The organism is Novosphingobium profundi (assembly GCF_018491765.1).
In the GTDB taxonomy this organism is placed as follows: domain Bacteria; phylum Pseudomonadota; class Alphaproteobacteria; order Sphingomonadales; family Sphingomonadaceae; genus Novosphingobium; species Novosphingobium profundi.
Window position 1 is genome coordinate 57206 of the sequence record NZ_JABWCU010000021.1, and the last position, 52306, is coordinate 109511.

Genomic DNA, 52306 nt, shown 5'->3' on the forward strand with positions numbered 1-52306 from the left:
CCTACTACACCAGCCAGGAAACCGACTTCCAGGCGACCGCGGGCATGAAGAGCCAGGTCAGCGGATGGGACCTCGACCTTTCCACCACTTACGGGCGCGACTACGTGCGTTCGGGCGCGGACAACACGCTCAACGCCTCGCTCGGCGAGGACAGCCCGACCAGCTTCGACACCTTCAGCTCGGCTTTCGACCAGTGGACCACCAACCTCGATCTCACCAAGGGTTACGAGGTCCTGGGCGGACGCCACCTGCAGGTCTCGGCCGGTGCCGAATTCCGCTACGAAAGCTACGTCACCAAGTCGCTCGATCGCCTCGCCTGGTACAACGGCGGCTACCAGTACGGCGATGATTCCGCGCTCGCCGGCCAGTACGGCGCGATCGGTGCGCAAGGTGCGATCATCGTCACCCCCGAGGACGAAGCCGACGAGAAGCGCACCGTGGGCGCGGCCTACCTCGACCTTGCGCTCGACGTGACCGACCGCCTGCTGGTCTCCGGCGCGGGCCGCTTCGAGACCTACGACGACAGCTCGGGCAGCGTGTGGAGCGGCAAGGTCTCGGCGATCTGGAAGGCGACCGACTGGCTCAACTTCCGCGGCGCCTTCTCGAACGGCTTCCGCGCCCCCTCGCTCTCGCAGCAGGGCTATGCCCAGACCGCGACGCAGGTCTCGCTGGTCAACGGCTCGTACCAGCTGATCCAGTCGAAGATCCTCAAGACCGGCTCGGCGATCGCGCAGGCGCTCGGCGCGCAGGATTTGAAGCCCGAGAAGTCGCGCAACTACTCGCTGGGCGTCACCATGACCCCGCTCGCCAACTTCTCGCTCACTGTCGATGCCTACCAGATCGAAATCGACGACCGCATCACGATGACCGGCCTGCTCTCGGGCACCGGCATTTCGACGCTGCTGGAAGACAACGGCTATTCGGGCGACCAGTATGTGCGCTTCTTCGCCAACGCCATCGACACCCGCACCCGCGGCATCGACGTCGTCAGCGCCTATTCGTTCACGCTGGGGGAAATCGGCCGCTTCCGCGCCAGCGCGGCCTACAACTACAACAAGACCAAGATCACCCACATCGCCGACGATCCGGCGCCGCTCGCGGACCTGGGCCTCACCCTGTTCGACCGCCAGACCCAGGGCTACTTCACCGTCTTCACCCCGCGTGACAAGGTGATCCTGGGCCTTGACTGGAACAACGGGCCGTTCTCGCTGCGCGCCAAGGAAACCCGCTACGGCAGCTGGAAGCTGCTCGCCAACAATTCGGCGAGCGACCAGAGCTACGGCGCCAAGTGGATCACCGACCTCGAGGCCGGCTACGCGATCACGCCCAGCATGCGCGTCGCCATCGGGGCCTACAACCTGTTCAACACCTACCCCGACAAGAACACCGTCACCAGCACCATCGGCAGCTCGCCCTACGGCAGCAATTCGCCCTTCGGCGCTTACGGCGGCTACTACTACGCACGTCTCTCGTTCGACCTCTGACGAGGTTCGGACACCGCGGCCGGCTCCCCGCCTTCCCATCCCGGGGGGCCGGTCGCACCCCCTCCTGCATTTCAGCTCCCGCATACCCGGCCCGTTTCTCCAGGCCCCGCCGCGCGCGCGCCGCGCCCCGTTCGCCGGGGCGCGCGGGTGCCCCGTGCCCGAACGAAAGAACCCTTCCCCCCGATGTTGCGCAAGATCTTCAACGACCACCCCCAGAGCGTGGGCGAGACTTATCCCGAGCACGCGCGCTCGGCCTTCGGCTTCGGCCTCGCCATGCTGCAGGGCGGCGCCAAGTGCCTGGTCCACGGCATCTTCCCGCCACTGTTCAAGACCTCGGGCAGCGACGTCGTGCGCCGCCTCCACGAGCGCATGGTCGTGCACCGCCGCAAGGCTCCTTAATAACCCCCTTTCGCGCCGCCCGCGAAAGACTCACCCCGCTGGGCGCGCGGGCCTGCAAACCCCTCGTTCCCGCGATCCGAAAATAACCAAGGCGCAACCCCCTAATCCTCGTGCGATCACGTACAGAAATTTAATGAGCCTCCTTCCGTAAAACGAAGTATAGTCACGCGTCCGACTTTTATCTTGCACCAGGGGCGGCGTTTCCAACGCCGGGCGCATTCGAGAAGGGGGGAAACGCTGCCGGTGGGGAAGGCCGAGCTCAGGGGGAAGCGCGCGTCGCGTCGCAAGCGCCCAAGATCGCAGCCGATCGGCCGCGTGGTTTGCGCGCTCGTCCTTCTGATCCTCGTCCTGAGCGCCAGTCTCGCCCACGCGATCGCCCATGCGGCGGCCTATCTCGGGGTGGCGAGCTGCGCGGGATCGACCTGCCATGGCCGCAGCGAGGGCAACGGCAAAGTCGTGCGCCAGGACGAACTCGCCATTCTCCAGGACGGGTCGAGCGCGGCGGGCGCCCACGCCCGCGCCTATGCCGTGCTCGCCTCCGCGCGCGGACAGCGCATCGCCGCTACGCTCGGGCTCGGTCCGGCCTCGAGCGCCCCCGCATGTCTCGGATGCCACGCCAGCAACGCCCCGCAAGGCCTGCGCGGGCCCCGCTACCGCACCGCCGACGGGATCGGCTGCGAAACCTGCCACGGCCCCGCCTCCGCCTGGATTTCCGCGCACTACGCCCTTCCCGCAAGCCACGCCTCCAACCTGGCTCTGGGCATGACCGCGCTCGACAACCCGCAAGTGCGCGCGCGCGTCTGCCTCGATTGCCACTACGGCAGCGCCGAAGCGGGCCAGTTCGTGACCCACGCGATGATGGCCGCCGGACACCCGCGCATCGCCTTCGAGCTCGACCTCTTCTCCGCGCTTCAGGCCCATTACGATCTCGACGCGGACTACACCGCGCGCAAGCGGCGCCCCGACAGCGTCCAGCTCTGGGCGGTCGGCCAGGCCGAGGCGGTGCGCCGCCAGGCCGCGCTCTTCGCCCGCCCGAACCTCGCGAGCGAGGGCCTCTTCCCGCAGTTCACTTTCTTCGACTGCCATTCCTGCCACCGCGCGATCCGCGACGGCCCCGAGCCGCGCCGGACCTTCGAGGACAATCCCGCACGCCCCATCCCCTTCGCCAACCCACCCTTCAACGACGAGAACATGATCCTGCTCTCGCTCGTCGCCAGCCTCTACGCGCCCGGCGAGGCGGCGCGCTACGAAACCGCCGCGCGCGGTTTCCACCGCGCAATGGGACAAGGCGCGAAGGCGAGCGGTGAGGCCGCCAGGACCCTTGCCAGCGCGGCGGCAAGTTTGTCCGACCGCCTCGCCGCGCGCAGCTTCGCGCCCGCAAGCGCCTTCGACGCGGTTGCGGCGGTGGCCGCGCGCACGACGTCGGCGCGCTTCACCGACTACGCCGGATCGGCGCAGGCGGTCATGGCGATCGACACCCTCCTCAACGCCCTGGTGCGCGAAGGCCGGGTGACGGTGGGGGCCGCCGCCGGCATCCGCGCGCGGATCAACCGCGCCTACGAGGCCGTCGCCGCGCCCGAACGCTACGATCCACCCACCTTCCGCCGCGCGCTTGGCGAAGCGGCCCGTGCCATTGCGGCGCTGCGTTGATGCGCTGGCTCACATTCCTTGCCCCGCTCCTCCTGCTCGTCCTGATCGCCTGCGGCGGGGATGATGGCGGCTCGGGCACGGCAGCGGGCGGGTCGACCAGCTCGGGCGGTACCTCCTCGGGTAGCACTTCCTCGGGTGGCAGCACCGGCAGCAGCGACTACGCGGTACCCGCCAGCGAGGCGCTCACCGCCACCGAAGTCGGGCAGGTGGTGGCGCAGGCCGCCGCGCAGGCGCACCAGTCGGGCGATCCGGCGGTGATCGCGGTGGTCGACCGGGTCGGCAACGTGCTCGCGGTCCTGCGCATGGAAGGCGCGCCCGCCACCGCGACGATCCCCGACGCGCCCAATGGCGCCAATATCGACATCCAGGGCCTCGCCGTCCCCGCCGAGGCCGCCGCCATCGCCAAGGCGCTGACCGGGGCCTACCTCTCGAGCGCGGGCAATGCCTTCTCCACCCGTACCGCCAGCATGATCGTCCAGCCCCACTTCCCCCCTGCGCCCAGCACCGCAGGGCTCGAGAGCGGCCCGCTGTTCGGAGTCCAGTTCAGCCAGCTTCCCTGTTCGGACCTGGCCTCGCGCTTCGCCGCCGCGGGCACGGGCGCGCGCATCGGCCCCAAGCGCTCGCCACTCGGCCTTGCCGCCGATCCGGGCGGCTTCCCGCTCTACAAGAACGGCGTGGTGGTGGGGGGCGTGGGCGTCCTGGCCGATGGCGGCTACGCCTTCGACGGCAATGTCCTCGACACCGACACCGACGCCGACGAGCGCATCGCGCTCGCCGGAACGCTCGGCTTCGAGGCGCCCGAGGCGATCCGCGCCAACCGCATCTACGTCGACGGCACGCAGCTGCGCTATTCCGACAGCACCTATTCGAGCCTCCACGACGTGGGCGGCACCACTTTTGCACAAGTCGCGCCCACGCTCGGCGCGCTCGTGCGCGTCACCGGCTACTACGAGACCGCCAGCCTGCTTGCCGGCACCGCCTATGGCGCGGAAAGCTCGGGCATCCGGCCCGCGACCTCGTCCGAATTTTCCGACACCGACGCCTTCGTGCTGAGCGACGGCAGCGGCGCCAACCGCTTCCCCATCCGCGCCGCGAGCGACGGCGCCGACGTCGCCAGCCCGATCACCAGCGCCGAGGCGCAGGCCCTGCTGGAAGAGGCCTTCGCGGTCATGACCCGCGCGCGCGCGCAGATCCGCCAGCCGCTCGACAGCCGCGCGCAAGTCTCGATCGCGCTGGTCGACACCCACGGCGTGGTGCTCGGCCTCGTGCGTTCGCCCGACGCGCCGATCTTCGGCACCGACGTCGCGCTGCAGAAGGCGCGCACCGCCGCCTTCATGTCGAGCGCGCGCGCCGGCGCGGCGCTGCTTGCCGATCCCAACGCCGATGTCGCGGGCTTTCCGGCCAAAGTGCGCGCCTTCCTCGCCGATCCCACCGCGCTGACCGGCGCTTACGCCTTCGCCGACCGTTCGGGCGGCAACCTCTCGCGCCCCTACTTCCCCGATGGTGAGGTCGGCACGCCCAACGGGCCGCTCTCGCGCCCGATCGCGCAGTGGAGCCCGTTCTCGACCGGGCTGCAATCCGCGCTCGTGCTCACCAACCTTGCCCAGCACCTCGCCTACGTGACAGGGGCGAGCGCGGCCGACACCCGGGCGCGGTGCAGCTTCCTGCCCGACGTGGCGAGCGGGGAGAACCCCTTGCAGAACGGCCTGCAGATCTTCCCCGGCTCGGTCCCGATCTACCGCGAGGGTACGCTGATCGGCGCGATCGGCGTCTCGGGCGACGGCATCGACCAGGACGACATGATCGCGTTCCTGGGAACCCACAAGGCCGGGCAGCGCCTCGGCACGCTCGGCAATGCGCCATCCGCGATCCGCGCCGACCGGATCGTGGTGGCGGTGAACGGGACCGGCGTGCGCCTGCGCTACGTGAACTGTCCCTTCGCGCCCTTCCTCGACAGTTCCGAGCAGAACGTGTGCGAGGGGCTCTAGCGTGAGCGCCGGAGCCCTTGCCCTGCCCCTGCTGCTCGCCGCGCAGGCGCCCGAACCGCCGATGCCGCCACCCGAAGCCCCCCATGCACCCGAAGAGGTCGACAACGGCGTGATCGAGGGCCGCCGCCGCCCGGGACACCAGCCCGAGCGCCCGGCCAAGGTCACCCAGGACAACCCCGGCGCGGTGCGCGCGCCTCCCCCCGAGGCCTTCCCCACCGACAGTTTCCCGATCCCCGACCGCTGGCGCCTGATCGAAACGCTGGGCGTGGTTCGCGAACGCTGGTGGGATCCCTACCACCAGAACACTTACAAGGGCGATCGCCCGATCGACCGCGCCAAGGTCCCCTGGCTGCCGATCCACGACGACGACTGGTTCTTCTCGGCCGGTCTCACCTCGGACACCGTCTTCGAGCCGCGCAGCTTCCCGATCCCCGTGGGGATGCAGACCACCGAGCGGCCCGGCAGCCTCGACGTCTTCGGCAAGGACGCCAGCCTCGTCTTCTCGCAGACCTTCCTCGCCAGCGCCGCGCTCATCAAGGGGCAGACCGCGTTCAAGCCGCCCGAGATCGAGTACCGCGTCGCGCTCGCCTTCAACGTCAGCTACGTCAACGTGCCCGAGCGGCGCGTACTCTTCGTCGAGCCCTCGAAGCCCTCGCACCGCACCGACCACTTCCTGGGGGTGCAGGAAGCCTTCGTCGACTATCACCTGCGCAACGTCTCGGATCGCTACGACTTCGACTCGGTGCGCCTCGGCATCCAGCCCTTCCAGGCCGATTTTCGCGGTTTCCTGTTCAACGACCAGCAGCTGGGCCTGCGCCTCTTCGGCAACCGCGACAACAACCGCGTGCAGTACAACCTCGCCGCGTTCTGGCGGCTGGAAAAGGACACCAATTCGGGGCTGAACAGCCTGGTCCAGCGCCCGCGCGACGACCTGGTGCTGATCGCCAATCTCTACCGGCAGGATTTCCTGGTCCCCGCGCTCACCAGCCAGCTGACGATCGCCTACAACCGCAACCGCGAAGGCAACGGGATCGAGATCGACGACAACGGCTTTCCCGTCCGCCCCGCGCTGCTGGGCACGCTTCGTGGACGCGACTACGACGTGGTGTACCTGGGGTACAACGCCGATGGGCACGTGGGACGGCTCAACCTCACCGCCTCGGCCTACGCGGCGCTGGGCGAGGACCGCAACAGCCTGTTCACCGACCGCAGGGCGCAGATCCGCGCCTATTTCGCTGCTGCGGAACTCAGCTACGACCGCGACTGGGTGCGCCTTCGCCTCTCGGGCCTGTGGGCGAGCGGCGACCACGATCCTTACGACAACACCGAGGGCGGCTTCGACGCGATCTTCGAGAACCCGGTGTTCGCCGGGGCCGACACCAGCTACTGGATCCGCCAGACGATCCCCTTCGCGGGCGGCGGGCGCGCGGTGGCGATCAACGGGCGCAACGGCGTGCTCAATTCGCTGCGCTCGTCCAAGGAACAGGGCCAGTCCAATTTCAACAATCCCGGCACCGTGCTGGCGGGCGCAGGCGGTGATTTCGACCTGACCCCCGACTTGCGCGTTTCGGCCAACGCCAACCACCTCTGGTTCGAGAACACCGCGACGCTGCGCAGCTTGCGCAACGAAGGTTCGATCCCGCGCGCGATCGGGTGGGATCTCTCCCTGGCGGGAACCTGGCGCCCTCGGGCGACGCAGAACATCGTCCTGCGCCTGTCGGGTGCCACGCTGCTGGCCGGGCGCGGCTTTCGCGACCTGTTCACCACGCTGGGCGGAGGCGGGCGCACCGCCTACTCGATCCTCGCCAACCTGATCGTGAGCTACTGATGCGCGCCCTCCTGCGCCTTGTCCTGCTCGCGCTGCTCGGGATCGCCACCTATGGCCTTGGCGACATGCGGCTTTCCGCAAGCGAGGAGGAGCCCGCCATCGCGCGCGACTATACCCGGGTGCGCGCCGGCCCTGCCCGCGCCGGGGCAACTCTGGCCCAAGTGCAGGCCGCTTCCTCTGGCTGCCTCACCTGCCACACCGCCTCGGACGCGCCCTCGATGCACGAGAGCCCGGCCGTGCAACTGGGCTGCACCGACTGCCACGGCGGCGACCCGAACGTCACCGGACGCCCCGAACTCGGGCCCGAGGCGCCCGAATACGTCGCCGCGCGCGAACGCGCGCACGTCCTGCCGCGCTACCCCCATGCGTGGAACTACCCCAGCTCGGCCAACCCCGAACGCAGCTACACGCTGCTCAACCGCGAGGCGCCCGAATATATCCGCTTCGTCAATCCGGGCGACTACCGCGTGGCGCGCGAGGCCTGCGGGGCCTGCCACCTGCCGGTGATCGAGGCCGCCGAACGCTCGCTCATGGCAAGCGGGGCGATGCTGTGGGGCGGGGCCGCCTACAACAACGGCATCGTGCCCTACAAGAACTACATCTTCGGCGAGGGCTATACCGCAGGCGGCGAGCCTGCGAAGATCGTCTCGCCCGGCGATCCGCCCGGAACGCTCAGTCCCGCGCAGGCCGCGCGCGGGGCATTGGCCGCGCTCTACCCCCTGCCGCGCTGGAACGTCATTCCGCCGGGCGACGTGTTCCGCGTCTTCGAGCGCGGGGGCCGCGTCAATTCCTCGGCCTTCGCCGAAGTCGGCCTGCCCAACCCGAGCGGCTCGATCCAGCGGCTCGACGAGCCCGGCCGTCCCGATCTCAAGCAGTCGAACCGGGGGCCGGGCACCGGGCTTCGCGTCGCAATCCCCGTGCTCAACATTCACAAGACGCGCCTCAACGATCCCTTCACCTGGTTCATGGGGACCAACGACCAGCCGGGCGACTACCGCAGCTCGGGCTGCACCGCGTGCCACGTCGTCTACGCCAACGACCGCGAACCGCGCCATTCGCTGATCTACGCCAGCCAGGGCCGCGACGGCCAGAGCGCGACGCGCGATCCCGCCATCGCCGCGCTCACGCAGCGCGGCGAACACGGCGCGCTGAAAGGCAGCCACGCACCGGACGAGCCCCACGCGATCACCCGCGCGCTCGAGCGCGGCCATCCGCTGCGCCACGTCTTCACCCGCGCGATCCCCACCGCGCAATGCATGAACTGCCACATGCACCAGCCCAATATCTTCCTCAATTCCTACCTCGGCTACACCATGTGGGATTACGAGGCCGATGCGCCCGCGATGTGGCCTGAAAGGCAGAAATACCCCACTGCCGCCGAGGCGCACGAAGTGCTCGAGCGCAACCCCGAAGGCGCTGCACCGCGCGGCAACTGGTCCGATCCCGAATTCCTGCGCAATGTCTACGAGCTCAACCCGCAGCTCAATGACACCCAGTTTGCCGACTACCACGGCCATGGCTGGAACTTTCGCGGCATCTTCAAGCGCGACCGCGCCGGAAACCTGCTCGACGAAGGCGGCAACATGGCGAGCTGGGGCACCGACACCGCGCACATCGTTGCGCCCGACGATCCCGAAAAGTGGCGCAAGGCGGGCGAAGCGCAGTTCGTGCCGCCCGGCACCAATCCGGGCAAGAGCGTGCACCTCATGGACATCCACGCCGAAAAGGGCATGCAGTGCGCCGATTGCCACTTCGCGCAGGACGCCCACGGCAACGGGCTGATCTACGGCGAAGTCGCCAATGCGGTGGAGATCGGCTGCAAGGACTGCCACGGCACACCGGACGCCTACCCCAGCTTGCGCACTTCAGGCCCCGCCGCCCCGCCGCGCGGCACCGACCTTTCCCTGCTGCGCAACCCCGACGGCGCCCCGCGCTTCGAATGGAGCACCGACGCGGCCGGACGACGCCATCTCCTCCAGCGCTCGATCGTCGACCCCGCGCTCAGCTGGGAGATCGCCCTCGTCAAGGACGGCGTCGATCCCGCCTCGCCCCGCTTCAACGCCAGGTCCGCGCGCGCCAAGCTGATGAGCGCCTCGGGCGGCGAGGACGGGCTGTTCCGCTTCGGCCCGGGGGTCGCGCCCTCTGAGCGCGCGCACAAGGACGGCGAGATCGCCTGCTTCACCTGCCACCTTTCGTGGACCACCAGTTGCGGGGGCTGCCACCTGCCGATCGAGGCCAACTGGAAGACGCAGACGCACCATTACGAGGGCGAGGAGACGCGCAATTTCGCGACCTACAACCCCCAGGTGGCGCGCAACGAGATGTTCCAGCTGGGCCGTCACATGACCACCAAGGGCGCACAGGTCGCCCCGATCCGCTCGACGTCCGCGCTGGTGCTCTCCTCCACCAACGCCAATCGCGAGCGCATCTACATCCAGCAGCCCCCGGTGAGCGCGGCGGGCTTTTCCAGCCAGGCCTTCGCGCCGCACTTTCCCCATACCGTGCGCCTCACCGAAACCAAGACCTGCACGGACTGCCACCTTTCCGCAGCGGACGACAACAACGCGATCCTGGCCCAGACGCTGCTGCTGGGCACCGGCTTCGTGAACTTCGTGGGCCTCCATTCCTGGGTCGGCCTTGCGGGCGGGTTCGAGGCGGTGCGGGTAACCGAATGGGACGAGCCGCAGGCCGTGATCGGCTCCTACCTCCAGCGCTACGCCTATCCCGACTACTACCGCCTCCACGTCGAAGAGAACGGGCGCGAACTGAAGAACTGGACGCGCGGCAAGACCTTCGGCGCGGGGCTCTCGGGCGAAGTGGAGGGGCTCGAGCCCTTCCGCAACCTGGTGCAGGGGACGGGCGATGCGGTGGGCTGCCTGCAGCTTCGCGGCGAATACATGTACGTCGCGCAAGGCAAGGGCGGCTTTCGCGTCTACGACGTAGCCTCGGTCGCCAACAAGGGCGTCTCGGATGCGGTGCTTTCCGCCCCCTTCTCGCCGCTCGGCCAGAAGAACGGGGTGAGGACGCGCAACGCCACCTGCATGGCGCTCGCCACCAACCAGCCGATCGCGCCCACGCGCAACCGCGCGATGGCACAGACGGCCGTGCTCGACGCTTCCGGCAAACCGGCGCTGAACGCGAACGGCACGCCCATGTCTTTGCGCGATGCCAACCAGGAACAGGCCTTCGCCCCGATCTACAGCTACGCCGTGGTGACCGATGCCGAAGAAGGCCTGATCCTCGTCGATATCGAGACCTTCGCCGACGGCGAGTTTCGCAACAACGACCTGAAGCGCGCGCTCACCTGGAACCCCAAGCACGTGCTCGACGGCGCGCGCCATGTCGTGCTCGCGGGCAATCTGGCCTATGTGACGGCGCGGGTCGGGCTCGTCGTCGTCGATCTGGCCGATCCGCTCCACCCCCGGATCAGCGCGGTGCGCCCGCTCGACGACGCGCGCGCCAGCGCGCTCCAGTTCCGCTTTCTGTGGGTTACCGAGGCGCACGGCGTGACACTTTTCGACGTCACCGACATGCGCAATCCGGTCGCGGTGCCCTCGGGCCAGGTAGCGCTGGCCGATGCGCGCCGGCTCTATCTTGCGCGCACCTACGCCTATGTCGCAGGTGGCCGCGAAGGCCTCGTGATCCTCGACGTGCGTCGCCCGCAGGCCCCCCGCATCCTGCGCAAAGTCACTTTCCCGGGCGAGGTGCCCGACGTGCAGGACGTCGTCGTCGCCTCGACCAACGCCTCGCTTTTCGCCTATCTCGCCGACGGGGTGAACGGGATGAAGGTCCTTCAGCTCACCTCGCCTGCAAGCCAGCCCACCTTCTACGGTTTCTCGCCCGAACCGCGCCCCGAACTCATCGCCTGGGCCCGCACGCCGAGCCGCGCGCTCGCGCTCTCGCGCGGGCTCGACCGCGACCGCGCGGTGGACGAAACCGGCGGCCAGATCGCGGTGTTCGGCCGGCTCGGCTCGCGCCCCTTCACCCGCGCCGAGATGGAGCGCCTGTTCCTGACCCGCACGGGTACGCCCTACAAGGTGGTCGACGACGTCGACATGTCGGCCTGGTGGCCCGCCCCGCGCTAGGGGTCAACCGCCCTCGCGCTCGGCCGCGATCTGCGCGACCACGTCCTGCAGGCTGGCGTCGTAGCGCGCGAAGATGCGGTGCGCGCCCACGCTCTCGCAGTGGCTCACCAGCGTCTGGCCGTCCCAGCGGTGGAGCGCGTAACCGGGCAGCTCGTCGGCAATCATTTCGCGCCCGTCCGGCCGGGCCGGGTCGATCGGGTTGAGATCGAGCGCGACGAGCGGCGCCACCGAGGCGCAGACCCGCACCGGAATGCCCAGCCACTGCGACTGAATCGTGCGGTGCAGGTGCCCGCAGATCAGTCCCACCACCTGCTGCTGTCCGGCCAGAACGGAGCCAAGGCGCTCGGTCCAGGTCTCGCGTGGGTCGGCGTCAAGCCAGTCGATGCCACTTGCGAAAGGAGGGTGGTGCAGCGCGATGAGCGTGGGCGTCTCGGGGTGCGCGCGCAGTTCGCGTGCGAGCCAGTCCGCACGCGCCGCGCAGAAGCCCCCTCCGTGGCGCCCCTCTTCCAGCGTATCGAGCGCGAGCAGGCGCAAGCCCGCGAGCTCGATCGCGTACTGCACGAAGCCGCCGGGCGCGGGCGTTGCCGGAAAGGTCGCCAGCAGCGCCGCGCGTTCGTCATGGTTGCCGGTCATCGCGTGGACCGGAAAGGGCAGCCCGGCCAGCGCCTCCTGGAGGAGCGCATAGCTTTGCGGCGTGCCCGCCTCGGTCAGGTCCCCGGTCATCAGCAGCAGGTCGGGGCGATTGGGCCCGGTGACGAGGCGATCGAGCACGGCGCGCAGTCGCTCGAGGTTGTATTCCTCGGCGTTCTGCGGATCGAAGCCGACATGCAGGTCGGTGATCTGCGCAATCAGCACGGTTCCATCCCTCAAGGTGCGACCCTTTCTTTGCTCCCCCCGACCGGCCCTCATCGCCGCTTCAACGCCGCGCTCCCGTCGTTGTTTCCCAAATCGAGCGTGGTTCTCCCGCTCACGTGATAAGCATGGCACATCGTGCAGCTCGAAGCGATCCGGTTCGCGGGCGCCTCCGCGCCGGCGTGGCAGGTGCGGCAGGTAGCGATCCCGGGCAGGAGCACATCGGATGCGCGCTTCGAGGTCGTGGCCGCGTGGCACGAGGTGCATTTGGCCTGGCGGTGTGCGGAATGGTCGAACCAGCCGGCCTCGAAATAGCGCGAGGTCTGGACCACCGGCACCACGCCGGGCTTGCCGGGCACACTTGCAGGCCGATGGCATTCGCCGCAGACCCCGCCGGGCCCGAGCGCGTGTGCGGGATCGAGCCCGCGCCCGCCGCCGAGCGCGATACCCGCTCGCGCTCCCGGGCGCCGCCGCGCCGGTTCGAGCGCGGCATGGAGGCCGCGGTCGCGCGCGGTCAGGTCGGCCACCATCTGGTCGACGTCGCCATGATGGAGCCGGCGCACGGTGCCCCCCACCTTGTCGTAGGCGAGGCTGTGGCAGCCCTCGCAATCGCGCTCCATGCGGATCGGCTGGAAGCGGATGCCGTCCTCGCTCGGCCGATGGCAGTCGGCACAGACCAGCCCTTGCGCGCCGTAGCCCCGCTCCGCGCCGAGATTGCGCGCCATGCGCGCCACCCCGCCGCGCGGCGCAAGGTGCAGATCGTGCGGGAAGGCGAGCCCGTTATCCTCGCGCGCGCGGGGCGCAAGCATGACTTCGGCGTGCGCACCGGTGCGTGGATCGGTCGTGACCCGCGCGGTGAACGGCGGGTGGTTACGCGCAAAGTCGGAAGCGTTGCCCAGCCGCGTGTCCGTCAGGGCGTGGTCGAGAGCGCCGTGGCAATCCACGCACAGCCCCTGCCCCGGCGTCACCAGCCCGGCGCCGTCCTGGTGCTCGACGTGGCAATCGCGGCAGGCACCGGGACCTTCCTTGCCGAACGCGCGCGCCACGCTCCACAGGAACCGCCGCCCCGGCGAGAGCCCGCCGCGCGCGCGGGCAAGGCGCTGCGGATCGGCGTGATCGTGCACGTCCTTGTGGCACGTGCGGCAGGTCTGCGAGCGCACCGCGACGAAGCCCTCGACGTGGCAGGTCTCGCATCTGGCGGTAAGATTGTGGTGCGCATTGCTCAGCGCCCCCGGATTCCAGCTCGCATCGCCGATTACCGCGCTCGCCCGCTGCCCTTCGCGCACGGCGTGGCTGACGATGGGGAGCGCGAGGAAGATCGCCAGGATCCCCAGCACCAGCCCCCACGACATCATGCGCTTGCCCGGAACGACACCCGCAAGCGCGAAGCCGCGCTTGGTCTCGAGGTCGCCCGAGCGCGTCGTCGCACGCTCGCCCTGGCGCACGGTCAACCCGATCACCTCGCCCCGGTGCTCGTCCGCCTCGTCCAGCGCCACGGTGATACGGTAGGTGCCGAAGCCCAGTTCCGTGCCGCTGCGCAAGTCGATCGCAGCCCGGCGCACGTCCGCACCGTCGCGCACGAAGGGCAAGGTGCCGAGCGCGTGTATCTCAAGACCACCCCCCGCGACGCGCTCCAGCCGTGCGTGATGCAGGTCGACCGCGAGGTCGGGCAGTTGCAGATCGTTGTCGCCTGCGCGCCCGATCGTCAGGCACGCACCCTCGACCTCGCGCGCGCGCACGATTTCGCGGCCGCCCGCGGTCCATTCGATGGTGCGGATGCGGAACACGAAGGCCGCTACCAGTAGAAGAACACGGAGACGACGTGGGCGCAGAGCGCGGCCAGAAGCGCCATCGTCGCAGGTACGTGAACGTAGAGCCAGACCTCGAGCAGCGCCTTGTAGCGCATGTGGCGGCGCAGCCGGTCAAGCTGCGCCTTGCGCCGCTCGAGCAGGCGCACGACACGCTCGCCCGCCGTCCCGCCCGCGACAGCGCCGGTTCCGGCCAGCCCCGCCAGCGCCGCTTCGGTCCGGCAGTGCGGGTTCGTGCCCGAAAGCCTTCGCACCAGCCCCGGCGCGAAGGGATCTTCGCCGAGCGCGGCCTGGACGAGGTCCGAGGCGGCGCGCTCCAGCGGCTGCGCGGCCTCGCCGATCTGGCGGTCGAGCGCGCGGATCGCATCGACCATCTGGGCTTGCGTCATCTGCTCGCGGTTGGTGCTCAAGGCCTTGGGCAGAACGGCGTAGACGGCAATGCCGAAGACCCCCGAGGCGATAACCAGCACCATCAGCGCATAGGCCAGCGTGTGCACGTTCCAGCCGAACTGGAAGCCGGTGTGCAGCGTCACCACCACCAGCAGCGAGAGGCCGAGATAGACATGCGCCGAGGTCCAGCCCTTGAGCGACCAGCGCCCTTGCGTGATCGCGCGCTTGCGCACCCCGATGAGCGAGAGCCAGACCATCAGCAGCGCGCCCAGGGTGCCCAGCGTATAGCCCATCCAGGTGCCCCCGCCCGGGCGCGGCCGGGCATCCGCCAGCGCATAGGCGAGCACCGCGACAAGGCTGAGCCCCAGCGCCACCTTGAGCCAGCGGAACCGGCGGTGGCGCAGGAATCCCTCGTGGACGCGGATCGGCGTCGCGGCCGCCTGGCTCGCCATCAGCCCTCCTGCGCCATCATTCGTCCTCCGCAAGGCGCGCGACGGAAAGGAACGTCTCGGGCGAGACCCGCAGCGCCGCCCCCGTCGGGCAGGCGCGCACGCATGAGGGCCCGCCCGAAATCCCCTTGCACATGTCGCATTTGATCGCCTTCTTGGGGCTTTGCGCGGCCTGGGGGCGACGGCTCGCCTGCTTTGCGCGCCAGGCCTTGTCGGGTTCGCCCGGGCCCGGGCCCCGCCCCAGCAGCATCCACGAGAACAGCGAGGGGCGCGGCGGCGGCGCAGCGTCCATGCGGATCACGCCATAGGGGCAATTGCGCTGGCAATTGCCGCAGCCGATGCAGGTCTCGTCGATGAAGACCTCGCCATCCACCCCGCGCCGGATCGCGTTGGGCGGGCAATCGGCCATGCAGTGCGGGTGCTCGCAATGCCGGCACGAGGTCGGCACATGGAGATGCGCATAGGTCGTGCCCGCCTCGCGATCGAGCCGCGAGAGGCCGCCATGGGTGTCCGCGCAGGCCTTCTCGCAATTGTCGCAGCCCACGCAGAGCCGCTCGTCGATCAGCAGCACGTCGGTTGCCTCGCCGATGCCGTTCTCGACGAGGAACTGCGCGGTCTGCGAATACATGTCGACCGCGCTCGAGAAGTTCTCCTTGCGCCCTTCGACGAAGCTGGTGACCTGCTTGCGCCGCTGCATCTCGGCGCGCGCCTTCTCGAGCAGCGCCGGACGCGCCGCCAGCACCCGGGCAAAGGCCTCGCCCGAAAGGCGGATCACTTGCGAGCGCACCGCCGCGCGCACCGTCGCCGAGCGCGGCGAACCATCGATCAGCGCCATCTCGCCGACGTAGGAGCCCGCCGGAAGGTAGTTGAGGAAGACCGCACGCCCCCCGATCTGGCGCTCGACCGTCATCGAGCCGCGCCGCACGATGTAGATGTCGTTGCCGGTATCGCCCTCGGCCAGCACCACCTCGCCCGCGCGCACGTCCTCGACTTCGGCGCTCTCGACCAGCTCGGCGACATCCGCGGCGGTAAGCCCCGATCCGAAGATCTGCAACACCTGGCGCTCGACCGAGATGCGGTGCACCGCGCGCGCGGCGGCAGGCGCGGTCGCCAGGAGCTTGAGCGCGGCCGCGCGCGAGAGCTCGACGACGACAAGGTCGCCGGCCGCGCGGATCGTCGCCCCGCGGCGCCGGCCCGAGACCAGCCCGACTTCGCCGAAGATCGAGCCCTCGCCGATCGGCACGGTGCGGGTGGGGTCCGCCGGATCGATCTCCACCTCGACCCCACCTTGCGCAATCGCGAAGAGCGAGGAGCCGGGCTCGTTGCGGCGGAACACGACATCGCCCCGGCGCAGGCAATGGACCTGAGATTCGAGCATCAATTCGCGCAGTTGCAGCGCGGAGATGCCCTGGAAGATCGCGATCCTTTCGCCGAAACGCGCCAGCCAGGCCTCGACGTCGCCGCCGCCGGGAAGCGCGGCGAAGCGCTCGGCCAGGATCGGCTCGTCGGCGGGCCTGAGCGCCGTATTGCCGTTGAGGAACTCGACTACGTCGTAGCCCTGGTTCATGCAGTGCTTGATCAGCGGATAGCCCGCCAGAGCGCCAATCACGTGGATGCCCGGACGCGAGGTTTCGAACGAGGGGGAGAGCACCGGGAAGGCCTCGCGCTCGGGGCTGGTGAAGGCGATCCCGCAGGCCTCCATGAAGGCGCGCGGGGGGGCCGAGCCGGTGCGCGCGATGATCCGGTCACAGCGGATCGTCTCCTGCCCGTCGCGCGTGTCGAGCACGAGTTCGCCCGCAAGCACTTGCGCCGGGGAGCTCTCGCGCCGGATGGTGAGACGGCCCGCCGCTTCGGCCTCGAGCATGGCCGCGACGTTGGCCTCCTTGGCGCGCGCGAACTCGCTGCCGCGATTGAGAATGGTGACGTGGTTGCCCTGCGCCGGGTCGGCGACGAGGCCGAGCGCGTTCTCGATCCCCGCATCGCCGGTGCCGACCACGACGATCTCTTCGTCGACGTATTCGCCGGGATCGTCGAGCTGGTACTGGACGTGCGGCAGGTCGGCCCCCGCGCAGCGCAGGCGGTTGGGGTTGCCCTGTGTCCCGATCGCCAGGATCACCCGCTCCGCCCGCACCTGCCCGCCACCCTTGAGGTGAAGCGTGAAGGCGCCCTTTTCGCCCTCGATCCGCTCGACCTCGGCGTCGAAGCGGACCGAAAGCGCGATCTCGCCCGCCTCGCTCTCCCAGGTCGACAGGATGTCTTCGCGCGCGCCCGCCGAAAAGGCGAGGTCCGAGCGCAGTTGCAGGTGCGAGGGCGTCGCCATGACGTACTTGCCCTTCTGGTACTTGAAGATCGTGTCGGAAAGATGCCCGGTCTTCTCGAGCAGGACATGCGCGATGCCGAGACGCGCCGCGCGCGCCGCCGCGCTGAGCCCGGCCGGCCCCGAGCCGACGATCGCGATGCGCACCTCGTTATCCACCGCACCCCCTTTCGGGCCCCTGCCCGTTCGATCCTACCCCGCCTGCAAATACATCTCCGACAACCGGTTGCCTTCGGGACAAAAAGATCGCACCGTAAACGCGATGATAGCGACCTACCCCACCTTTCACGGGCAATAGTGGACGCAAATTTCGCATGTCACAACAGTCGTCTGGACATTTCAAAATTGTAACCGTTGTACTTGGACTTTCCATTGTCCTTGTCTCGAGCGTAGTTTTCTATCGTCATTTCAATATATTCAATGATGATAGCCCGCCCCGACACGTATCGGACGATGCCGCCGCACAGCCCTTCCAGGCGCCCCCGACCCTCGACGCGCTCGAGGCAGCGGCCCGAAGTACGCCCGGCGACGTCGAGGCCTGGCGGCGCCTTGGTCTTGCCCGCTACGACGCGCGCCACTTCGCCGAGGCCGCGCGGGCTTACGAAACGGCGAGCCGGCTCGCGCCGAAGGACGCGGCCCTGTGGTCCGCGCTCGGCGAGGCGCGGGTCATGGCGAGCGCACACGATCCGATGCCCGCCGCGGCCTCCGCCGCCTTCACGCGCGCGCTCGAACTCGATGCCGGTGACCCGCGCGCGCGCTATTTCGACGCGGTGCGTCAGGACCTTGCGGGCGATCACGAGGGCGCGATCGCGTCCTGGCTCGCGCTTCTTGCCGACACGCCCCCCGGTGCGCCCTGGCGCGCGGACCTCGTGCGCACGATCGAGCAGGTCGGCAAGATCAACGCAATCCCCGTCGCGCAGCGCCTTTCCGCGATCGCGCCCCCGGCCCCTGCCGCGGGCGCCATGGGCGCCATTCCGGGCCCCTCCCCTGCCCAGCTTGCACAAGCGCGCGCGATCCGCCCCGAAGAACAGCGCGCGATGGCACAGGACATGGTCGCAAGGCTCGAGGCCCGGCTCGCCGGCGATCCGGGCAACGTCGAGGGCTGGGTCATGCTGATGCGCAGCCGCCTGACGCTCGGCGAACCGGACAAGGCCGCGCGTGCCCTCACGGATGCGCGCGCAGCCAACCCCTCGCGCGCCGATTACCTGGAGGAACAGGCGCGCCGGCTCGGCCTGCGCTGAGCGCACGGCGGCGTCACACAAGCGTTGCCACATCGCGCCCTCCGAACACGAAGTAGGTCCCCAGCGTCAGGAACAATCCGGCGAGGAACAGGCGGTAGGCGTAGCCCAGGTACCGGTATTTCTTGAAGCGCAGGACCTGCCCGTTCTGGTAGACATCGCGCAGCATCGTGCGGAACATGCCCTCGTCGGTGGCGAGCCGCGTGACGATCTCCTCGACGAACTCGGCCTCCTCGATCTGGGTGAAGGCCCCGAAGAACAGGATGTTCGAGCGCGCCGGATCGTAAGGCGGCGTCCGGATCGCGGGCATCACCACCATGACCGCGCAGAACGCGGAGAGGAACGCGAAGGCGGCGAGCACGACGAGCGGCAAGGGCAGCGGCCCCTTGGCGCTCTGCCCGATCGTCAGGGTGAAGACGATGAACGTCGCGCCCAGCAGGATGCTTGCCTTCTGGTCGGCCATCTGGCTGAGCGTCAGGTGGCTCTGCACCGCCGTGCGCACGAGCTGGACGGCCTGAGCCGGATAGACCTTCTGCCTCCCGTCCGCCCCTTCGCTCGTCTCCCCCCCGGCACTCATGCCCTGCTCCCGGGCCCAGGCGGTGCCCAGCGGCTCGCACAGGTGTTTGGCGCGCGCCGGCCGCAGGGCACGCGCCTCGTCACACGCCGTTGCTCCTGTAACGCGGCGTTTCATGCGTGGTGGCCACGACGATACCGGCAATCGCGGCCGCACCGCCAAGTCCGATCAGCACCCCGCTGCCTATCTTGCCGCTGGCAACCGAGCCCGACGCAAGCGTCCGGCCCGAGGTTCCCTTCGGATTCGCGCGGGTGCTGCCCGGCGGCGGCGGGGTGTTCACGAGCGCCGTCAACGTGGGCGCAAACGCGCCCGGCGTCGTGCGCAGGACTTCGTCGAACGTGGCGTAGGAAGCCGGCGCAATGGGGAACGGTCCGATCGGGACCGCACCGGGATATGGCACGAAAAGGGCCTGCCCTGGCCGATCCAGCAGGATCGTCCGGCCCCCAGCCATTACCTCGATCCGCCCCTGCGGCTCGCCCATCTGGGCCTTCGGGCCCGGACCGCGCAGCACGATCATCGTCGCGGTCTCGGGATCGGTTCCGGCGGGAAGCGCAAGGCCCTGCTGCCGCGCCGCCAGCAGCGCATCCGCGCCGACCGCGCCTTCGAAGATCGTGCCGCGAATGCCGATCGAGGCCGCCGGTGTCTTCACCACGTTGGCCCCCTCCTTGCGCGCCTTGCCCGACATGAAGCGGAAGGTCCCCTTGGCCACCGAAGCCCCCATGCTGGTGGTCCTGCCAGCGGGATCGTAGGCGAAACGGTCAACCGTGAAGAAGGCGTTGGGCCCTACCGTCAGGTTCGACTTGTCGAGCAAGGTGACCTGCAGGGCGCTGGCGCTGCCGGTGCGCACCTGGTTGCCCAGCGCCACCTTCTCCTTGACCACCGCCTCGCGGTAGGTGCCTTGCGCATCGCGCCGGGTCTTCACGTCGTTGCGCACGGCCGAATTGACCCCCACCACTTCCTGTCCGTCGACCGGCACCGCCACCAGCGCCCCGGCGAGCGACGCCACAATCCAGGCCCGGCCCAGCTTTGCCATCCGTTCGCGTTCCATGTCATTCTCCCTCCCCGGAAACCTGGGCGAGCTGGGGTATTTCCCCGCAGGCCTGCCCTACCCTTTCGAGAGCCGCGCCCGAATTGGCCTCGCTCGCGATCTTCGCGCCTTCGAAACGCCCCGCCTCGACGTCGTCGAGGCGGCACAGGAGGATGGCGTAGTCCGCCCGCGGTTCCAGCGCCTCGTGGTCGACCAGCAGGTAGCGTTCGAGCACCGCGACCGCGCCGGTGAGGTCGCCCGCCTCGGCCTTGGTCCGCGCCAGCGCCTGCGCGCCCGCAGCGGTCGCGGAGGTATCGGCCTCGCTCTCGATTTCCGACACGAGCGCGGCGTCCTGCGCCGACATCTCGACCGGCACCTCCTCCAGCGCCGCGCGAGCGTGGGCCGCCTGGCCGCCTCCGGCAAGCGCCGCCAGTCCCAGGATCAGCGCTCCCGCGCAGCGATACCCGGCCCCTTGTGTCGTGCCTTTACGTCTCCTCTCCATGTCGCGTCCTCCTTCTCAACCGCCGCGCGCCCGGCCTTATTTGCTTTGGGCGCTGTAAATGCCGTCCCAGCCGGGCCCCGGGGGCGCCTCGCGAAACCTCGCGATCCGTTCGCTGTAGATCTGGTAGAGCCGTCCCAGCCCCCACCCCGCGGCCGCCCCGGCCTGCCCGTGCAATAGCTCCTGCGCACGCTTCCAGTCCTGCCCGCGATAGGCCGCGAGCATCGCCGCGTGGGCCTTGGCAAACTCCGTGAAGCGCGCTTCGCGCGCCAGCTCCTCGTCACCCAACAGGACATGGACGCTCTCGGGCGCATCGCGTCCGACAACACGGACCTGGTCGAGCTCGAGCGTCGCGAACGTGGGCGCCGCCGCCGCGAGCGCACGCCCGATCGCAACGTCGACACCGTAGAACTTGGTCAGCCCCTCGATCCGCGAGGCCAGGTTCACGGTGTCGCCGATGAGCGAGTAGGAGAGCCGCTGGCGCGAGCCCATGTTGCCCACGCAGCACCGCCCCGAATTGAGCCCGACCCCGATCCGTACCTGCCCCGGCCAGGCCAGGTCCGCGCGCGCGGGCATCGTCGCGTTGAGCTCGTCGAGCGCGCGCATCATCGCCAGCGCCGCGCGCAGCGCGTGGACCTCGTGCTCGGCATCGTCGAGCGGGGCGTTCCAGAAGGCGAGGATCGCATCGCCGATGTACTTGTCGATCGTGGCGCCGCTCGCGATCAGCGTGTCGGTCATCGGGGTGAGGAAGGCGATCAGGAACTCGATGATCTGCTCGGGCGCCATCCCTTCGGAAATGCTGGAGAAACTGCGGATGTCGCAGAACAGTACGGTCATGTCCCGCTCCTCGCCGCCGAGCTTGAGCTGGCGCGGGTCGGCGGCGATGCGCCTGACCAGTTCGGGGGCGAGATAACGGTCGAAGGCGCGGTGGATATGCGCGCGCTGGCGCTCCTCGCGGTAGAAGGTGAGCACCGTCACCACCAGGTAGCCCGCCACGATGGCCAGGATCGGCCAGGTCGGGTCGAGCAGGTAGCCGCGATCGAGGAAAGCGTAGAGGCTGGCACCGACGAGCAGCGCGGTGACGGCAAGGCCCAGCACCGCCCCCCAGACCGCGCCCAGCCAGGGAAGCAGCAGGACCAGCCCGAGCCCGGCCACGAGAAGCAGGCTGCGCTCGAGCCCGAGCGCCCAGTCGGGCCGCAGCAGAAAATGGCCCAGGATCATCTGCTCGGCCGCCTCGGCGTGCACCATGATGCCCAGTTCGGCCGGATTTAGCGGGGTCGAGCGCAAGTCGCGCAGGCCGATCGCGCTGGTGCCGATGAAGACGATACGCCCGTTGAAAGCCGCCTCCATCGCCGTCGCATCGAGCGCGCCGGAGAGCACTTTCCAGGCCGGCACCACGCGCCCGGGCTCATCGCGCGTGTAATGCATCCAGAGCTGGCCTTGCGCGTCGGTGGGCACTTCGATGTCACCCACCTTGAGCGCGACGACTTCGCCCGGTGCGCCGCCTTCGCCGCTGCCATCGGTCGTGCGCACGCGCACCGACTCGGTCTGGAAGGCGACCCGGATCGCCTCGAGCGAGAGCGAGGGGAGCAACTGGCCGCCCTGGCGCTGGATCAGCGGCGCGCGCCGGATGATCGAGTCCTGATCGGGTACGAGGCTGAGCGATCCAAGTCCGGCGGCGGCTTCGCGCAGTTCGCGCTGCGGCGCGACGGCGCCCGCGAAATCGGGCACCTCGTCGGGCGGGGAGCCCAGCACCACCATGCCCGCGCGGGGCGAAATGCGCGTGGCGCCCGGGCGATTGCTGAGGAAGAAGCCCAGAACGCTCGGGCTCGCGCGAAGGGCCCCGGCGAATTGCGTGTTGTTGTCGGGCAGGCGGGCCAGCGCGCGCGCGGCCTCGGGATCGCTCTGCGCGAAGCGGCGCGCCAGTTCGCGCGGCGAAGTCCGGTCGCTTTCGGAGAACACGACGTCGTAGGCGATCGCGGCGGCCCCGGCCTCTCCCAGCACGGCGGTCAGGCGCGCCAGATCGGTGCGTGGCCAAGGCCACTGGCCGTAGCGGCGAATGGTTTCGTCGTCGATGTCGACGACCCGGACCGGAGCTTCCTCGTAAGGGCGGGGATAGAGGCGCTGGTAGGTGTCGAAAACCATGAACCCGAGGCGTTCGATCACCGGGGAGAGGAAGGGCACCGGTGCGGTCTGGAAGATCGCGATGACGATGATCACCGCAGCGCCGGGCAGGACCGCGAGGCGGACCTGTCTCGACCAGACGATGATGATCTCGCGCACCTTGCCCACCCTGTCCATCGCTCTTGCACCCCTGCCTTACGCGATTTCTCGAGACTTCACCTCACCAAAAGGTCCACTATGACACACATTGTAATAGGCCAACCAGATTCTTACGCCCATGTGCAAGATCAGTTCCAGTTAAGGATTGTTCAGGACCAAGTATTTCGCGGTGGCTTTCGCGCTATCGGAACTGGTGACTTTTCGGGCTCTTGCGCTCAGGCGTACCAGCGGCAGAATCCATCCTGCGTCGCCCGGTCGAGCACCTGGCGATAGCTTGCAAACGCCCCCTCGTCCGGGGTCACCACGCCGAAGCGGACCGGATGCTCGGGCCGGATCGGCAGCAATGCGGTGGGGCAGGCGACGGGCATGAGCTGCGACCCAAGCCCGGCGTGGAGCGTAGAGAGCTGGCCATAGAGGTGCCCCTCGCGCGTCGCGCGGCCCAGCATGATGAGGCGGTACTGCCCCTCTTCGCTGGTCACCAGGTAGGTGTGCCCGGACAAGTTGGGCATCGCCACGAAACCGGCCTGGGTGAAGGCGCTGTCCTCGCGCTCGCTTTCCGCAAAGGCCAGGTGCCCGCCACCTTCGTCCCAGTAGATCTCGGTACGGTAGGCGAAGATCGCGCCGGGCTGGCTGAAGGCAGGGCGCAAGGTGAGGTAGGCGCCCTCGATCCAGCGCACCGCAGGCCGGCTGTACGAGCCCATCGCCGGCGGCGCGAGCATCGCCGCCGCCTCGGGCGGCACGGGCGCGGATGCGCTTTCGCCGCGCAGCGAGGTGCCCAGCACGTCCTCGATCCGCACCAGCGTCGCCAGCGAGAAGGGCCGACTGCCCGAGAGCGCCTTTTCCAGCGTCGAAAGCGAGACCCGCGCGAGGTCGGCCAGAGCCTGGCGCGAGATGCGCCGGCGCGCCAGTTCCTCGCGCAGGCGGTGGGCGATGGCCGCGTTGTCGGCGCCGGTCAGTTCGGGAGCGTGGGTCATGCGATCCTGCGTTACCGTACAATTCCGGACAAATCCGCCTTTTTCGTCAGGATCGGCCCATCCGTCCGGTTCGGTCCCGGAAACTGGCGGTTCTTTCGCGTGGCTGTGCGGCCTTGCGCCTGCCTAGTGAGAGGGCTCCCACCACGACGGAGCCACGCCATGTCCACCTCGTTCTCCCGATCCGCCCACCGCCGCGCCCTTGCCCGGCGCCCCTTCCTCGCCGCCGCCGCAGTTGCCCTGACGCTGGGCAGCGCGCCCGCGACCCGGGCGCAGGATGCGCCCGACCCCGCCGCGGGGGGCGCCCTCATCCTCACGAGCGCCGATGGCACCGTGACCGCCCCGGCGATGCGGCTCGGCTCGGACATGAACGTCGAGGTCACCGGCACGGTCATGCGCGTGAAGGTCACCCAGGCCTTCCGCAACACCTCGAAGCAGTGGATGGAGGCCAGCTATCTCTTCCCCCTCCCCGAGGACGGCGCGGTCGACACGCTCAAGATGGTCGTCGGCCAGCGCGTGATCGTGGGGACCATCCAGCGCAAGCAGGCCGCGCGCGAACTCTACGAGGAGGCGCGCGCCAAGGGGCAGAAGGCCGGGCTGGTCGAGGCCGAGCGGCCCAATCTCTTCCGCAGCCAGGTCGCCAACGTGGCGCCCGGCGAAACGGTGCTGATCGCGATCGAATTCCAGGCCCCGGTGCGCCAGGTGAACGGGGAATTCGCGCTGCGCCTGCCGCTCGTCGCGGGGCCGCGCTACGTGCCCCCGCATAGTCTGTCGTCCCCCGCCGCGCTTCGCGACGCCGCGCGGGTGACCGCGCCACTTGCCACCTCGAATGCAGGGCTCAACCCGGTCTCGATCACCGTCCACCTTGCCCCCGGTTTCGTGCCCGCCAACGTGATCAGCCCCTACCACCGCATCAACGTGGCCGAGGACGGTCCCTCGGCGCGCACGGTGACCCTCGCGGCGGGCGCGGAGACGGCCGACCGCGACTTCGAGCTGCGCTGGCGCTCGGCGAGCGCGGATCCCACGCTCGCGCTGTTCCACCAGCGCCTCGCCGACACGGATCATCAGGAGGATTACTATATGGCGACGATCACCCCCCAGGTCCACGTCAAGGCCGCCGAGGCGCCCGCGCGCGAGATGGTCTTCGTGATCGACAACAGCGGCTCGATGGGCGGCGGCTCGATGGACGCAGCCAAGGCCAGCCTGCTCCATGCGCTTTCCACGCTGCGCCCGCAGGACCGCTTCAACGTGATCCGCTTCGACGACACGATGACCCCGCTCTTCGAGACCTCGATGCCCGCGAGTGCCGAGCAGGTCGCGCTTGCCCGCAGCTTCACGCAAGGGCTCGAGGCCGATGGCGGCACCGAGATGCTCCTCGCGCTCAAGGCCGCGCTGGCCGACCCCGATCCGGGCGCCAAGGGCGTGCGCCAGGTCATCTTCCTCACCGACGGAGACCTCTCCAACGAGCGCGAGATGATGGCCGAGATCGCCGCGCACGCCGGGCGCACCCGCGTGTTCATGGTCGGCATCGGCTCGGCGCCCAACACCTATCTCATGCACCGCATGGCCGAAGCCGGGCGCGGGACTTATACCCATATCGGCGCGAACCAGGACGTCCTCGCCCGGATGACTTCGCTGCTCGACCGGATCAAGGCCCCGGCGCTGCACGATCTCTCGGTCCGCGTCGAAGGCGCCACGCTCGACCTCACGCCCACCCGCCTGCCCGACCTCTATGCCGGGGAACCGCTGGTGCTGCTGGGCAAGGGCACGGTGGCGGGCGCACAGGGACGGTTGATCCTGAGCGGCACGCTTGAGGGCAAGCCCTGGCACCAGAGCGTGGAGCTTGCCGGGGCCACCGACAGCCCGGCGATTGCCAGGCTCTGGGCCAATCGCCGGATCGCCGACGTCGAAGCCGCGCGCTGGGCGAACGAGATCGACGGCAACGATGCCGACGAGGCGATCGCCCGGCTTGGCCTTACCTATGGCCTCGTCACCAGCCAGACGAGCCTCGTCGCGATCGACAAGACTCCCGCCCGGCCCGCCGGAACCCCGCTCACCCAGCAGGACCTGCCGCTTGCGCTACCCAAGGGCTGGAGCATGGAGGCGCTGTTCGGCCAGGATCGCGCGCAAGACCGCCCCGCCGCCCCCCTGCGCGAGGACGAGGCGCGGCTCGACCTGCCGCAGACGGCAACCGGCTATCTCGGCCGCATCGCCCAGGGCCTCTCGCTTCTCGCGGGCGGACTTGCCAGCCTGTGGCTCACCCGCCGCCGTCGCACCGTCAAAGGGTCGCGCGCATGAGCGCGGGCGCGCGCCGCGAGGCCGCCCTGCGCGGCCTGCTCGGCCTTGGCGGTCTGGGTGCGGTCGTCTGCGGGGGGCTGCTCGTGATGCAGGGCGTCGCGGTTCCTCGCGCGGCCGAGGCGGGGCAGGCGCGGCTCGAGCGCGCCTTCGCAACGCAGGCCGCCCGACACGCCGATCGCAGCGAGGAACCGGGCGAGCCCAGCCCGCAGGCGATCATTCCCTTCGTCTCGCCGGTCGACTTGTCGCACCCTGCCACTCCGGCCGCCCCGGCCGCCGCCCCTGCCCTGCTGCGCCTTTCGGTCGCCCGGCTCGGGGTTCGCGAGATCGTGACGAGCGGGGAGGCGACCCACGACACGCTCGCCAGCGGCCCGATCATGGTCAAGGCCGCCAGCGCGCAGAGCCCGGTCACCATCCTCGCCGCGCACCGCGATACGCATTTCCTTTTCGTGCGCGACCTTGCGAAGGGCGACGTGATCGAATTGCAGAACCCCTCGGGCGCGCGGGCCCGCTATCGGGTGGTGCGCTTCGAGACCGTGCGCTGGGACCGTTTCAGCTATCCGCGCGACCCGGCGCGTGCGCTGCTGGCGCTCGTCACCTGCTACCCCTTCGGGGGCACCGAATACGGCGGCCCCTTGCGCCGCGTCGCCTGGGCGGAGCGCATGGACGCGGATAGCGCCAGCCAGGCGTAGCCGAAGGTCTCGAGCAACGCCGCTTGCAGGCTCGTGGGATGCCAGTCGCTGCGGTAGGTCAGGCCAAGCTGACGCTTCTGGCTTTCGACGAGCGGCCCGATCCGATCTACGCCCCCGCACATGTTGCAGCGCTCCATTGGATCCGCGTAGATCCGGTGGAGCGCTTTTGCACGGCACCGCGACAAGCCGAGTTATGGCGAAGAGGCATTGCGAGGCGAATTGGCGATCAAACCGCATGGCAATGAGGATATTCTTTCGTTCGGGGGGAAATGAGGCCTTTCGAACGCCGAATGACTCTCGATTTCCTGAGTGAAGCTTCCGCGCACATTTCGAGGCGAAATATCTTCAAAAAATGAGCCACCAGGAGCCGTTTTCAGAGCGATCTGCGACGGCTTCCGACCCGATCTTCATCTTCGCAGGAATTCGCCTCTACGGGGCTCCCAAGGCAAATTTAGCCTATTTCACGTTTTGTTCCGATCTGCCCTTCCGGGAGTTCCCACGCTTCACATCGGAGGGAGCTCGGCCCGCCTTGAGTGAGCGCGTTCCATCGGGATTGGCGATGGAAGAGCTGTCAGCGCAAAGTTGGCTTCGAGCCAACGCATGCTTTCCGGTCAGCTGTTCGGTCTGCCGTACGAGGCAAGGCATCTACGGTTCTTGCCAAGTCTGGCAGACGGGGCTGCAAGGTTTCAACTCAGCGCCCTCCTTCTTCCTCTTAGTCCATCCAAAACCTTGGGCTTCATGAGGGTTAGACGGGTTATATCGAAGAGTTAGATAAAGTTAGAGCTTGCGCACTTCGCCGTGAATCGCGCAGCTTCGACGAGTCGCGGCAATCGGGTCGTTCCTGTTGTATCGATGATGCGTTCCCGATGTATCGAGCTTGTCGTTCCCGAAGGATCGAGACCCGGTTCCCGATGGGTCGAAGCCATGGCCAAGTCTGTTCCCGGAGTGTCGAAGACCCTGCTTTGCACCGGAAAATTGAAAGAGTTTCCTGTGGGCAACTCAAAAGATCGTTCAAATCCACGTACGCCATGACGAACCTTCGCACATCCGGGAACGCCGCGTCGGCCGAACGCGACACTTCGGGAACGGAGCGGCGCCACATCGGATTTCACGCGTAGATCGCGGCGGCTTCAGGGCGCAGCCGGTAGCCGGTAGCGGTGCGCTCGAGATCGCGCGGGTGGGGAATGTTGCCGGCAGGAAGGACGGGAAGCCGCGCGGTCTGCGGCCACCGATGGCGGATCTCGGCCATGAGCGCGGTGCGAAAGCGTGCCGAACGCGCGGGATCCTCACCGCGCAGGAACGTGATCCAGGCATGGCCGGGGCGGACCATCTCGATCGCGCTCGCCATCATCTCGGCATCGTCGCGGCCCCGCCAGACGCCGGCATTGAGGGTAATCGGCATGCCGGGTGGCGAGATCGCGCGCACGTCGGCGTCGGTGGCGGCATCGAGGTGGTAGCCCTGTTTCCGGGCAGCTGCGTCCAGCGTGGCGAGGAAGCCCTTGCGGGCCGCGGCGTCGGGTAGCGGGACGTCCCAGGCTTCGAGCGTCTCTTGCGCGGGCCTTGGCTTGGCCGGGGCGCAGGCCGGTGCCAGCGCGATCAGGATGGGAAGCAGGGCCGTGCGCATGGGGCGAGCCTACGGCGTGTTCGGATCGGGGTAAAGGCAAGGGGGGAGAGAGGCCGCGGATTACGACAATCGACACCGGGGGGCGGGAGCGCGTGGCTCGCAACGACGTGATGGTGTGGGACGATCGGGGGGAGGTTCGTGTCCGGTGGAGGCAGGCTGGAAGGAGGGAGGATGTGGGACCGGGGGGCTGGCAGAGGGGCGATGGCGGGGGCGTCACGGCGTGGTCGCGCGGCGCCCCCCTGCCCTCACCCGCGCAACTGGTGCTTGTGCTTGGCGTGGTGGCGACGGACCCAGCCGATGAAGGCGCGTTGCCAGTTGGCGGGGGTGCGCTCGGCGTCGGCCTCGACCCAGCGCTCGAACTCGGCGTGGAGCGCGTAGAGGTCCCAGCCGGGGCACTCGCCGCGCAGCGTGGCGATCGTTTCGTCGGTCATGAAACCGCGCGTGGCGTTGTCGGAAAGCCCTGCCACGGTCGAGCGGATGAGGCGCGCCGCGTCGAAGGTCTCGACCGGTTCGGGCGCGGGTTTCCTCGAGGAAACTTTGGCCCGGACAGGCCCCGGCGCGGGCGAACTCCGGGCCGGGGCCCCCTGCCCTTCCCCATCGTTCGCGGCGTGAGCTACGGCTTCACCCGGGGTTTCGGACGTTGTCGGCTTCGCCGTCTTTGCCGTTCTGGCCGGCTTTGCGGTGGCAACGTCGGCCCCGCCCTTCCCGTCGACACGCGTCATGCGCAGCATCGCCTCGCCGTCTCGGGCGGTCTCGACCGCGAGCGCGTAGCCGGGCAATTCGTCCTTCTCGGCCAGCTTGAGCATCTCGAACTTGAAGCGGCGGTATTGCCCTTCGGCGCCCGATTTCTCGAACAGGACGGGCATGGTGATCGCGAAGCCGGCTTCGCCCGCGCCGCCCGCATGCTTGCGCGCGACGCGGTAGAGCCAGCGCTCGCGCCCGCCGGTGATGTCGAAATAGGCGCGGTCGATCGAGAGCACGCCGCCCTTCATCATCACGCCTTCCCAGAACCAGTTCGACAGCTCGATCGTCATGCCGCGCGAGCGCTCGGTCTTTTCGTCGACCAGCTGGGTCCAGCCGTCGAGCCAGGAGAAGGTGGCCTCGCGGCGGTTTTCGGCGCGGATGTTGGTCTTGATCGTGGTCGCCACCAGCCGGTCGAGCGCCTGGCCGAGCAGCTCGTAGGCGCGGCCCGTGGTCGGGCGGCCGATCGCGCGCAGGAGGTCGTAAGGCATGATGTTGAGCTTGCGCGGTACGTCGTTGAGGCCGCGGCGCTGCATGTCGGCGATCACGCTGGCGCAATAGATCAGGATGTCGGCGTCCCAGATCGTGGCCATGCCATATTCGGGGCTGGCCGAGACGTGGACGCGCACCTGGCCATCGGGGCTGGTGTAGTCGATCGGCTTGATCCGCTTCGACTTGGCGAGGCTGAAGAAGGGGCGCTCCATCATCTCGCGCTGGTCGCGCATCGGCAGGTTCGCGATGTAGGGCAGGAAGAGGTCGAACTGTTCGGTCTCGGATGCCTTGCTGGCGCGGGTCATGATCGGGACACTTTCGAAGGTGGGCACGCGAAGGCGCGAGCGAAGGGCAGGGCAGGGCTACGGGCCCCGCACGGAATCGGGGTGATGGGAATCGGATGAACCAAAGTGGTCCGATCCGGCCTCGGGCACAACCGGGGAGGGGGGCTCCTGCAGGGGTTCCCGTGGAAAAGCGGGCTCGTCCCGGCGATGTGTTCCATGTGGGCGCCGCCGCGAAGGGCGTACGTTCGGCCGGAAGGATGGGGCGGCGCGCGGGTCAGGGCCGCCGGATCAGAGCCGGAAATCGCGTGGGCACCAAACGACGAAGCAGGGACAATCGCCCCTGCTTCGTGAAATGTTCGTGCTGTCGTGGTGGGAGGGGCCCCGGTCGGGGCTGGACCTCTTCTCCTGAAGTTTCCTCGAGGAAACTTTCGCACCCGTTTCCTCCTCGTCAGCTCACCGTGACGCCGTTCTTGCGCAAGGTGTCGAGCGCGTGGCGCAGCGCCTGGGCCAGCTGTTCGTCGCCCGCGCCGCTCGCCATCGGCAAGTGGATGGTGACGCCCTGGCGCGAGACGTCCTTGACCTGGAGGATCGTGCGGCCGTGCGGGCCGGTGATCTCGAGCCGCAGGTCCTTCTTGATCGAAGGGCCCGCAGACGGGGTATCGTCGTTCGCGCCGAGCAGGCGCTTAAGCGTTGCCGGACCCGCCAGGGCAGGGCGGCCGAGCGAAAGCGCGTCGGTGTTTTCACTGGCAATCGACTTCGCTTCCTTGCGCATCGCTTTGGCCAGGGCCTTGTCGTCGAGCGCGCAGGCGAGCCGGTAGGCCGGGTTCAGCGTCAGCTCGCCCGGATCGGCGAAGGCGAGCAGGATCTCGTCGGGGATCGTCGCGGCCTTGAGCATCTTGGAGAGCCAGCCCTTGGAGAGCTTGAGCCGCTCGGCCATGCGCACCGCCTTGCCGCCATAGTGGATCGGCAGCGCGTCGGCGTAGTTGCGCGCGCGCTCGATGTCGGTGATGTCCTTGCGCGCGCGGTTCTCGATGTCGGCGAGGCGGAAGGCCGCTTCGTCGTCGAGTTCGGCCACTTGCGCGAGCAGCTTCATCTCGGGATAGGAATGCCCGCGCAGCCACGAGATCGCGAAGTGACGCCGGGTGCCCGCGATCAGTTCGTAGTCGTGGTCGGGATCGCCCGCGAGGTGGCGCACGACCGCAGGCACTTTCTGCCCGCCCTCGGCGAGGATCGAATCGATGAGGTCGCGGCAGCTCTCTTCGGAAAGGCGCGCCTGGTTGCGGGCATTGCCTTCCCACACGCGCACGCGCGCGGGGTCGAGCAAAAGCTGGGTGACCTGGCGCACTTCGCCCGAGGCGACGCGGGCGAGCGCGTTCTCGCGCCCGAGCAGCGACAGGCCCGCACGCGAGGTGGCGCGTGGGCCGGCGAGCGCAGGGGCCTCGGACGCCGTCTGCGCGGAGGAAGCCGGGGCAGGGCTTGCCGCCGCGGGTGCGGCCGTGGTGTCTTCGTCCTCACCCGAGAGCAGGTTGGCAAGGTAATCGGATTGCTTGCGGGCCATGGGCTTACCTCCTGGACGGCATCGGGAACGCACGGAACATATGAAGAACAAATGCCGTGTAGGAAACGCTTTTCAACGTCTTGCGGGTGAAAAGTTGTTCAGCCATTGACCACGGCTTCTTCGCTGGCCGGGGTGGCAAGGCCCCAGCCCCGGCGCACCAGCGCCTCGACCTGGGCCATCGCCTCGTCGAGGTTGGCGCGCGAGCGCTTGTGGGTGCGCGCCGAACCGATCGGGCGTTCGAGTTCGTAGACCGTCATCATGCGCAGCGCGGCGTGGCTGATCTCGGCGCTCTCGAGGATCGAGACCGGAAGCAGGGCGGGGCCGAAGGTCTGCTCCATGATCTGGCGCACCATTGCGTGGCTGGGGTCGTTGCCGTCGAACTTGGAGCACAGCAGGCGCACGAAGTCGTAGTCGACGGTGAGCCCGGCCTGCGCGAGCTGGCTTGTCACCTGGTCCATCATCGAGAGGAACTGCACGGTCGAGCAGAAGTCGGGGGTGGTCGCGGCCAGCGGCACGATCAGCGCGTTGGCGGCCTGCATGACGGCCAGGCTGATGGTGCCGAGCGCCGGCGGGGGATCGAGGATCACCACGTCGTAGCCGCGCGCAAGATCCTCGAGCCCCGCCTTGAGCTTGCGGAAGCGTGAGGCAAGCACCGAGCCGCCGTCCGCGCCGCTGGCCGCCAGTTCGTACTCGACGTCGAAGAGTTCGAGGTTCGAGGGGATCAGGTCGACGTTGGGCCAGGGGGTCTTCTGGACCGCGTAGAGCAGGTCGGTCTGCGTCGGATCGATCGAGAGATAGGGGTAGAGCGTTTGTTCGCGGGTGATGTTGAAGTGCGGGTTGAAGCCGAACAGCGTGGTCGTCGTCGCCTGGCTGTCGCAGTCGACCACCAGCACGCGGTAGCCCTGGATCGCGAAATAGTGCGCGAGGTGGGTGGTGACGGTGGACTTGCCCACGCCGCCCTTGAAGTTCTGCACCGCGATCATCGCCGGGCGATCGAGCGGTGCGCGCGCGGGCGAGGCGCCCAGCACGGCGCGCATGTTGAGCAGGGCCTCGATCGAATAGCCGGGCCGGCGCCCGTTCTCGGTCGGTGGGGGAGGGGGCAGGCGGCCGTCGTCCTCGGCCATGCGGATGCGGTTGGTCGAGCAGCCCAGAAGCTGCGCCGCCTCGGCAATGCCGAAACGGATGTTGAGCCCCTTGCGACTGTCGGGCAGGAAGGCCTGCTTGCGCAGGCGCTCGATCATGCGTTCCCCGGCCTGGGCCATTTCGGCCAGACGCTCGACTTCTGAATGCATTTGTACCCCGGGTTGCTCAATTGAACGTTCGCGATGATGTAACCTTTATATATGCTTCAGTCCATCGTGTTGTACAGGAATGAGACGCACGGGCGCGCGTTGCGACCGTGCGGGCGTCGGGGCTGCCGAAAGGGGAGGGCGCGATTGCCGGGCGCGCGGTGCCGGACAGGGCCGTGGCCATCGCGAAAATAAACGCGTGATCGGGAGCGGGCGGATGGGAACTTCCATCCCCGCGAAAAGTTCCATGAATTCCGTGACGCCGCGTTCGGATTGCGCCATGAACGCGCGAGAGGCGGGGCAAGCTTTGGGTTGGTCGGTCACGACGTGCGGCACGAAGGTAGCGCGCGCGACGAATGCCTTTTCGGGGACAGGCCCTTTCGGTGAAAGGGTGCAATGGAGTTTGCCTAAGTGCACGATGACGCGGTTCTGGACCAGCTGAGGGCCTTCTTCACGAATTCCCCTGTCGCGCTGGCGCTTGCCGCGGTTTCGGGCGACCACCCGCTGATCCTGGTCAATCCCCGTTTTTCCGACCTGACCGGCTACGCGCAGGACGAACTCGTCGGGCGCAATTGCCGCGTGCTGCAGGGTCCGGCCGACGACCAGGAGGCGCGCGGCCAGCTGCGCGCCTTCCTCGAGGACGAGACGGCTGCCAACGTGCGCACGCCGATCGTCAATTTCCGCAAGGACGGCACGCCTTTCGTGAACCTCCTCTACATGTCGCGCCTGCGCGCGCTGGGCGGGGCGACGCGCTATATCTTCGCCTCGCAGTTCGACGTCAGCCGCGCCCGGCCCGAGCTGCTCCAGGCCTACGACCGCGACCTTGGCCAGACCCTCACCCGGCTCAGCCCGGCCGCAGCCGAAAGCGGGATGATCGTCGAGGGCACGCTCGCCACCATCGCCAACTCGGCCCAGACCGTGGCGCAGGCCCGCCTGACGCTTGCCGACCTCGACGACGGGGCCATCCTGTGAGGCGCGAGGACGAGGGCGGGGCAGGCGTGGAGACGTTGCGCGAAAACCGGGCGGACGCGGTGCCGGTGATCGGGATCGGCGCGTCGGCGGGCGGGCTCGAGGCACTGCGCGAGATGCTCTCGGTTGCGCAGCTGCCCACCGGCTGCGCCTTCGTCATCGTCCAGCATCTCGATCCCAACCACGAGAGCATGCTCGCCCAGCTGCTCGACCGGGCCAGTCCGCTCGACGTGCTGCAATGCGAGGGCGGCGAGGAGCTGAAGCCCGACCGCGTCTACATCATCCCGCCCGGGCGCGGCCTCGCGCTGCGCGAAGGGCGCCTCCAGCTCACCGATTTCGCGCAGCCGCGCGGGTTGCGCCGCCCGATCGACGACTTCTTCATCTCGCTCGCCGCCGACCAGCAGGCCAATGCGGCCTGCGTGATCCTTTCGGGCACCGGCGCCGACGGATCGACGGGGCTGCGCGCGATCAAGGAGCACGGCGGCGTCTGCGTCGCCCAGGAACCGGGGACCGCGCGCTACGACGGCATGCCGCTCGCCGCGGTGGGGACCGGGCTGGTCGACTACGTCAAGCCGCCGGGCGAGATCCTGGGCTGCCTCCACGGTTTCTTCGCGCGCCGCACGGGCGAGCCGCAACGCGAGGCGGCGCAGCTCGTCGCCGACCACATCGACGACATGTGCGCCACCTTGCGCGGCGCGATCGGACACGATTTTGCCGGTTACAAGCGCTCCACCCTCGTACGCCGGATCGAGCGGCGCATGCACGTGCTGGGGATCGACAGCCCGGGCACCTACCTCCAGCGCATCCGCAGCGACGGCGAGGAGTGCGAGGCGCTGTTCCGCGACCTGCTGATCAACGTCACCCGCTTTTTGCGCGATCCCGAGATGTTCGAGGCGCTGCGCGTCAAGGTCATCGAACCGCTGCTCGACGAGCGCGCGGCGGGCGAGGACGTGCGCGTCTGGGTGCCGGGCTGCTCGAGCGGCGAGGAGGCCTACAGCATCGCGATGCTCTTTGCCGAGGCGGCGCGCGCGCGCGGCATCGCCAATCCGGTGCAGATCTTCGCCACCGACATCGACGAGCAGATGCTCCAGATCGCGCGCGAGGGCAGCTATCCCGCCGCCGCGCTCGCCGACATTCCCTCGCCTTTGCGCGAGCGCTGGACGGTGCCCCATGGCGAGCGCTTCACGATCACCGCGCCGATCCGCGACCTGATCCGCTTCTCGAACCATTCGGTGGTCAAGGATCCGCCGTTCTCGCGCATCGACCTGGTTTCGTGCCGTAACCTGCTGATCTACTTCGACGATGCCCTGCAGAAGTCGGTCATGCCGATCCTCCACTACGCGCTGCGCGAGGGGGGCTATCTGTTCCTCGGTCCGTCCGAGAGCATCGGCCGTTTCGAGCATCTGTTCCCCGCGCTCGACAACCACGCCCACATCTTCGCGCGCGCACCCGGCAACCCGAGCTACCCGATCGATCTTCCCGCCAACGACCGGCGCGATCCGGCGCCGAGCCCGGCGAACAGCGCGCGCGCGCGACCGGGCAGTCCCCGCGCGGTGCGTGCCGATGTCGCTATCCAGCGTTTGGCCGAGGGCTATTCGCCCCCCGCGATGGTCGTCAACCAGGACGGGGCGGTGCTTTCGGCTTACGGCAAGCTCAGCCGCTACTTCGATTTTCCGGTGACGCGCACGGGCGGCTCCAACGCGATCTCGCTCGCCAAGCCGGGCCTGCGCGATGTGCTGGGGCCGTTGGTGCGCCAGGCGCGCGATACCGGCAAGCGCGTGGTCGCGCGCGAGGTTTCGGTCTCGTCCGACTACGGCGAACAGCCGATCGAGGTGATCGGCGAGCCGCTCGGCGAGGGCACCTTGCTGCTGATCTTCCGCGATCGCGGCCCGTTCCGCCCCTTTGCCGAGGACGACCTTACCGAGATCGAGAGCGGCGATGATCACATGGAGGCGCTCGAGGAGGAGCTGCGCCTCACGCGCCACAAGCTGCGCACCGCAGTCGAGGAGCTCGAAACCGCGAACGAGGAACTCAAGAGCTCGAACGAAGAGATGATGTCGATGAACGAGGAGCTTCAGTCGACCAACGAGGAGCTCTCGACCGTCAACGACGAGCTCAAGAGCAAGGTCGACCAGCTTACCGTCGCCAATTCGGACTTGCGCAACTTCTTCGAATCGACCGAACTTGCGGTGATCGTGCTCGATGCGGACTTGCGCATCCGCAGCTTCACCGAGGCGGCGACCGGGATCTTCCCGCTCCAGCCCGGCGATCGCGGGCGCAGCCTGGCCGACGTTACCTCGCGGCTCGAGGACGCGGGCTACCTGGAGGACGCGCGCCAGGTGGGCGAGAGCGGCGAGCCGCTGATGCGCCGCGTGCGCACGCGCGACGGCAAGCGCACGCTTTCGATGCGCGTGCTGCCCTACCGCACGCAGCACGGCAGCGTCGCGGGCGCGACGCTGGTCCTGACCGACATCACCGACGCGCTTTCGATGGAAGACGACCTGGCGACCGAGCGCGAGCGGCTCGATCTGGCGATCAAGGCCGGGGGCATCGGCGTGTGGGAATACCTGGTCGACAGCGGAAAGGTGCTGGCCGACGCCACCAACCGCGTCCTGCTCGAACTGCCTGCCGAGGGGGATCTGTCAATCGACCGGGTGCTCGCCAGGGTCCACCCCGAAGACCGGGTCGAGGTCGAGGCGGGCCTGCGCCGGGCCTCGGTACAAGGCGAGGATTTCGAGGCGGCGTTCCGGGTGATGTTGGCCGACGAGGGCATTCGCCACGTCAAGAGCTTCGGGCGGGTGACCTCGGCCAAGGGGCGTACCCGCATCGTCGGCACGGTGATCGACATCACCCCCGAATACACTCTGGCCGAAACCCGTGCGCTGATGCTGCGCGAGATGAACCACCGGGTGAAGAACCTCTTCGCGGTGGTGAGCGGCATGGTCTCGGCGGCCGGGCGCACGCATCACGACGTGCGCAGCTACAGCGAGGACTTGCGCGAGCGCATTTCCGCGCTTGGCCGCGCGCATTCGCTGGCCGCGCCGAGCGGCGACCAGCCCGCGATCTCGCTGGCCGACCTCGTCGAGACCACGGTCGATGCCTATCGCGGATTGGGCGCGATCGCGATCGAGGGGCCGCCGGTCGCGATCGCGCGCGCGAGCCTGTCCTCGCTGGCGCTGATCCTCCACGAGTGGACCACCAACGCGGCCAAGTACGGCGCGCTGCGCGAAGGGCAGGGGTCTCTCGCGATCCGCTGGCACCATGACGGCGATGCGCTCCAGCTCGACTGGATCGAGCGCGGCGCCGATCTTTCGGGAACGCACGAGGCCTCGGGCTTCGGCACGCTGCTGGTGACGACCTCGGCCCGGCAATTGCGCGCTGAACTCTCGCGCGAGGTAGAGGGCGATTGCTTCCACCTGGCCATGCGCCTTCCTGCCACGGTGGTCGCGGCGTGAGCGCGCTTGTCCTGATCGCCGAGGACGAGCTGATCGTCGCCATCGACGTCGAGAGCATCGTCGAGGAGGCGGGCTACCGTGTCGCCTGCACCTGCGAGAGCGTGGCGAGCACGCTTGCCGCGATCGAACGTCTGATGCCCGCCTGCGCGGTGCTCGACGTGCGCCTGCTCGATGGCGAAGTCTATCCCGCCGCCGACGTGTTGAGCGCCGCAGGCGTGCCGCTGATCTTCCATTCGGGCCATGCCGACGAGGCGAACTTGCGCGCGCGCTATCCCGCCGCGCAAGTCTGCCCCAAGCCCAGTTCGCCCTCGATGCTGCGCGCCGCGCTCAGCCGCGCGCTGGGCTGAGCCGCGCGCCTCAGTTGGCCGGCTGGTCCTCGCTCGGGGGCAGGTAGAGCGTTATCGAACACGTCAGGCCCTCGGGCAGATAGGCGATCCGGGCCTGTCCGCCGTCTTCGGCCGCGAGCCCGCGCTCGATGAGCGCGGTGCCAAAGCCCTTGCGCGTGGGTGTCTCGACGCGCGGACCGCCAAATTCCTGCCATTCGAGCACGAGACGGTCGGGTTGCCCGGTCTGGCGCGACCAGGTCACCGCGACCGTGCCGGTCTCGTTCGAAAGCGCGCCGTACTTGATCGCGTTGGTGGTCAGCTCGTGCAGCGTCATCGAGAGCGCGACGGTCAGCCGCGGGGGCAGGGCGATCACCGGCCCGCTGGCCCGCAGGCGCTGGGGATCGCCCGCAGCGGCCGTTGCGGCGCGCACCACTTCACCGAGCGAAGTCGTTCCCCAGTTGGCATCGGTGAGCAGGTTGTGCGCGCCCGCCAGCGCGTGCAGCCGCTCGTCGAAGGCAAGGCGTGCCTCGGCGGCGGCTTCGACCTTGCGGAACGACTGGCTGGCGAGGCTCTGGACGATGGCGAGCGTGTTCTTCACGCGGTGGTTCAGCTCGTTGATGAGCAGGTCCTGGTGGCGCGCCGCCTCCACCGCTTCGGTCACGTCCTGACCCTGCACGAAAATGGCCGAGACCGCGCCGTCGAGGATCACGGGCTGGAACACGAAATCGACGCAGCGGTGCACCGGCAGGGCGCCGGGGTCGGCGTCGAAATAGACCTTGCGGGCCTTGCCGACATAGGGCTGGCGGGTGCGGCGCACCTCGTCGAGGATTGCGACGAAGCCCTGTTCCTCGATCTCGGGCAGGGCCTGCACAACCGGCTTGCCGATAAGGTCGGTGCGCCCGACAAGGTCGCAATAGGCCGAATTGGCCATCTCGAAGACATGGCTTTCGCCGGTCAGTACGCAGACGAAGCCGGGGGCCTGCTCGAACAGGCGGGTGAGCCGCTCGATCTGCCCTTGCAGGTCGAGGTTGCGATCCTGCACGGCCTGCGCGCGGCGGACCATGTCGATCTCGTCGCGCATCGTGCGCAGATTGTGCAGCTCGGTGACGTCGACGGTGTGCTGGAGGATGAACTCGACCTCGCCCGCGGCGTCGCGCATCGGCGTGTGCGTCGCGCTCCAGTAGCGGGTTTCCATCGTGCCGTCGGGGCGCGGGATGTCGTAGCGGATGAGCGCGATCTCGTCGACCTCGCGGCTTTCCAGCACGCGCTCGAACGAGGCGAACAGCAATTCGTAGCTTTCGCTGCCCGGCTCGCTGGGAAAGGCGTCGAGCAGATGGCGGCCGAACAGGGTCTCGGCGCTGTGCATCGTCGCGCGCAGGTACGCCGCGTTGGTCCACACGATCGTGAGATCGCGATCGAGCAGCATGTACGGATTGGGGGACAGCGAGCATAGCGCTTTGAAGTCGATGTTCATGGCGCTCCGGGGGCGTCGCGGGTCTGCGGCTGGGGTGTCGCGATCGAATGCGAGACCTGTAGCCGCCTGCCGGGTTTGTCAATGCCACCGGGAAGGGCAGCGCCGGTTTTGCGACGACTTTCGCGGGGGAATCGCGCGAGGCGACGGTGCGCGAACACGGGAACGAAATGGCGCCCTCATAAATGCATGCAATTTCCAATACCCCGGAGCCGTTCGCGAAGGCACATCACAACGCGAAAGAGTATTTTGATGCGGCGACCGGAATAATGCAAAATTTGTGTGATTTGCGTTCGTTTGCAGGCGCATTTTATTGCATTTTAGCGAAATATCAGATGCAGAATGCAATTTATTTTACCAATTGAACGATTTTCTGCACCGCGGACGTTTATCCGAAGAGCGAACAAAAATAGCGGAGATGAAGCCAATATTGCATGCAATATGCGCTCTCGTAGCAAGGTCAGGCGGATGTTCGCTGCGGAGCGACCGGGCCCATACGCTCCGAACGATGCCGTCTGGCCGAGCCACTCAAGGGGGGAAACATACTCATGCGAAATACGACCAGTCCCATTCGTTCGACCCGGCACCTTGCCTCCGCATCGGCGCTGGCGACCAGCTTCGTCCTCATTGCCCTGTCGCAGCCGGCCTGGGCCGCGCAGGCCGGCGATACCGCCGCGGAAAAAGAAAAGGCGCAGGCCAAGGAAATCTCGGGCGACATCGTGGTCACCGCGCGCAAGCGCGAGGAGGACATCCTCGAGGTGCCCGTCACGATCAGCGCGCTCACCGCCGAGCAGCTCGAGCAGCGCGGCGTCAAGAGCATCTCGGACGCGCTTCAGGCCGCGCCCGGCGTCAACGTTGCCGACGCCAGCGCGGGCGGCGGCCACGCCGACCGCTCGTTCCAGCAGATCAACTTGCGCGGCTTCACGCCCACATCGGCGCTGGCGGTGACGACGTCGATGTTCATCGACGGCGTGCCGGTGTCCTCGCCGACCGCGATCACCGCGATCGCCGACCCCGCGCGCATCGAAGTGCTCAAGGGCCCGCAGAGTGCCTATTTCGGGCGCAACACCTTTGCCGGCGCGGTCAACGTGGTGACCAAGGAGCCGACCGGTGAATGGGGCGGCGATGCCACGCTGATGTACGGCACCCGCAAGAATTTCCAGATCAAGGGCGCGCTCGAGGGCTCGATCGTGGGCGATGCGCTGACCTTCCGCGTGACCGGCAACCATTGGGAGAAGGGCGGCACGTGGACCAATGCGGCGACCGGCGAGAAGCTGGGCCGCCAGTCGAGCACCAACGGCACGCTGCTCATCGTCGCCAAGCCCACCGACAGCCTGACCATCAAGCTGTTTGGCATGCTCGACACCGACGACGACGGCCCGGGCGCGCAGACCCGCCTGCTCGCCTATGACGTCGACGGCGGCGACCAGACCTTCGTCAGCCAGTCGAACTGCACGGTGAACGGCAATCCGACCTTCTGCGGCACGATCAAGGGCCTGGTGAACCCGGTCGCGGCGATGACCTTCAACAGCGCCTGGATCAAGGACCTGCTCGCCACCAAGAGCGCGGATCGCCTTGTCGGGCCTGACAACGCGGTCGAAGGCTACGGCCTGCTGCGCCACACCCAGCACTTCCACGCGACGATGGACTACGAGCTCAACTCGCAGCTCTCGCTCAGCCTGCTGGGCGGCTACAACCACGAGGAGTGGAGCCAGCTGACCGAGCTCTCGCTGCTCGACATGACCGGCGTTGCCAACAGCGCCGCAGCCTACAGCACCAATTCGCTCGATCCCGACTATTACAGCTACCCCTACTACATCGACGCGATCCAGAAGGACTATTCGCTCGAAGGGCGCCTGAACTACGACTTCGGCGCGCTGCACGGGGTGGTCGGCGCCAGCTGGCTCGATGCGCGCCAGCAGACTGGCGGCGGCTACTTCAGCTACGGTTCGGCTGGCGATCCGCTGTTCTTCACCGGAGGCGAGAACCGCGCGCGCACGTTCGGCGGCTTCTTCGGGGCGACCTGGGACATGACCGAGACGCTCTCGGCCAGTGTCGAGGGGCGCTACCAGATCGACACGATCACCGCCTACAACACCGACGGATCCGAACTGCTCACCCAGAGCTACCGCAACTTCCTGCCGCGCGCGATCGTCAACTTCCAGTACACGCCGGACCACATGGTCTATGCCTCCTGGGCCAAGGGCGTGAACCCGGGTGCGTTCAACAGTGCGCTGCTCGGGTACTCGGAATCGGTCCAGCAGCAGCTCGCCGATGCCGGGCTCAAGCTGGCGGTCGATCCCGAGAAGGTCACCAACTACGAACTGGGGGCCAAGGGCCGTCTCTTCGGCGGCGCGATGGTCTACCAGGTGGCGGCCTACTACGACCAGTGGCGCAACCAGATGAACACCATCTACCAGGCGGTCTACAACGACGAGTCGAACAGCTACGACTTCGTGGGTGGCACCGCCAACACCGGTTCGGTGGACTTGTGGGGCCTCGAGATCCAGACGATCACCAACCCGGCCGACTTCATCACCATCGAGGCGGCGGGCGCGCTCAACGACAGCTCGATCAAGTCCTACGTCAATCCCACGCTGACCACGCTGACCGGCACCGACGACTTCACCGGCAATGAGATGCCGCTCGCCTCGAAGTGGTCGGCCAATGTGGGGGTCACCTTCCATGGCGACCTCGACGAGACGACGACCTGGTTCTGGCGCACCGACTGGAACTTCAAGTCGGGCGTGTGGTCGAGCGCGGCGAACCTGGCGCGCACGGCCGACCGCCACGTCTTCAACACCCGCGTGGGGATCGATGCCGGCAGCGTCTCGGTCCAGTTCTTCCTGAACAACGTGCTCAACGACAAGACCTTCACCGGCCTTTACGACAACTGGACGATCGATCCGGCGAGCAGCCACTACGCCGCCTATTCGGCGCTTCATGCCGGCCTGCCCGAACTGCGTACGTTCGGGATGCAGATCGGCAAGAAGTTCTGAGCGGGCAGGGGGCGTTCGCGCGGGGTAAGAGCCTGACCTCTCCTCGCCTGCGCGCGGGCGCCCCTTGTTCATCCTTTACCTGATCCGGATTACCCGGCGCCCGCGCGTGGCCTTTGGACCGCGCCGGGCGCCTTGGTGGAGATTTTGATGACCTGCATGATCCGCAAGGCCCTTTGCGCCGCTGCTCTTTTCGCGTCCGTTCCGGCTGCGGCGCAACCGGCGAACCCGGCACCTGCCTCAGCGGCGAAGGCCTGTGATGCGCCATGGTTCCCGGGCATGCCTTCGCCCTATGCCTCGAGCGAGGTTGCGGGCGATGGCCGGGTCACCTTCCGCTTCTGCGCGCCCAACGCCAAGGCGGTGCGCGTGACGAGCGGCGATGCGGGCGCGGCGATCCCGCAGAGCTTTGATCCGTCCGCGCCCTCGGGCCTCGCCATGACGCGCGATGCGGGCGGCTTGTGGTCGGTCACCACCGCGCAGCCGCTTGCGCCGGGAAGCTACCGCTATTCCTTCCTCGTCGACGGTGTGCGCACCGCCGATCCGCGCGCGCGCGACTGGTCGCAGCCGGTGCTGGGCATCGAGGCGGTGGTCGAAGTCCCCGGTGCACCGCTCGAGCAATGGCAGCCGGGCATTGCCCATGGCATGGTGACGACGCTGAACTACTGGTCCAAGGCCACGAACAGCCTGCGCCGCGCGCATGTCTACACGCCGCCCGGCTACATGGCCGGAAGCGGGCGCTACCCGGTGCTCTACCTCGTCCACGGCGCGGGCGACAGCGACGACAGCTGGACCAGCGAGGGCCGCGTCGATCGGATCCTCGACAACCTGATCGCGGCGGGCAAGGTCAAGCCGATGCTGGTGGTCATGCCCGCCGGGCACACCCCCGATTATCCGGGCAAGGACCTGTGGCGCGACCACAGCTTCGGCGAGGATTTGACGCAGGTCCTGATCCCGCTTGTCGACGGCCAGTTCCGCACGCTTGCCAAGGCGGACGCGCGCGCGATGGCGGGGCTTTCGATGGGTGGTTTCCTCACCCTCAACGAAGGGCTGGTGCGGCCGGACACGTTCCACTGGATCGGCGTGTTCTCCATGGGGCTGGGCATCGGGATGACGCCCGAGGTCGATACCGCGCAGCTCGCGCGCTACGAGAAGGACAATGCCGCGCACCTTGCGCAGGCGGCCAGCGACATGCATCTCGTCTACTACGCGATCGGGCGCGAGGACTTCATCTACCCCCACATCGGTCCGACGCGCGACCTGCTCGAGCGCTACCACATCGCGACCACCTACCACGAGAGCGATGGCGGCCACACCTGGGACAACTGGCGTGACTATCTTGCCGATTTCGCCCCGCGCTTGTTCAGACCGTGACCGCGCTTCGCGCGCGTCCGGCCTCGCCGAAGACCTTGAGGTAGCGCGCCACTTCGTGCGGGTCCCCGGTGGTCTTGGCGGGGTTGTCCGAAAGCTTGACCGCCGGGCGTCCCCCGGCCTCGGTCACCTTGCAGACGAGCGAGATCGGTTCGAGCCCGGTCTCGCCGTCGGGAGCGCAGCCGCGAAAGTCGTTGGTGAGGTTGGTACCCCAACCAAAGCTCATCCGCACGCGGCCATGAAAGTGGCGGTAGGTGGCCTCGATCGTGTCGATGTCCATGCCGTCGGAGAAGATCAGCAGCTTCTCGCGCGGGTCGACGCCGTGCTGCTCCCACCAGCGGATGATCTCCTCGCCGCCTTCGATCGGGGGCGCGCTGTCGGGCCTGAAGCCGGTCCAGTTCGCCAGCCAGGCGGGCGCGTTCTCCAGGAAGGCGGCGGTTCCGAAGGCATCGGGCAGCGCGATCAGGAGATTGCCGTTGTAGTGGCGCTGCCACTCGTCCAGCACCTGGTAGGGCGCGCGGGCGAGCGCGGCGTCGTCCTTGGCCAGCGCGGCGGCGACCATCGGCAATTCGTGCGCGTTGGTGCCGATCGCCTCAAGGTCGGCGTCCATGGCCAGGAGCACGTTGGAAGTGCCGATGAAGCGGTCGCCCAGCCCCTCCTTCAGCGCTTCGACGCACCAGCGCTGCCACAGGAAGCCGTGGCGCCGCCGGGTGCCGAAATCGGAGATGACGACATCGGGCAGAAGCCGCAGCCGCTCGACCTTCTCCCACAGCTTGGCCTTGGCGCGCGCGTAGAGCACGTCGAGCGCGAACTTGCCCCGGCCCTGCATCGCTGCGCGCGATTTCAGCTCGTTGACGATCGCCAGCGCGGGGATTTCCCACATCGTGGTGTGGGTCCAGGGCCCCTCGAAGCTGAGCTCGTACTGCCCGTCGCGAACGCCGAGCTCGTAGGGGGGCAGGCGGAACTCGCCGAGCCAGGCGATGAAGTCGGGGCTGAACATCTGCTGCTTGCCGTAGAAGCTGTTGCCCGCCAACCAGATCAGCTCCTTCTTGGTGAAGCGCAGGCCGCGTGCGAAATCGAGCTGCGCGCGAAGCTCGCCCTCGTCGATGATTTCGGCGAGGCGCACCGTATGGGTGCGATTGATGAGCGAGAAGGTCGCCTGCACGTGCGGGTGAATGTGCTGGATCATCTGCAGCATGAGCAGCTTGTAGAAGTCGGTGTCGAGCAGGCTGCGCACGATCGGGTCGAGCCGGAAGTTGTGGTCGTAGGTGCGCTGCGCGATGTTGGTGACGGTCATGCCTCCACCCTTAGACGATTGCGCGCGCCATGTTTAATTTTTGCAGGCGGGTGGAAGCGGGGCAGGGCCGATGCGCTGCCAGGGCGGGCCGATGGCTTCGCGCAGCCGGCCGGGATCGTGACCGCGCACTGTCGCGCGGGCGTCATCTTCGCCGCTTAGGCAAGGCCCCGGTTTGCCTGCGACACGAGAATTCCCATGACCCATCCCGCCCACCGCCCGGGCCGTCCGGCCAGCGCGCTGGCGCGCGAGGCGCGGCTTCTTGCTTATTCCTCGGGCAATTTCGGGAAGGCGCTCGTCTTTTCGGGCGCGGACATGACGATCCTGTTCCTGCTGACCGACCTGCTCGGGCTGGGAGCGGGGGAGGCCGGCGCGCTGATGCTCGTCGCGCTGGCCGGCGATCTCGTCTTCGATCTGGTCGCCGCGGCGCTGGTGATCCGTCTCAGGCGCCAGGGGCGCGGCTATCGCTGGATGGTCATGGCGGGCGCGGTGCCCTGCGCGCTCGCCTTCGCGATGCTTTATGCGATGCCCGCGAGCGGCCTTCGGCAGGGCGGACTGCTGGCGCTGGCGATGCTGGTGTTTCGCGGCGCCTACGCGGTGATCGACGTGCCGCACAACGCGCTCATGGCGCAGATGACCCACGACAGCCGCGCGCGGGGCCGCGTCTCGGGCTATCGACTGGGGTTCAGCACGGCGAGTTCCTTGTGCCTTGCCCTGGTGCTGGCCCCGCTCGTCCAGCAGGCTGCGCGCAGCCGCGCCTTCGCGGCGCTGGCCCTGACCGGCGCGGGCGCGGGCGCGCTGTTCGCTCTGACCATGGCGCTGTGCGTGCTGGCGAGCGGACGCACGGCCTCCAGTTCGGCGCGCGCGGCCGGTGAGGACACGATCCGCGTGCCCTTGCGCGATCCGCTGGTCGTGGGGCTTGGCCTCCTCGCGCTCATCACCGGTTTCGCGATGCCGACGTTCGGGCGCATGGTGCTTTACATCGGGACCTACGTGGTCGCTCGCGGTGACCTCGTGCCCACGCTGCTCCTGGCGATGACCGGGGGGCAGTTCGCGGGCGTGCTCGTCTGGACCGCGCTCACCGCGCGGCTCGACCAGGCCCGCGTGCTGGTTCTGGGGCATGGCGTGAGCGCCTTCGGGCTGCTCCTGTTCGGCCTGTGCCTTGGCCATCCACCGGCGCTGGTGCCCTGCGCGGCGGTGATCGGCTTCGGGCTTGCGGCGGTGTTCATGCTGCCCTGGGGGCTGCTCGCCAACGCGGTCGATTTCCTGGCGCTGCGCCATGGGAGGCGGCTGGAGACCGGGCTCTTCGCCGCCTACCTCGTCGCGGTCAAGGCAAGCGGGGCGGCAGCCACTGCGCTTGTCGGCTATTTGCTGGGCGCGCTCGGCTACGTGCCGGGAGCCGGGCAGACGCCGCAGGTCCTGGCCGCGATGCTCGGCCTTGGCCTCGGCCTGCCGCTCACCGGTTCGCTGGCCGCCTTTGCGCTGTTGCCGCGCTTCGCGCTCGGCCACGCGCGGCACGCGCGCGTGCGCACCGCGCTCGAGCGTCGCGCTCAGCCGGGCGCCGAGCCGGTCTCGGGGTTGAAGCGCGGATTGGCGAAGTCGATCGGCGAGGGCTCGACCTTGGCGGGCGGCGCCGCGCTCTCGGCCCAGGCGCGGCAGAGCATGTCGCGCAGCATCGCCGCGCCCGCCGCGGTGCGCTCGTAGACCATTGCGCGCACGTCCTTGTCCGCGAAGTTTGCAAAGGCGTCGCGCTGCTCGAGCGCGAAGACCTCGCCCACTTTGTCGCCCGAGGTATCGAGATAGGCGAGCACCGCGTCGAACATGTCGCCCGAGGTGCGCGCGGGCGCGGGAATGCGCGGGGCGATGTCGGCCACTGTCAGGTCGATGCCGTCGACGAAGCGGCTCTCGAAGCGGCCGTGGACGCTGCGATCGGTGGTATAGCCGTGGGGGTTGGGGCCGCGCCAGCCGTCGCTGCTGACCGAATCGTGCATCGGGTTGGCGCCGTCGCCGATGTAGTGGCCAAGGCGAATGACGTCGAAGGTGCAGTTGCGCTCGGCCACCGAGGCGTCTTCGCCCTGCGTCTTGGCGGCGCGGACCTGGCGCATGCACACGACAATGCGCTGGTAGGCCTCGATCGCGGCGTAGGGCAGCGTTCCGGTCCAGCGCACGTTGGTGCGCGCGGCGGTAGCGGGATCGGTGTCCTTGATCGCTTCGTAATGCTTGTAGAGCGCGATCACGAATTCGTAGCGCGAGCGCGGGATCGGGCGCAGCCAGGTGAACTGCTCGCGAAACCAGCCGTGATTGGGGTCTTCCTCGATCTTGGAGAAGTTCTGGTCGTTGCCGCGCCAGCTGTCGGGGAGCGAGGCGGAGGCACCGATGTAGTCCTCGTAGGCGCGCAGGAACGTCGGGCCGTCCTCGGGAATGGCCTCGATCGCGGCGCGGTCGATCACGGCGTGGGCGCGCCCGCCCCAGGCGAACGCTGGGGCGGGAACGAGGGTGACACCGGCAAGGGCGGCGAGAAGGAGAGTGCGCATCGAGGACGGCTCCGGTTCAGGGGTCGAGTGGGTCGCGCGGGTCGACCCTGGCGGAAAGGGCGGACGGGCGGAATTCGAGTTCGGTGGAGGCAAGCCGCTTGCCAATGGTGCCTGGCTGGTAGCCGAGCTCGGCCGCATTGCGCGCGGTGAACGCCGCGCTTTCGACATAGGCGCTCTGCTCGGGGTTGCAGACCAGGAGAGCGTCCCTGGCGAGCGGGGCGCCCAGCGCCATCAACAGGCGCGCGGCGTTGCGCAAGTTGGTCGTGGTGTGGCGCGCGTAAGGTTCGATCACGATGGCCTCGGCAGGCACGCCGTAGCGTTCGATCAGCGCGCGGCGCATTTCCACCGCTTCGGCAAAGGGCGTTGCGCGCGGGTGGGCGTGGCCGCCGGTAAGGATCAGGAAGGGCGCCTCGCCGCGCGCAAAGCGCTGCGCGGCAAGCCGCACGTGGTACATGCCGTAAGGGCTGAGCGCCTGGCCCTCGACTTCGGGGCCCACGCCGGTGACGACGAGCGCGCTGTAGCGGTAGCGTGTCCAGTCGATCGTCCTGGCGCGGGCGAAGGCGGGGGCGTTGAGGCCCTCGTCGTCGGGCGCGAAGGCGATCGCGTCGGTGCGCCCGGCGCCGTCGAGCAGCGCCAGCGCGAAGTCGAGGCTGGGGTCGAGCGGCTGGAGCGAATGTGCGCGCGGGGCCTGTGCCAACCAGGTGGCGGCCTGGAGGCGGGCGTGGCGCTCTTGCGCGTCGAGCGCACCGGACCCGTCGATCGCGGGATAGCGTGGCAGCTCGCCGAGGCCGTAGGTGCGCACGATGGTGTCGATCCCCTCCAGTTCGCGGGTAACTTGTCCATCGGCGTCCGGGGTCGGCACGGCGGCGGCGAGGCGCGTGATCTCGTCCTCGCTCCACTCCATCGCCTGGGCGAGGCAGGTGAGGTCCGTGCCGCAAACCTCACGCCGCTCGGAGCGGGCGCGCAGCAGCGCTGTGATGGCGGGCTGCGCCTTCAGCGCGGTCACCGCGCCCGGATCGCGCCCGAGTGCGTCGAGCCGGGGAAACAGCCGGGCGGAGAGGCGCTCGGTCGTGGCATCGCGGACGGTCTGCGCCTGGGCGCAGACCGATGCGAGGCAGAGCGCGGCGGCCAGCGCGGCGGGGAGCGCCGCCACCGGCCGTCGGGGGCTCTTGCGCATTACCAGGACTTGCCGACCACGAGGCGGAAGTTGCGCCCGAAGATCGGTCGCCCGTAGATCGCCTCGGCGCTGCCCTGTCCGGCCAGCGAGTCGGTGCGGGTATTGCCTTCGGTCAGGCCATGGGCGTTGAACAGGTTGTCGCCCACCACCTGGAGCTGCCAGGTACCGTGCCGGAGCGTCACGCCCGCGCCGACGGTGCCGTAGGCGGGCAGAGCGGTGTTGTTGTAGAGGTCGACGAAGCGCTTGCCCATGTAGGTGTAGCGTCCGTAGATCGAGACGTCGGTTTCGCCGGTGGTGAAGTCGAAGCTCGGGCGGATATTGCCGTAGACCTTGGGCTGGCGCACGATCTGGTTGCCTTCGGCCTGTTCGGGATCGGCCCCGGTCGCGCTCTGGAAGTTCTTGTACTTGGGATCGCTGACGGTGAGCGCGCCGTTGAGGGTGAACCAGGGGGTCACGCTCCAGGCCCCGTCGAACTCGACGCCCTTGACTTGCGCCTCGCCGATGAAGGGCACGTTGACGTCGTTGCGCCCGGTGGTCGGATCGTAGGCCAGGAACGAGGCGTTGAGCGGGTCAAAATTGGTGTAGAAGCCGGTGACGTAGAGGTACGAGCGGCCCATCGCCAGCTTGAGGCCCGCCTCGAACTGGTCGGCCTTGGTGGTGATGATGGTGGGATTGATGCTCATCACCGTCTGCACGTTGGGCGGCGTCTCGAGATGCGAGGCGCGGCCGTAGACGCCGAAATTGCCGGTGAAGTCGTAGTTCGCGCCGATCGTCCAGTTGGTGACGTTCGGCTTGAGCTTCTGGTTGACGATCACCCCGGTGAAGGCGCGGGTGGTGTCGTCGGCAAGCGTGGTGCCATCGCCAAGGTCCGCCTGTTCGGTCAGCGCGGCCCAGCCCTTGTAGCTGTAGCGCTCGTGGCGGATGCCCGCATCGATGCGCAGGCCCGGCACGATCTCCCAGGTGTCGTTGGCGTAGAGCGCGAACATCTTAGCGTCCGCATCGCCCCGGTTGAGCGTGGCGGTGTAGTTGACCACGCCGTTGTCGGTGACGCGGCCCAGCTCGTTGCCCGCCGCGTCGTAGGCGACCAGGTCGAGCGTGCGCGGCTGGCCCGCCACCTCGATCAGGTAGTTCTGGTAAAGCGTGCGGCTGCTCTCGCCATAGAGGCTGCCGTAGAGGCCGAGCTTGACGTCGTGGCTGCCGATCCCGGTCTCGAATTTCCTGGCGACCGAGAGGTTGGCCTGGCCCGAATAGAACTTCGAGTGGATGTCGCGGTACTGGCCCTGCATGACGAGGCCCGAGGCCGCGTAGGGATCATAGACCGTGTCGGTGCCCGCGAGGGTGTAGCCGAAGTGATCCACGGCCCCGAACGCGCTCGTGGCGCGGGCGAGGAAGCCCGAGGCGTAAGTGTCGGCATCGGCCGGGTTGGTGGTCGAATAGAACGCGGTGAAGTCGAGCTTGCCCTGGGTGTAGCCCGCCGCGGCGGTGACCAGCCAGCCGTCGAAGTCGCCTTCGTAGTGCGCCCCGAAGTTCACCATCTGCATGTGACGTCCGTCCGAGAGGTCGGAATTGCGGCTCTGCACCTGGCCGTTGCCGTCGCGGTACTTGAGGTTGACGTTGCGCAGCGAGGGCGAGTTCATCGTGCCCTCGAAGTAGTCGATGTACTTGTCCAGCGATTCCCCGGTCAGCGGGTTGCTGGTCGGGATCGGCAGGTAGAACACATTGTGATCGTTGACGTAGTTGAGGTTCAGCTTGATGAACCCGTTGTCCGTCACATGCTTGATGTTGGCGCGGATCTGGCCGCCCTTGTCGTTGGGGAAACCGTTGTCGCGGTAGCCGTCGTGGTAGCGCAGGAAGCCGCCGACCGCATAGTAGGTGTCCTTGGCCAGCTTGCCCGCCTGGTAGGCGTCGAGGCGGTAGAGGCCGGTGTCGCCCAGCGTGACTTGCGCCTTGCCGCGCGGGGTCTCGTCGCCGGTCACGGTGATCGCGTTGATGATCGCGCCCGAATAGCTGGCGTAGACCGGGGCCGGACCGCCGCGCACGACTTCGACGTGGTCGGTCATCAGGTCCTGCTTGAGGATCGCGTCGCCGCGGAAGAACACACCGTCGTTCTCGTGGAACAGCGGCAGCCCGTCCTGCTGGAAGCTGACGAAGCCGCCGTCGTTGGGCAGGCCGCGGATGCGGTAGATGTTCTGGACCTCGCCGCCGGTGATCTCGGTCTGGAAGCCGGGGAGCTGGCCGATGAGGTCGGCGAAGTTGACCGGCGCGATCTTCTCGACGTCCTCCTGCGAGATCGTGTTGACCGCGTAGGAAACATCGAAGCGGCGCTCGGCGCGGGTCGAGCCGGTGACGATGATGTCCTCGCCCTGCGGCGCGTCGGCGGCAGGTGCGGCCTCGTCGGCAAGGGCCGGAGTGATGGCGGTCGCAAGCGCGGTGATCGCGGCGCTCGTGGCGAGAATGGTCCTGAACATGAATGCCCCTCATGAATGTCGGCGTCGCCGGGAGAGAGGCGACGGGGGGCCAGTGCCGGTTCACTGTGACGTTTTTAATTATTGTTGTGAAAATAAATAAAAGGCCCTACCCGCAGGGGCCATGGCCATTCCCGCTTTCGACAAGGACCAGCGCCGCATCGTCCAGGAGCTGCGCAAGGCGGGCGCGCTGTCGCGCTCGGCGCTGGCCGAGCGGCTCGAGATCAGCCCCACCGCGCTGACCCGCATTTCGCGTGAACTGCTGGCGCAGGGCGTCGTCGAGGAGGTCGGGGAAGGCGCGGCGCAAGGGCGCGGGCGCCCGGCGATCCCGCTGCGACTGGCGCCCGGCGGGGGCTATGCGGTGGGGGCGAGCGCGCACAAGGGGTTGCTCGATATCGCCCTTGTCGATTTTGCGGGCGAAGTCGTCGCCTCGCACCGCGAGAAAAGCGATCCGATCGATCCGCTCGGCTTCGCGCGGCGGGTGCGGCGCCTCACCCACGATCTCGTCGAGCGCCACGGATTGCTTGGCCAGCGCATGCTGGGGCTGGGCGTCGCGGTCCCCGGTCCGGCGCTCTCGCCCGAAGGCGAGCGCTGGAGCGTGGTGGAAGACATGCCGGGCTGGCGGGGCGCGTCCTTGCGCTCGATCCTTTCCGCCGAACTGGGCTGGCCCTTGTGGCTCGAGAACGACGCCAATGCGGCCGCGCTCGCCGAGTTCTACATGGGCGGCCTCTTGCGCGAATTCGCGACCGTGGTGGTGGTGCTGCTCGGCTACGGGATCGGCGCGGGGGTGATCGTCGACGGGCGGCTCGTGCGCGGGCAGTTCGGCGTCGCGGGCGAGATCGGCTGCCTCTTTCCCGGCGACCGGCCGCGCCCGAGCCCGCTCGACCTGCTCGCGACCTTGCGCGCGAGCGGCTGCGCGGTGTCCTCGCTCGGCGCGATCGACATGGCCTGCCCGGCGCAGCGCGCGGCGATCGCGCCGTGGATGGACCGGGCGGCCGGCCAGCTCGAGGTCGTCGCCAACACCGCCTTCGCCTGGCTCGACCCCGGCGCGGTGGTGCTGGCAGGGACGGTGCCGGGCGAGGTGCTCGAAGGGCTGGCGAGCCGCCTGCGCGGCGCGGCGCTGGTGACCACCGTCGAAGGGCGCGGGCCGCCGGTGCGGGTCTCGGCGCTGCGCGGCTCGCCGGTCACGCTGGGCGCCGCGCTTCTGCCGATCCACGCGCTTTCGGCCGGGAGCTGAGCGGGATTTGGCTTGATCGCCCCGGTGCAGCGGCTAAGCCATCGGCATGAAGGACCAAGGTGATCCCCGGATGGGGAGTGAGACGAGGATCGGCGATGTCGCGCAGGCCGCGGGCGTTTCGATCCGCACCGTGTCGCGGGTCCTCAACAAGTCCCCCAAGGTCAACGCGGCGACGCGCGCGAAGATCGAGCAGGCCA

The 52306-nt window shown here is 68.5% G+C and carries 34 protein-coding genes and 1 pseudogene (1 of these 35 only partly in view); 17 read left to right on the top strand and 18 right to left on the bottom strand.

The features are described from left to right. The 6 genes from HT136_RS21525 to HT136_RS21550 all read left to right on the top strand — a co-directional run. A protein-coding gene (locus tag HT136_RS21525; protein ID WP_214201917.1) for a TonB-dependent receptor plug domain-containing protein crosses the window boundary here: on the top strand, positions 1-1484 show its 3' portion. 982 nt of this gene lie to the left of the window's left edge; 1484 of the gene's 2466 nt are visible here — the last part of the coding sequence; its start codon lies off the left edge, out of view; its stop codon occupies positions 1482-1484. A 183-nt stretch (positions 1485-1667) separates the two neighbouring features. Beyond that, positions 1668-1883 (top strand): DUF6356 family protein, encoded by a 216-nt coding sequence (locus HT136_RS21530; protein ID WP_214201918.1) that lies wholly within the window; start codon positions 1668-1670, stop codon positions 1881-1883. Positions 1884-2126: 243 nt separating this feature from the next. Next, a complete protein-coding gene (locus HT136_RS21535; protein WP_343222276.1) occupies positions 2127-3533 on the top strand; it encodes a multiheme c-type cytochrome in 1407 nt (468 codons plus the stop codon). Then, positions 3533-5521: a heme-binding protein gene (locus HT136_RS21540; RefSeq protein ID WP_214201919.1), complete on the top strand. Its 1989-nt coding sequence runs from the start codon at positions 3533-3535 to the stop codon at positions 5519-5521. The genes HT136_RS21535 and HT136_RS21540 overlap by 1 nt, the downstream gene beginning before the upstream one ends. 61 nt (positions 5522-5582) lie before the next feature. Beyond that, the gene (locus HT136_RS21545; RefSeq protein ID WP_214201948.1) at positions 5583-7349 is read left to right on the top strand and encodes a hypothetical protein; all 1767 of its coding nucleotides are present in this window, start codon (positions 5583-5585) and stop codon (positions 7347-7349) included. Then, on the top strand, positions 7349-11434 hold the full coding sequence (locus HT136_RS21550; protein WP_425516909.1) for an LVIVD repeat-containing protein: 4086 nt from the start codon (positions 7349-7351) through the stop codon (positions 11432-11434). The genes HT136_RS21545 and HT136_RS21550 overlap by 1 nt, the downstream gene beginning before the upstream one ends. A gap of 3 nt (positions 11435-11437) precedes the next feature. On the opposite strand, the gene HT136_RS21555 is transcribed toward HT136_RS21550, so the two are convergent. Genes HT136_RS21555 through HT136_RS21570 form a run of 4 tightly spaced genes read right to left on the bottom strand, consistent with a single transcriptional unit; the run spans position 11438 to position 17409 of the window. Continuing rightward, on the bottom strand, positions 11438-12304 hold the full coding sequence (locus HT136_RS21555) for a phosphodiesterase (RefSeq protein ID WP_246544075.1): 867 nt from the start codon (positions 12302-12304) through the stop codon (positions 11438-11440). Between the two features lie 35 nt (positions 12305-12339). Next, complete coding sequence (locus HT136_RS21560) at positions 12340-14073, bottom strand: cytochrome c3 family protein (RefSeq protein WP_214201920.1); 1734 nt, start codon at positions 14071-14073, stop codon at positions 12340-12342. An 8-nt stretch (positions 14074-14081) separates the two neighbouring features. Continuing rightward, positions 14082-14936, bottom strand: a complete 855-nt coding sequence (locus HT136_RS21565) for a hypothetical protein (protein WP_214201921.1) — start codon at positions 14934-14936, stop codon at positions 14082-14084. Between the two features lie 16 nt (positions 14937-14952). Continuing rightward, positions 14953-17409: a cyclic nucleotide-binding domain-containing protein gene (locus HT136_RS21570; protein ID WP_214201922.1), complete on the bottom strand. Its 2457-nt coding sequence runs from the start codon at positions 17407-17409 to the stop codon at positions 14953-14955. Between the two features lie 155 nt (positions 17410-17564). Between HT136_RS21570 and HT136_RS21575 the strand changes: the two genes are divergently transcribed. Next, positions 17565-18491 (top strand): tetratricopeptide repeat protein, encoded by a 927-nt coding sequence (locus HT136_RS21575; protein WP_214201923.1) that lies wholly within the window; start codon positions 17565-17567, stop codon positions 18489-18491. A 13-nt stretch (positions 18492-18504) separates the two neighbouring features. On the opposite strand, the gene HT136_RS21580 is transcribed toward HT136_RS21575, so the two are convergent. The 5 genes from HT136_RS21580 to HT136_RS21600 all read right to left on the bottom strand — a co-directional run bounded on the left by HT136_RS21580 (position 18505) and on the right by HT136_RS21600 (position 23845). Further along, positions 18505-19179 (bottom strand): Pycsar system effector family protein, encoded by a 675-nt coding sequence (locus tag HT136_RS21580; protein ID WP_246544076.1) that lies wholly within the window; start codon positions 19177-19179, stop codon positions 18505-18507. Continuing rightward, positions 19145-20110: a FecR family protein gene (locus HT136_RS21585; protein ID WP_214201924.1), complete on the bottom strand. Its 966-nt coding sequence runs from the start codon at positions 20108-20110 to the stop codon at positions 19145-19147. Before HT136_RS21585 ends, HT136_RS21580 begins: the two co-directional genes overlap by 35 nt. A gap of 1 nt (position 20111) precedes the next feature. Next, positions 20112-20591 (bottom strand): hypothetical protein, encoded by a 480-nt coding sequence (locus tag HT136_RS21590; protein WP_214201925.1) that lies wholly within the window; start codon positions 20589-20591, stop codon positions 20112-20114. 36 nt (positions 20592-20627) lie between these two features. Then, on the bottom strand, positions 20628-22889 hold the full coding sequence (locus HT136_RS21595; protein ID WP_214201926.1) for a CHASE2 domain-containing protein: 2262 nt from the start codon (positions 22887-22889) through the stop codon (positions 20628-20630). A 197-nt stretch (positions 22890-23086) separates the two neighbouring features. Then, entirely contained in the window at positions 23087-23845 is a 759-nt protein-coding gene (locus HT136_RS21600; RefSeq protein ID WP_214201927.1) for a helix-turn-helix domain-containing protein, read from the bottom strand. 159 nt (positions 23846-24004) lie between these two features. Between HT136_RS21600 and HT136_RS21605 the strand changes: the two genes are divergently transcribed. Both HT136_RS21605 and HT136_RS21610 read left to right on the top strand, forming a co-directional pair. Beyond that, the gene (locus tag HT136_RS21605; protein ID WP_214201928.1) at positions 24005-26140 is read left to right on the top strand and encodes a marine proteobacterial sortase target protein; all 2136 of its coding nucleotides are present in this window, start codon (positions 24005-24007) and stop codon (positions 26138-26140) included. Further along, a complete protein-coding gene (locus tag HT136_RS21610) occupies positions 26137-26829 on the top strand; it encodes a class D sortase (protein WP_214201929.1) in 693 nt (230 codons plus the stop codon). The genes HT136_RS21605 and HT136_RS21610 overlap by 4 nt, the downstream gene beginning before the upstream one ends. A 1108-nt stretch (positions 26830-27937) precedes the next feature. Here HT136_RS21610 and HT136_RS21615 read toward each other — a convergent pair. The 4 genes from HT136_RS21615 to HT136_RS21630 form a co-directional block, all read right to left on the bottom strand. Further along, on the bottom strand, positions 27938-28453 hold the full coding sequence (locus HT136_RS21615) for a hypothetical protein (RefSeq protein ID WP_214201930.1): 516 nt from the start codon (positions 28451-28453) through the stop codon (positions 27938-27940). 245 nt (positions 28454-28698) lie between these two features. Next, entirely contained in the window at positions 28699-29991 is a 1293-nt protein-coding gene (locus HT136_RS21620) for a replication initiator protein A (RefSeq protein WP_214201931.1), read from the bottom strand. Between the two features lie 427 nt (positions 29992-30418). After that, positions 30419-31528, bottom strand: coding sequence for a ParB/RepB/Spo0J family partition protein (locus tag HT136_RS21625; protein WP_214201932.1), 1110 nt, complete (start codon positions 31526-31528; stop codon positions 30419-30421). A 98-nt stretch (positions 31529-31626) separates the two neighbouring features. Then, positions 31627-32820, bottom strand: a complete 1194-nt coding sequence (locus tag HT136_RS21630; RefSeq protein WP_214201933.1) for an AAA family ATPase — start codon at positions 32818-32820, stop codon at positions 31627-31629. Between the two features lie 408 nt (positions 32821-33228). Between HT136_RS21630 and HT136_RS21635 the strand changes: the two genes are divergently transcribed. From HT136_RS21635 to HT136_RS21645, 3 genes are all read left to right on the top strand, one after another. After that, a complete protein-coding gene (locus HT136_RS21635) occupies positions 33229-33789 on the top strand; it encodes a PAS domain-containing protein (RefSeq protein ID WP_214201934.1) in 561 nt (186 codons plus the stop codon). A 113-nt stretch (positions 33790-33902) separates the two neighbouring features. Then, positions 33903-37241 carry a CheR family methyltransferase gene (locus tag HT136_RS21640; RefSeq protein WP_246544097.1) on the top strand — a complete coding sequence of 1113 codons (3339 nt, stop codon included), beginning with the start codon at positions 33903-33905 and terminating at the stop codon, positions 37239-37241. Beyond that, on the top strand, positions 37238-37588 hold the full coding sequence (locus HT136_RS21645; RefSeq protein WP_214201935.1) for a response regulator: 351 nt from the start codon (positions 37238-37240) through the stop codon (positions 37586-37588). Before HT136_RS21640 ends, HT136_RS21645 begins: the two co-directional genes overlap by 4 nt. Before the next feature lie 10 nt (positions 37589-37598). Here HT136_RS21645 and HT136_RS21650 read toward each other — a convergent pair whose 3' ends face one another. Next, positions 37599-39041, bottom strand: a complete 1443-nt coding sequence (locus tag HT136_RS21650) for a sensor histidine kinase (RefSeq protein ID WP_214201936.1) — start codon at positions 39039-39041, stop codon at positions 37599-37601. A 545-nt stretch (positions 39042-39586) separates the two neighbouring features. Between HT136_RS21650 and HT136_RS21655 the strand changes: the two genes are divergently transcribed. Next, a complete protein-coding gene (locus tag HT136_RS21655) occupies positions 39587-42037 on the top strand; it encodes a TonB-dependent receptor (RefSeq protein WP_214201937.1) in 2451 nt (816 codons plus the stop codon). Between the two features lie 276 nt (positions 42038-42313). Continuing rightward, positions 42314-43405 carry an alpha/beta hydrolase-fold protein gene (locus HT136_RS21660; protein WP_246544077.1) on the top strand — a complete coding sequence of 364 codons (1092 nt, stop codon included), beginning with the start codon at positions 42314-42316 and terminating at the stop codon, positions 43403-43405. On the opposite strand, the gene pncB is transcribed toward HT136_RS21660, so the two are convergent. Beyond that, complete coding sequence (gene pncB, locus HT136_RS21665) at positions 43395-44699, bottom strand: nicotinate phosphoribosyltransferase (protein WP_214201938.1); 1305 nt, start codon at positions 44697-44699, stop codon at positions 43395-43397. The genes HT136_RS21660 and pncB overlap by 11 nt on opposite strands. A 195-nt stretch (positions 44700-44894) precedes the next feature. Between pncB and HT136_RS21670 the strand changes: the two are divergent. Continuing rightward, positions 44895-46187: pseudogene (locus HT136_RS21670) on the top strand (MFS transporter); the annotation flags it as partial. A gap of 59 nt (positions 46188-46246) precedes the next feature. Here the strand turns inward: HT136_RS21670 and HT136_RS26395 are convergent. Genes HT136_RS26395 through HT136_RS21680 form a run of 3 tightly spaced genes read right to left on the bottom strand, consistent with a single transcriptional unit; the run spans position 46247 to position 50875 of the window. Next, complete coding sequence (locus tag HT136_RS26395) at positions 46247-47230, bottom strand: phospholipase C/P1 nuclease family protein (RefSeq protein WP_246544078.1); 984 nt, start codon at positions 47228-47230, stop codon at positions 46247-46249. Between the two features lie 16 nt (positions 47231-47246). Next, positions 47247-48407 carry a YdcF family protein gene (locus HT136_RS21675; RefSeq protein ID WP_214201940.1) on the bottom strand — a complete coding sequence of 387 codons (1161 nt, stop codon included), beginning with the start codon at positions 48405-48407 and terminating at the stop codon, positions 47247-47249. After that, the gene (locus HT136_RS21680) at positions 48407-50875 is read right to left on the bottom strand and encodes a TonB-dependent receptor (protein WP_214201941.1); all 2469 of its coding nucleotides are present in this window, start codon (positions 50873-50875) and stop codon (positions 48407-48409) included. Before HT136_RS21680 ends, HT136_RS21675 begins: the two co-directional genes overlap by 1 nt. Positions 50876-50996: 121 nt before the next feature. On the opposite strand from HT136_RS21680, the gene HT136_RS21685 reads away from it, so the two are divergent. Both HT136_RS21685 and HT136_RS21690 read left to right on the top strand, forming a co-directional pair. Further along, entirely contained in the window at positions 50997-52109 is a 1113-nt protein-coding gene (locus tag HT136_RS21685; protein WP_214201942.1) for an ROK family transcriptional regulator, read from the top strand. 46 nt (positions 52110-52155) lie between these two features. Continuing rightward, on the top strand, positions 52156-52306 hold a 151-nt coding region (locus HT136_RS21690), incomplete at its 3' end, for a LacI family DNA-binding transcriptional regulator (protein ID WP_214201954.1).

Coding starts and splice junctions, on each gene's coding strand:
- HT136_RS21530 (WP_214201918.1), top strand. CDS start 1,668: ATGTTGCGCAAGATCTTCAACGACCACCCCCAGAGCGTGGGCGAGACT.
- HT136_RS21540 (WP_214201919.1), top strand. CDS start 3,533: ATGCGCTGGCTCACATTCCTTGCCCCGCTCCTCCTGCTCGTCCTGATC.
- HT136_RS21545 (WP_214201948.1), top strand. CDS start 5,583: ATGCCGCCACCCGAAGCCCCCCATGCACCCGAAGAGGTCGACAACGGC.
- HT136_RS21550 (WP_425516909.1), top strand. CDS start 7,349: ATGCGCGCCCTCCTGCGCCTTGTCCTGCTCGCGCTGCTCGGGATCGCC.
- HT136_RS21565 (WP_214201921.1), bottom strand. CDS start 14,936: ATGGCGAGCCAGGCGGCCGCGACGCCGATCCGCGTCCACGAGGGATTC.
- HT136_RS21575 (WP_214201923.1), top strand. CDS start 17,565: ATGTCACAACAGTCGTCTGGACATTTCAAAATTGTAACCGTTGTACTT.
- HT136_RS21580 (WP_246544076.1), bottom strand. CDS start 19,179: ATGAAACGCCGCGTTACAGGAGCAACGGCGTGTGACGAGGCGCGTGCC.
- HT136_RS21585 (WP_214201924.1), bottom strand. CDS start 20,110: ATGGAACGCGAACGGATGGCAAAGCTGGGCCGGGCCTGGATTGTGGCG.
- HT136_RS21590 (WP_214201925.1), bottom strand. CDS start 20,591: ATGGAGAGGAGACGTAAAGGCACGACACAAGGGGCCGGGTATCGCTGC.
- HT136_RS21595 (WP_214201926.1), bottom strand. CDS start 22,889: ATGGACAGGGTGGGCAAGGTGCGCGAGATCATCATCGTCTGGTCGAGA.
- HT136_RS21600 (WP_214201927.1), bottom strand. CDS start 23,845: ATGACCCACGCTCCCGAACTGACCGGCGCCGACAACGCGGCCATCGCC.
- HT136_RS21605 (WP_214201928.1), top strand. CDS start 24,005: ATGTCCACCTCGTTCTCCCGATCCGCCCACCGCCGCGCCCTTGCCCGG.
- HT136_RS21610 (WP_214201929.1), top strand. CDS start 26,137: ATGAGCGCGGGCGCGCGCCGCGAGGCCGCCCTGCGCGGCCTGCTCGGC.
- HT136_RS21615 (WP_214201930.1), bottom strand. CDS start 28,453: ATGCGCACGGCCCTGCTTCCCATCCTGATCGCGCTGGCACCGGCCTGC.
- HT136_RS21620 (WP_214201931.1), bottom strand. CDS start 29,991: ATGACCCGCGCCAGCAAGGCATCCGAGACCGAACAGTTCGACCTCTTC.
- HT136_RS21625 (WP_214201932.1), bottom strand. CDS start 31,528: ATGGCCCGCAAGCAATCCGATTACCTTGCCAACCTGCTCTCGGGTGAG.
- HT136_RS21630 (WP_214201933.1), bottom strand. CDS start 32,820: ATGCATTCAGAAGTCGAGCGTCTGGCCGAAATGGCCCAGGCCGGGGAA.
- HT136_RS21640 (WP_246544097.1), top strand. CDS start 33,903: ATGCTCTCGGTTGCGCAGCTGCCCACCGGCTGCGCCTTCGTCATCGTC.
- HT136_RS21650 (WP_214201936.1), bottom strand. CDS start 39,041: ATGAACATCGACTTCAAAGCGCTATGCTCGCTGTCCCCCAATCCGTAC.
- HT136_RS21655 (WP_214201937.1), top strand. CDS start 39,587: ATGCGAAATACGACCAGTCCCATTCGTTCGACCCGGCACCTTGCCTCC.
- HT136_RS21660 (WP_246544077.1), top strand. CDS start 42,314: ATGCCTTCGCCCTATGCCTCGAGCGAGGTTGCGGGCGATGGCCGGGTC.
- pncB (WP_214201938.1), bottom strand. CDS start 44,699: ATGACCGTCACCAACATCGCGCAGCGCACCTACGACCACAACTTCCGG.
- HT136_RS26395 (WP_246544078.1), bottom strand. CDS start 47,230: ATGCGCACTCTCCTTCTCGCCGCCCTTGCCGGTGTCACCCTCGTTCCC.
- HT136_RS21675 (WP_214201940.1), bottom strand. CDS start 48,407: ATGCGCAAGAGCCCCCGACGGCCGGTGGCGGCGCTCCCCGCCGCGCTG.
- HT136_RS21680 (WP_214201941.1), bottom strand. CDS start 50,875: ATGTTCAGGACCATTCTCGCCACGAGCGCCGCGATCACCGCGCTTGCG.
- HT136_RS21685 (WP_214201942.1), top strand. CDS start 50,997: ATGGCCATTCCCGCTTTCGACAAGGACCAGCGCCGCATCGTCCAGGAG.